Raw genomic sequence first — 49,699 nt, forward strand, 5'->3', positions numbered from 1 at the left:
TGAAGACCGAGATCCGCCAGATTCTCATAGGGGTAAGACCGACCCTGACTGGACTACGATTCCTGATCTCGGTAATGTGAATCTTACTAGTAGCAGTAAATCGGTGTATCTACCTGATTATGTTGCAGTTAGGATTCGTAATCTAAACGTTAGTACAGGGAAAGATGTATTGGCGACTGTGTATTTTGGTAAGCCCCATGCTGATCAGGGGTTATATATTGATAATATTTGGGTAAGTTATACTTCTTTTTTGGAGTTCGATACTAGCGGAGTTAGCTCTTATATAGGAGCCTATGTTTTTACTCGGGTAGATTATGGCTCTATTATTGGTCGGATTGGTTTTTATGATAAAGAGTTGGGAAGGCGTGCGGCTAAGTCTCAATATTGGGGATATGGCTGGTATCGGATTTCTGTCGATAAATATAGAGAGTGGAATCCGCCGATGGTTCCTGAGCCGAGCGCGTATGGCGCGGCCTTATTGGGACTTGGGCTTGGGGCCGTTGTTTTAAATCGACGAAGGGTTAAGAAAGCTCGGACGGGGAGCGCTCTAGGGGCTGTTCCCGTTTGAAACTCGAGCAGACTCTAATTAGGCTGCCAATCTGCCTCTTCCCACTGCGCGTGGTGCGGCAGCGTGTCGCTGCACCCATTTACAGAGCCGCTTGGTTGCCGTGCATGCGCACGGCAGCCAAGCGTTCGGTAGAAAGGAGCTCAAACTTGGAGGCGGGAGTTTACTGGTGATTTTCCCCACTTCGCCCAAACGGGTTATCACTCTACTTACCCCTTTCCTGTCGCAACGCGACAGGGCGGGTGCTTTCAAATTTGGGAATTGGTTTCGTCGCGAAGCGACGGGGCCAATTCCCAAATTGAACGGAAGCGGTCACTGACCGCCGCACCACGCGTAGTGGGAGTTAAAGTCGCTGTGGCTCAGGCCAGTTTCACCAATTCTGCGGTCGGGGGCAGGTCTTTGATGATTTGGGAAGGTTCGGGGCCGACGCCGAGGTAGCGTAGGCGGGGGAGGGCGGCGTCTGCGGGGCGGGCGACTCCTTCGTAGGCGACGTCGATCAGTGCGCGTAGCATGGCGGCGGTGTAGCGTTGGGCGTTGGCGGGCAGTTGGGCGAAGTGGCGGACTTGGGAGATGTCCTCGGCCCAGCCGGGGTAGCGGGTGTAAACGGGGCGCAGGGTTTTACGGATGGCTTCGTTGCGCGGGACGTGGGCGTAGCGGCGGCCGTTTGCGTCTTCGTAGGCGGTGCAGATTAGCAACTCGTCCGCGCCGGTGAGCGCGTCGATTTTATTAATCATGAGGTCGGCGAAGCCGCCGTAGCGCAGCGCGTCGCCTTTTTCCACGGCGTCGTACCAGCCGACCATCCGCTGGCGGCCGGTGCTGGTGCCGAACTCAAGTTTTTTGAGCCGCGCGGCGAGCGGGTGCGCGTCGTCCATTTGGGTGATGAAGGTGTGGGTGCCGACTTTGGTGTCGTAGGCTTTGGCGACGGCGATGGTGTGCAGGGCTTGCAGCGGGATGCCTGCGCTTTCGAAAAACTCGGGCACGTAGGTGTGCGAGGCGGTGACGTTGGGCGAGTAGCCGTGGCGTTTGTCGAGCCAGTAGGCTTGCCCAAACTCGCCGATGACGGAGCGGCCGGCAGATTGCTCGCGAAGGATGAGTTCGCGGACTTCGCCGATGTTGGCGGCGAGCGCAGTGCCCGCTTCCCAGTAAACGCGGGTGAGTTCGTCGAGCTTGAGGGTGAAGGCTTCGGTGCCGCGAAAGCGGGTGAAGTCGAACTCGTCGGGCGTGAAGAGGCCGAGTGCGAGTGCTTCTTCGTTGGCGCGGGTCTCGGCTGCGGTGAGCGTGTCGAAAAAGGCGGCAAAGCTCGCGGCATCGACGCGGTAGACGTGGCGGATGGTGTCGAGCGCGCGTTGGGCGCGTTGGGCGAGTTTGCGGGCGAAGTAGTTGGGCCCCGCCAAAAAGTCCGAGTAGGTGATTTGCCACTGGCCGACTTCTTCTTGGTAGGCAGGGGTGATGCCGCGTCCGGTGGAGCCGCGCGGTTCCTCGCCGAGTGTGTGCGTGCGGTAGTGCTCGGTCGCGAGGTCGAGGAGGCGGTGGCTGAGGTCGCTGACCATCGTCCGTTCGTCGATGCGCAGCCGGGAGAGGATGGCGTAGCCTTTGTGTTCGAGGGGGCGCGCTTCCCACCAGATTTTACGCGGGTCGGCGACGACGCCTGCGCCCATGCACAGGTGTGCGACGTCGGGGACGACGACGCCGGCGGGCAAGAGGTTGAGCTTGATGCCGCCTGCGGTGTGACCGGAGTTGGCCCCGCCGTTGACCTTGAGGACGACAGAGACTTGGGCGGGCGTGCCGCGCAGCTCGTCGGCGACTTCGGGGATGAGGCGGCCTTTACCTTCGTCGCCAAAGGAGATGCCGACATCGGCGATTAAGCGGCTGGAAAACAGGGAGGAGGACATGAGCGAGGGAGGAGGGAGCGTGTGTGCGTGTGTAGAAAGGAGAAGGGGCGTGGGGTGCCGTTTTTAGTGTGTCATGAAGGGGTAACTACGAAGTACGCAGGCGAGCTGTGCAGGAGATAGGGGCGGTGGGCGAAGCGCGAGGGACGGCCTCAGCCGCCGAGGCTGGCGCAGTCGTCGCCGCCAAGGCTGGCGCACCTGTCGCCCGCCGAGTTTTTGGCGTATAGCGCACTAATTACTGCGGGTGGAGACCTCGACGACATCGTGCGGGGCGGCTTCTTTTTGTCCGGCGGGGCTCACGCGGACGTAGCGCGCGCGCGCGCGCAGCTGCTCGAGGGTCGCTGCGCCGAGGTAGCCCATGCCGCTTTGCACGCCGCCGATGAGTGTGGCGAGCGTGTCGTCCACGGAGCCGGAAACCTCCTTGAGGGCCTCGATGCCTTCGGCGGTCAGTTTGCGTACGGTGTCGGCTTTGTCGTGTCCGTAGCGGGCGGCGGAGCCGGACTTCATCGCTGCGAGCGAGCCCATGCCGCGGTAGCTTTTGTAAAGTTTACCGCCGATTTCCATGATCTCGCCTGGGGCTTCGCGGCAACCGGCCAACAGGCCACCAAGGATGATGGCGTCGGCGAGCGTGAGGGCTTTGACGATGTCGCCGGACTTGGTAATGCCGCCATCGGCGATGAGGCGGACGCCGAGTTTGCGGGCGGACTGGGCGGCGAGGTGCAGTGCGGTGAGCTGCGGGATACCGACTCCGGCGACGATGCGGGTGGTGCAGATGGAGCCTGGGCCTTGGCCGATTTTTATGGAGCTGGCTCCCGCGCGGGCGAGAAACTCGACTCCGGCCCCACTGGTGACGTTACCCGCGATGATCGCGAGTTCGGGGAAGGCGTTGCGCACGAGCCGGACGAGTTCGCCGAGGCTTACGGTGTGGGCGTGCGCCGAGGAGAGCGCGACCGCGTCGATGCCTTCGGCGGCGAGGTTACCGATGTGTTCGAGGATGGCGTCGCGGTCGAGCGAGCCGTCGGGCTTGCGGTGAGGCGAGACGGCGGCCCCGACGACGAGTCGAAACTGCGCGTCGCGAGCGGGTTTGCGGCGGGCTTTGGCCTCGCTGGTGATTTTCTCGACGTCCGAGCTGGTCACGAGCCCGCGAAGCTGGTCGCGCGCGTTGACGACGAGCATTTTGTTAATGCCGATGTGGGCGTTGAAAAAGGCATCGGCGGCGGCGATCGGGTCTTGTGCGACGCGCTCCTCCGCTTCGGTGACGAGTGCGGCGCGCGGTGTCATGACTTCGGCGACGGTTTTTGCACGGTAGCGGTCTTTGACGACGCTACTGGAGAGTAGGCCCGCGAGTTGGCGGTCGGCGGTGACGACGGGGAAGGTGCTGAAGGTAAACTTGCGCTCCTCAATCATCGCGAGCACGTCGCTAATGGTGTCGGTCGGGGCGACGGTGATCGGGTCTTGGATGAGCCCGTGGATGTGCCGCTTCACGCGGGCGACTTCCTTCACCTGCTCTTTGGGCGGCATGTTGTAGTGGATGAGCCCGAGCCCGCCGTTGAGTGCCATGGCGATGGCCATGCGCGACTCGGTCACGGTGTCCATGTCCGAGGAAATAATCGGAATGGGCAGCCGCAGCGATTCAGAGAGGCTGGTCGCGGTGTCGGCCTCGCGAGGGAGGATTTCAGAGTAAAGCGTCGCGAGAGAAACGTCGTCGTAGGTGAGTGCCGCCGGCTGGTTGGCCTTAAAAAAGGCGTCTGCCGTGAGGTAAAAGGCGGCGTCCGCAGCGGTCAGCTCTGTAGGGCTCGGGGAGTCGCTCGTGTGCTTCGCTGTGGAGCTGAGCTCGGGGGCGGATGAGGGCGTGGCAACCTGTGTCATGAGTGCCGCAATCGGGATAGGGCGAGGCCGCATCCGTGCAACTGCAAAGAGGGGAAAGGCGCCGTCGCGGCTAGGGTCTGTTCCCGTTTCGCTTTGGGGAGTGCTTGGGGACGTTTCGGCGGCCTTGCCCAGTTTCGGTTTTTTGGATGGGCTGGGGCTTCTTCCACTTTTGATGAAAGCCCGAGTCGAATATCGCCCTTACTGCGTTCCGTTTCTGCGTCCGGTGCAGACCGCGCATGGAGTGTGGCGAGAGCGTCGAGGCGTGATTGCGCGGTGGGTGGGCGAGAGGGATGCGGGGCGGGCGGCGACTGGTGCGGTAGCGCGGGCGGCGACCAGTGCAGTGGCGCGGTCGGTGCATTACGCGGAGTCGGCTCCGTTACCGCATTTATCGGACGCGAAAACGGACGCGTGCAGTCCGTCATTTTCGGTGGCGCCCATGCCCCAAGACACTTCGCCGCGCGAGGTGGCCGCGCTTTTGCCGGCGGGGCGGTCGGCACTTGAGGCGCTGCGCGCGCGCCAGGCCGAGGGGTTCCGGGTGTTTAAGTGGAAGGTGGGGGTAGCCCGCGATCCTGCCGAGGAGCTCGATATACTGGAGGAGTTGTGCGCGGAGTTGGGCCAAGCCCGATTGGTGTCTGTGCCGACTAGGCCAAGGGATTTAGAGAGGGGCGAATCTCGCGAGTCCGCCACAACGCCCGCGGTGGCTCAGCGTCGCTTGAGGCTCGATGCGAATGGCAGTTGGACGCAGCGGATTGCGGAGCAGTGGTTAACGCGTTGCGCGGAGCCGCGACTTGCGGCGCGAATCGAGTTTATCGAGCAGCCGGTTTGGGACGGCGAGACGGCTGGCGAGCGACCAGGGGGAGTCGCTTATAATGCCCGCGGTGGCTCAGCGCAGAAACGGCGAGTCGATGACGTGTTGCGCGGGCTGAGTGCGGATTATCCGACGCGGCTTGCGCTCGATGAGTCGGTATCGAGCGATGGGGAGTTGCGCCGGTGGTTGGGCTGCGGTTGGCAGGGCGTTTATGTGGTTAAGCCGACCTTGCTCGCCGATCCAGCGGCGGTGTTGGGCGAGTTAGCGCGTGCTGAGGCGCGAGTGGTGTTTTCGAGTGCGCTGGAAACGGCAGTCGGCGCGAAGGCCGCGCTGCGCTGGGCCTTTGCGTGGCAGGGGCAGCAGGGAGACGGCGGAGCGGGAGAGCGTTACGCGCTGGGTTTTGGGGTGTATCCGCTTTTCCGCGACGCCGTATTTAACGGCCCGCGGGCGGTGCCGTTTTTGCGTTGGGAAGATGTCGAGGGAATTGATGAGGAGGGCCTATGGAACGCGCTTTGTTAGAGAGCGTTTTGCGCGAAACCGGCGTTGCGCAGAAACACGGTGAGACGCTGTTTCTGTGCGATCCGTATTGGTCGGCGAGCCAAGGGCAGGCTGCCGCGGCCATTGTGGCGACGGGGCGCGGTCGTAGGCCGAGCCGCGTCGCGATTGCGGACGAGGGCGCGGGATATTTGCCCGGTTGGCTGGCTATTCCTACCGGCGGGAGCAGTGGCGGGCTCAAGTTTGCGCGTCATGACGAGCGGACGCTGGGCGCGGCGGTTTTAGGGTTCTGTGCGCACTTTGACGTGGAGCGAGTTAACGCGGTGGATTGCCTGCCTGCTTGGCATGTGAGCGGGCTCATGGCGCGGCTGCGTTGTGCGGCGACGGGGGGCGTGCATTTGCCTTGGGATTGGAAACGACTGGAGGCGGGCGACTTCCCCAATCTGCCGCCGAGCGCGTGCGAAAACGGCGCCTCGTCGGGCTTGGCGGGAGGCTGGTTTCTCTCGCTCGTGCCCACGCAGTTGCAGCGGCTGTTAAAACAGGGAGAGCGGGCGCACAAATGGCTGCGCGCGTTTCACGCGGTCTTTATCGGCGGTGGGCCGCTTTGGCCGAGCTTGGCCGATGAGGCGGCAGCGTCGCAGCTGCCGATAGTTTTGAGTTATGGGATGACGGAGACGGGGGCGATGGTCGCCGCGCAGCGGCCGGGCGATTTCGCCGCAGGCGACCGCAGTAGTGGGGTGCCCATGCCGCATGCGCCGGTTTCAATTAACGCCGAGGGGCTTGTGTGCGTGCGCGGCGATTCGGTGATGCGTGGCTATTTCGGTGTGGAGCCCTGTAATGGGATTTTCACGACGGCGGACTTGGGGCGAGTTGATGATGCGGGGCGGCTCCACATCCTTGGGCGGCGCGACGAGGTGGCGATTAGCGGCGGGGAGAAAGTCGGCTTGAGCGAGGTCGATGCGGCCTTGCGTAGTGCGAAAAACAGCGCAGGGGACACGGTTTTTAAGGATGTCGCGGTGCTTGCGGTGCCCGATGCGGAGTGGGGCGAAGTGCTCGTGGCGTGTTATTTAAACGCAGATGCGGCCCCGCTTTCGGACGCAGTGATCGCCGCGGCTATGCGTGACCTCGCTCGACACCAGAGGCCGAAGCGGTGGCTGGCGTTTTCGCCCGAAGCGTGGCCGCGCAATGCCCAGGGAAAACTCAACCGCGCCGCACTCCGCGAAGCGGTCACAGACCTCCACTCCGCGTGGGGCGGCGGTCAGTGACCGCTTCCGTTTAATTTGGGATTTCGCATCGCGCTATCGCGCGAAGGCGAAATCCCAAATTTGAAAGCACTCTCCCCTGTCGCGTTGCGACAAGGGGAGTAGAGTGATAACCCGTTTGGGCGAGGAGGGTAAAATCACTAATAAACGCCCGCCGCCAATTTTGGGTTCCTTTTCAAAGAGCCGCTTGGCTGCTGTGTCTGACGGGCCGCCAACGAGCGGCCCGCAAAATAAAACAGCCTGCGGCTGCGCGGCTCGCGTTTGAAACGGGAACAGACCCTCGCTTACGCAGTAAGTCTGGACAGTTGAGGAGGCGGGCCCAAGTCCTCCTCGGTATGTCTTTCATTTACGAGCGCACAATTCGCTTGGCCGATACCGATGCTGCCGGAGTCGTGTTTTTTGCCAACACCCTCGCTCTTTGCCACGAAGCGTATGAAGCCGCGCTTGCTGCTGCAGGTTGCCCTGTGGCCGACTTTCTCGGGCGAGACAGCGACGTCCTAATCCCCATTGCCAAAGCCAGCACCGACTATCTGCGGCCTCTCTTTTGCGGTGACTTAGTCCGTATAACGCTACGGCCTACCCGGCTCTCCGAGGAGAGCTTCGCGATTGATTACGAAATCGTAGGGGGCAGCGGGAGTGTGCGCAGGCCGGCCTTAGCCGACAAGGCTGGCGCACTTGTCGCCGCCAACGCTTCCGCACTTGGCGCCGCCGAGCCACGCCCCAAAGTCGCCGCCCGAGCTCGCACTGAGCACGTCGCCACTTCACGCAGCAAACGGTGCCGGATCCCAGTCCCCGAAAAACTAGCCGCGTGGGTAGACGCGCTTTAAGCCATCTTATTTGGCGTAGTGGTGTTGCGGGGGCGGCCTCTAGCGAAGACCACTTTGCGGAGTGCGTCGCGGCTCGCGTTTCAAACGCGAGCAGACCCTAAGCGACTCTTTACAGGAGAGAGCCGCTTAGGTCGCTGCGTAAGCTCACTTGCTCAATTTCGCCAAGGCGGCGTCGAGTGCGGCGAGGAGTACGGCGATCGTTTCGTCGGTTTCGTCGCCCATGTTGGAGATGCGGAAGGTCTTGCCCTTGAGTTTGCCATAGCCGCCGTCGATGACGAGGGCGTGTTCCTCTTTGAGGAGCTTGTTGAGCGCGGGTAGGTCGATTTCGCGCGTGTTGGTGAAGCAGTTGAGCGAGAGCGAGCCGTAGCGGTCTTGAGGGAAGAGGGTGAAGCCGTTTGTGCGGCCCCAGTCGCGGACGCGGGCGTTTAGCCGGGCGTGTCGGGCGTAGCGGTTGGCGGGGCCCTCGGCGTGGATGTCCTCGAGCTTCGACTTGAGCGCGTAGATGAGCGGCACGACGGGCGTGCTGGGCGTCATCCCGTTTTCGTGGTTTTTCTGGAATTCTAAAAAGTCGAAGTAGTAGCCGCGGTCCTTGAGTGTGGCGGCACGTGCGAGGGCACGCGGCGACACGGAGGCGAGCGCGAGCCCGGGCGGCAGCGCGAGGGCCTTTTGACTGCCGGTCAGGAGCACGTCGATGCCGAGCGCGTCTTTCTCAATCGGCAGCACGCTAAAGGAGCTGACCGTGTCGACGATGGAGAGCACGTCCGGGAAGTCGCGCAGCACGGCCATGATGGCGGGCAAGTCGCTCATGGTGCCGGTGGAGGTCTCGTTGTGAATGAGCGTCACGGTGTCGTAGCCGCCTTGGGAGAGTTCGGCGCGGAGTGCCTCGGGATCGATGGCTTGGCCCCACTCTGTACGGAGTGCGCCGGCCTGCTTGCCGAGGCGGAGGGCGACGTCGAGCCACTTGTCGGAGAAGGCGCCGTTCATGCAGCAGAGGACTTTTTTGGCAACAAGGTTGCGTAGTGAGCCCTCCATGACACCCCATGCACTACTGGTCGATAAATAGACGGGGTCCTTGGTGTAAAACAGCGACTGGAGCTGCGGCTGGATGGACTGGTAGAGCGCGACAAAGTCGGTGCTGCGGTGACCGATCATCGGCTGCGCCATTGCGCGTAGCGTTTTTTCTGAGACGGCGATGGGGCCGGGAATGAAGAGTTTGTAGCTCATGGAAAGAGGCTGTACTTGGCGGCGTGTTGGGAGAGCTCTCGGGCCCGCCAAATCTGCGATTTTTAGACGAAAGCGACTTCCCAAAATGAGCGTCAACCCTCATTGCAGTCGAGCTCTACGGCATGTCGTCCTGGCTTAAGAGAAAAATCACCGCACTGGAGCTCTACACGATCGATGTGATCTTGGGGCGGCGCGCCGATGCGGGCGCAGTGATTTACGGGGCCTTTTTGGAGCTGCTGTCGTATTTGTTTAGCGGGATCGCCCAGCTGCGCTTGTGGCTTTATCGGCAGCGGATTTTGCACGACCAGCCGCTCGGTTGCTTGGTGGTCGTGGTGGGGAATTTGACGGTGGGAGGGACGGGCAAGACGCCGGTCGTGGAAAAGTTTGCGCGTGCCTTACAAGCGCGTGGGCGGCGGGTCGCGATTTTGAGTCGGGGGTATAAGAGCAAGGCACCGCCGCTGTGGCGGCGTTGGTGGTGGGCGATTAGCCACACGGCTGCGCCGCCGCCGCGTATCGTGAGCGATGGGGAGCAGCTGCTCCTCGATAGCGAAGAGGCGGGCGACGAGCCCTACATGCTCGCGCGCAACCTCCCGGGCGTGATCGTGCTTGTGGATAAAAACCGGGTGAAGGCCGGGGCCTACGCGATTAAACGCTTCGGCTGCGATACGCTCCTGCTGGACGACGGCTTCCAATACCTGCCGCTCAAAGGGCAACTCAACTTGCTCCTCGTCGATAAAACGAACCCCTTCGGCAATTCGCACCTGCTGCCGCGCGGCACCCTGCGCGAGCCGATTAAGCACCTGCGGCGTGCCTCTTACGTTTTTCTCACCAAGAGTAACGGTGAGCGTGATGCGGAGCTCGAAGCGATAATCGAGCGTTACAACCCTGGGGTAGACATCATTGAGTGCACGCATCAGCCGCAGTATTTGCAGCGCTTGGGGGCGAAGCGGCGCGCCAGTGCTGCCAGTGGGGGCTTCCCTAGTGTCGGTTCGCACGCGATCGCAGAGCGTGGCGCGCCGGCGTCCGTAGCGGATTCCGTAAAAAAGGCGACCGGCGCTGCGGAGGGCCTTGCGCCAAGCTCGCGCGTCGCGATTGCCGCCGAGGACTCGCCCTCTAGCCAAAGTCGCGCCGCTGCCGCCGAGACGCATGCCGCTGTCGCTGCCGATCAACAGCAGCCGCTCTCTTTTCTCAAAGGCCGACGCGTCGCGGCGTTTTGCGGAATCGCGACTCCGGAGAGTTTTTTTAAATTTTTGACCGACTACGGAGCGGAGCTTGTCGCGCGCGAACGCTTCCCCGATCACTATCGCTATGCGGAGGCGGACTTTGTGGAGCTCGCGGCACTCGCCCAGCGCACGGGCGCAGAGTGCCTCATCACGACCGAAAAAGACGCGGTGCGCATCCCCTACGAGCGTGCGTGGGGCTGCCCCGTTTATTACCTGCGGCTCGAGATCGATATCTTGCGCGGAGCAGCCGACTTCGACGAAGCGGTGAGCCGCATCTGCTTCCCCGAGGGGGCGACTCGCCCCCAGCCACTCAGCTCGCGGACAGCCTGAGCCGCAGGCGAGTGGCGCTACCGTGCCGTCGGCACGGGGAGGGGAGCGCGCAGAGCTAGGCGCTGTCCCGTTTCACTTTGGTTTGCGGCGGGGCGAATGTTGGCGGAGCTCGGGCACAAAGCCTTGCGGGGCTGTGGTGCGCGGCTTCGTATGACGCATGATTATTGATCCGCGTTATGAGGAGTTGGCCGCCGGGCTGACTTCGTTTTCGACCGAGCTGCGTAAGGGCGAGCGCGTCCTAATTGATGCGTTTGATGTGCCCGATGCCATCGTGATTGCACTGGTGCGTGCGGCGCGAGCGCAGGGGGCGCATCCTTATGTGCAACTGCACCGTGCGCGGATTACGCGCGAGCTGATGCTTGGGGCGGAGGCCGCCCAATACGAGCCACTCGCCCGCGTCGAGAAGCTGCGTATGGAGGATATGGATGCCTACATCGCGCTGCGCGGCTCGGATAATATTTTTGAGACGGCGGACGTGCCGAGCGACCGGCTCCAGCTCGTGAGTCGGCTCATGAAGCCCGTCTTAGAGCACCGCGTGAACAAGACGAAGTGGGTCGTCTTGCGCTGGCCTACTCCGGCGATGGCGCAGCAGGCGTCGATGAGCACGGAGGCCTTTGAGGACTTTTATTTCCGCGTCTGCACGCTCGACTACCGGCGGATGATTCCCGGGATGGCCGCGCTCGCTAAACTCATGGCGGCGACCGACCGTGTGCACATCAAGGGCCCAGGCACGGACTTGCGTTTTTCGATCAAAGGCATCGGCGCAAAAGAGTGCGGCGGGCAGCGCAACATTCCCGATGGCGAGGTTTTCTCTTGTCCGGTCAAAGACTCAGTCGAGGGCGTTATCCAGTACAACGCGCCGACGACCTACCTCGGCACCTCGTTTGACAACGTCCGGCTGGGCTTCAAGCGCGGGAAAATCGTTGAGGCGACTGCCAACAACACCAAGCGGCTCAACGAGATTCTCGATAGCGATGCGGGCGCGCGCTACATTGGCGAGTTCGCCATCGGGTTTAATCCGCACATTCTGGAGCCGATGCGCGACATCCTCTTCGACGAGAAGATTGCCGGCTCCTTCCACTTCACGCCTGGCCAAGCCTACGAGGATTGCGGCAACGGCAACCGCTCTCAAATCCACTGGGACATGGTCTGTATCCAGCGGCCCGAATACGGCGGCGGGGAGATTTGGTTCGACGGCAAACTCGTCCGTAAAGACGGGCTTTTCGTTCCGGCGGCGCTCCAGAAACTCAACCCAGACTACCTGCTCGATACGCCGAGCAAGGCGGCCAAGCCCGCCGCCAAAAAGAAGTCGGCCCCGGCGAAAAAGCCGTCCGCTGCGAAACGCTAAGCCCCCGCGCGCTCTCAGTGTTTCCCGCCCTGTCGCTCTTAGCTTCCGCTCCGCATGCCTGACGCTCCCACCGAATACACCGTCCCGCTCGGCAGCCGCCGCGCGCGTGCGGACAAGGTGCTCGCCGCCGCCTTTCCCGAGCACAGCCGCGTCGCGTGGCAACGCGCGTTGTGCGCCGGATTGGTCGCTGCCGATGGCATCGCGATTAGCCAAGCGGACAGCGTCAGCGCGGGGCAGCGGATCACCTTTAGCTTCCCGCAAACCGAGCCGCTCGCGCTTCGCCCCGTATCCATCCCGCTCGATGTGGTGTTTGAGGACGAGCACCTCCTGGCGATTAACAAAGCCTCGGGGATGGTCGTGCACCCGGGCGCGGCGACCGGTGAGGACACGCTTGTGCATGCGCTGCTCGCGCATTGCGCGGGACAGCTTAGCGGCATCGGCGGTGTGGAGAGGCCGGGCATTGTCCACCGGCTCGATCGAGAAACCTCGGGGCTGATGCTCGCGGCCAAGACCGATGCCGCGCATCGCGGGCTCTCCGAGCAATTTGCCGAGCGGCGTGTTTTTAAGGAATACCTCGCGCTCGTGAGCGGACGCCCGCAACTGCTGAGCGGCGTGGTCAAAAGCCCGATCGGTCGCAACCCAAACCACCGGCATAAAATGGCAGTCGTGCCACCCGAAAAGGGCGGCAAGCCCGCGCATACGGATTGGGACTTGGTCGAAGGGTTTCGCGACTGGGCGGCACTGATGCGATGCACGATTCACACGGGCCGCACCCACCAAATCCGCGTGCACCTGCACTCGCTCGGGCATCCGCTGTTGGGTGACGCCGTTTACGGGTGGTCGCTAAAAAAGATGCCGCTGCCCGTTGAAATTTCCGAAACGCCCGCACGGGTAATGCTCCACTCCGAGCACCTCGCGTTTACGCATCCGGTTACGGGCGCGTCGCTCGATTTGCGGGCCGAGCTTCCGCGAGATATGCGCGCGTTAATCGAGCAGTTACGAGGAGTGTGTCGTTAGGGGCTGTTCCCGTTTCAAACGTGGCCCGTCCCTTCGGGCGGCGCGCTAGCGCAGCGCTCGCTGTCCTGTGCACGTCGCTAATAACTCAGCGGCGATTCCGTAGCGCAGATTGTAGGTCGAGTGTTGCAGTCCAGAGAAGCCGCCGAGGTCGAGCACGGTGAGCATCGTCGTGAGCGCGGTGGGCAGGATGTCGGCTCGGCCCGGGGAAATCCCTGGGAGCCGCCGCCGCTCGGCGAGCGGAAGCCGTGCTGCCTTTTCCAATACCTGCTCAATCGTTTCGCGCGGGAGAAAAGGCGGGGCCAGCGAGGGCTCGGCGGCGACCAGTGCGGAAGCGTTGGCGGCGGCAGGTGCGCCAGCCTTGGCGGCTAAGGCCGGGCTGCGCAGCTCGCTCGCCAGCATTTGGCGGACATTAAACCAAAGTCCGCCGGTGCCGATGGCGGTCGGCTGCGCGTCGGCATACGGCGGGGCGCAACCGAACGCGAAACCCGCGTGGGCGAATGCTTCGGTGACATGGCTGCGAATCGCCTCGCGCTCATCTGCGGCGAGCGTGGCTTCGGGGTTTTTCACGAAGCGGCGCATCAGCCGCACGCTGCCGAGCGGCAGGCTTTGCGCGGTGACGAGTTTGCCCGCCCGGAGCGCGAGGCACTCTAGGCTGCCACCGCCGAGATCGAAGGCGTAGAGGCTTTGGGCCTGGGTTTTTGCTGATTGCAGAGTCGGGTCGCAGAGGAGTCCGCGCCCGATCGCTTCGGCTTCTTCCGCGCCCGAAAGAATGCGAATCGAGTGTCCGGTTTTTGCGCGGACGAGGTCGATGAATTCGGCGCCGTTTGCGGCGTCGCGCAGCGCACTGGTTCCTACGAGTGCGACTTGGGCTGGGGCGTAGGCGCTGCAGTCGGCGAGGAGGGCTTCGATCGCGGTGAGTGCCGCGGTCATTGCCTCGTGGGCGAGTTGCGAGCGGCCCTTTACCCAGTCTGCACCCGAGCTGATTCGCGCCTCGATGGAGCGTGAGAAGAGGGCTTCGACCGCTTCGGGTGTGGATGTCGTGGCATTGGCACTACGCCGTTGAGCGATGAGGTTCTTTATCGAGTTACTGCCGATATCGATGACGGCGACTGGTGAGCAGTCCGGGCTAATCATAGCACAAAGCCTTGCGGGGCGATTAGGAGGACGAACTCGCCTTTGAGGCTGGCTTGGGAAAGCGCGTCGCGGACTTGGGCTGCTGGGCCGACGAGGAAGCTCTCGTGGAGCTTGGTCAGCTCCTTGGCGACACAGATGACGCGTTCGGGGCCGAGGCTGTCGTGAAGCTCGGTGACGGCTTTTTCGATGCGGTGGCAGCTTTCGTAGAGGATGAGCGTGTAGGCGAAGTCGCGGTGTTTCTCGAAGAAGGCGATGCGGGCCGCACTCTTTGGCGGCAGGAAGCCGACAAAGAGAAATCCGTTACTCGGGAGCCCGCTCGCGCTGAGCGCAGCAGCGAAGGCGCAAGGGCCGGGGACAGGGACGACGGGGAGCGCACGACGGCGAGCGGCGCGCACGAGCCGAAACCCCGGGTCGCTAATCGCAGGCGTGCCCGCGTCGCTGACGAGCGCGACCGATTTTCCGCTGGCCAGTTCGTCGGCGAGTTTTGGCGCAAGCTCGCGTTCGTTGTGATCGTGGTAGGAGACGAGGGTTTTGTGCGGGAGTCCGAGCCGCGCAAGGAGTTGGCCGGTCGTGCGTGTGTCTTCGCAGGCGAGCAGGTCGGCCTGAGAGAGGATGCTGCGGGCGCGCGGGCTTAGGTCGTGGAGGTTGCCGATGGGCGTGGCGACGACGTAGAGGTGCCCGGGGAGCACGGTGAGCGATGTGTTGGGCTTGGGTTCTGACAGGGCCATCGGGAGTCGAAGACTCATTTATTTAGCGCGTCGCAGGCGCAGTCCGTTTCTTTCGTTTTGACGACGCATTACGGATGAGAGACGGCGCATTTGTCGCCGCTGCGTCAAGGTCAGGAGGCTCCACTACGCGTGGGGCGGCAGCGTGTCGCTGCACCCATTTACAGAGCCGCTTGGTTGCTGTGCATTCGCACAGCAACCAAGCGGCTCTGTAGAAAGGAACCCAAACCTTGGAGGCGGGAGTTTATTAGTGATTTTTCCCACCTCGTCCAAACGGGTTATTACTCTACTTTCCCTTTTACGACTCGCCCTGTCGCAACGCGACAGGGGGGAATCCTTTCAAATTTGGGATTTCGCTTTCGCGCGATAGCGCGATGAGAAATCCCAAATTAAATGGAAGCGGTCACTGACCGCCGCCCCACGCGTAGTGGAGCTCAGAGAGAGCGGTCACTGACTACGAAGGCTTACATTCCGGGTTGAGAGAGGCCGGGGATTTGGCCTTCCCAGTCGGCGGGGCGGCTCCAGGGGATCGAGGAGTCGCGGTTGGTGCGAGTGATGCAGCCGCTGCTAAAGAGTGCGCCGAGTGCGAGGAGGAGGAGTGCGGCGAGGTGACGGGTTTTTAGGTTCATCTAGGGAAGAAGGAGAGAGAGGAGAGCGGGAGACTTAATTTCTGCAAGGCGAGAAGCGCTGGGAGGGCTCTCTCCTGTCGTCTTGCGACAGGAACACGGGGACTGATTTTGTTGCCGGACGGTGCAGCAACGAATGCGCCGCTAATTAAAGCCCCTTGTAATGATGGGTTCTGGCTCGGGGAGGTATTCTTCCTCGTAGCCGTAGGCGGGGTAGCTGCTGGGAATCGCGGAGCCGATGGCTTCGAGCGTTTTGCAGCCGCTGCTAAAGAGTGCGCCGAGTGCGAGGAGGAAGAGTGCGGCGAGGTGACGGGGTTTGAGGTTCATGTCGGGAAGAAGGAAAGCGGGGGACTTAATTTCCGCAAGGCGAGCCGCGCTGGGAGGCGATTCCTGAGTTGCGCGGATCCGTGGGGGCTAGCGCGTTGCGGCGAAACTTAATGCGCCCCACTTATGCGCGATAACGCGAATCGTACCAGGGCGTGCGCGGCGCTTTGTTTATGCGGCCATTGGCGGCGAGGTGTTCGAGCACCTTGAAGGTGAGTTCGGGCGAGCCCTCGACTTTTGCGGCGAGGGTTTCGGCGCTTTGACCCTCGGCGGGCGCGGTGGCTTCGCGTAGCGCGGCGACGAGGCGGCGTTGGAGCGCGATGACGCCCGTGGCGGCTTTCTTGCCCGCTTCGACTCCGGGTTGGTGGTAGGCGTTGATGCCGACGAGTGAGGCGTAGAGTCCTACGGCGCGTTCGTAGAGGGCGATCAACATCCCGAGGGAGCGCGGCGTGAGCTCGTCGATGGTGAGGCTGATCGAGTGGCGATCTTTCTCGCTGAGCGCGTCGCGCGTGCCGAGGTAGAAGCCTTGCAGGTAATCGCCGGAGGTGACACCGGGCTCGACTTCGAGAGGCTCCTTGAGAAGCAGATTACGCCTATCTTTAAGCACCTCGATGAAGGTCACGAAGAAGTTGTTCACGCCTTCGCGGAGCTGTTGGACGTAGGCGTGTTGGTCGGTGGAGCCCTTGTTGCCGTAAACGGCGATCCCTTGGTTGACGACGCGGCCTTGCGTATCGAATTCCTTGCCGAGCGACTCCATGACGAGCTGCTGGAGGTAGCGGGAAAAGAGGAGTAAGCGGTCTTTGTAGGGGAGGAGGACCATGTCCTTTTCGCCGCGTCCGTTGGTCTCGTAATGCCACATGAGGGCGAGGAGCGCTGCGGGGTTTTCGCGCGTGACGGGGCGGCGGGTGACGGCGTCCATCGCCGCCGCTCCAGCGAGCATGTCATGTATATCTAGACCGCGAAGTGCGGCGGGGAGCAGTCCTACTGCGGACAGTTCTGAGGTGCGCCCACCGACCCAGTCCCACATCGGAAAACGGGCGAGCCAAGCTTCGTCCTGAGCTAATTTGTCGAGTTGGGAGCCTTCGCCGGTGACGGCGACAAAGTGCCTCGGGTAATCAAGCCCATGGTCGCGGAAGTAGGCCGCGGTTTCGAGCATGGCGTTGCGCGTCTCGACCGTGCCGCCGGATTTGGAGATGACGACAACGAGCGTGGTCGCCACCTTTCCTTGAGCATCGATTTCCTTGAGGGCTGCTTCGATGCCATCGGGGTCAGTGTTATCCATGAACGAGAGAGTCATGGGCGCTTGATCCGGCTGACTAAGTGCCTGGTCCACGAATTGCGGGCCGAGAGCTGAGCCGCCGATTCCGATGACCAAGAGGTGCCTAAATGGATTACCGTTGGGGGCGGTTTTCGCCCCGGTTCTTATGTCGTGGGCGAAGCGATCTATCTTGGCACGTGTTGTAGTGATGGCTTCCCGGATTTCGTCGGTGGGAGCGAGCTGCGGCGCGCGGAGCCAGTAATGGCCGACCATGCGTTGTTCATCGGGGTTGGCGATTGCGCCTTTTTCGAGGGCGTTCATCGCGGCGAAGGCGGCCTGAATGTCGGCTTCGCGTTTTGCGAAAAAATCCTCGGGAAAGGGGATTCGGCTAATATCGAGCGCGAGGCCGAGCTCGGTGTTTTGGTAAAGCGTGTCTTTGAAGCGCGACCAAGTAGCGGAGGTGGAGGACATGGCGGGATCGGGTGAGTGAGTGAAAGGGGAGCTGGGGGCGAGCGTTAGTTGAGCGCGAATACGCAAATGCACGCGACCAAAGCGCGTGCGTTTTTCTCAATGGCTCAAAGGGCTAGGGCTTTGTCGGTGACTGCGCCTTCGGAGGCGGTGGCGACGAGTGCGGCGTATTTGGCTAAAACGCCGCGTGTTTCCTTGGGCGGAGCGGGCCGGTAGGCGGCCATGCGCGCGGCATACTCATCGTCGGGGATGAGCAGCGAGATGGTATTTTTAACGGCATCGACCTCAATCAAGTCGCCATTGCGCACGATGCCGATGGGGCCGCCCTTGGCGGCTTCGGGCGTGATGTGGCCGACGTCGAAGCCGTGTGAGCCGCCCGAAAAACGTCCGTCGGTGATGAGGGCGACGTCTTTGATGAGTCCGCGTCCGGCGACTGCTGAAGTGGGCGAGAGCATTTCGCGCATGCCGGGGCCACCGCAGGGGCCCTCGTTGCGGATGACGACGACGTCGCCTTTGACCACGTCGCCGCGTAAGATGCCTTTGAGCGCGTCTTCCTCGCCTTCGTAGACTTTGGCAGTGCCTTTAAAGTAGAGCCCTTCTTTGCCGGTGATTTTGCCGACTGCGCCGCCGGGAGCGAGGTTGCCGTGGAGGACGCGCAGGTGAGTGGAGCTTTTGATGGGCTGTTCCCAAGGGTGAATAATGTCCTGCTCGTGCGGATACGCGGCGTAGGGCTGCACGTCGCGCAGCGTCTCGGCAATGGTCTCGCCGGTGACGGTGAGGCAGTCTCCGTGGAGCATCCCCCGGTCGAGCAGCAGCTTCATCATCGGGCGGATGCCGCCGATGCGCACGAGGTGGCTCATGTTGTATTTGCCGAAGGGTTTTAGGTCGGCCAAGAGCGGCACGCGCTCGCCGATTTCCCTAAAATCCTCCAGAGAGAGCGACACCTTGGCGGCGTGAGCGATGGCGAGTAGATGCAGGATGAGGTTAGTCGAGCCGCCGAGTGCGATGCAGACGGTGATCGCATTTTCAAAGGCTTTGCGGGTGAGGATGTCGCTGGGGCGGATGCCCTTGCGCAGCATGTTCATAACGGCCTCGCCCGCGCGTTCGCAGTCTTGGCGTTTGGCTTCGCTGACGGCGAGTTGGGCACTGCTGTTGGGCAAGCTCATCCCGAGCACCTCAATCGCGCTCGCCATTGTATTGGCCGTATACATACCGCCGCAAGAGCCGGGGCCGGGGATGGCGGCGGCTTCGACGGCCTTGAGTCCCGCGTCGTCGAGCTCGCCTTTGGCGTGTTTACCGACCGCCTCGAAAACGGAGACGACATCGAGCGGTTTTTTGTGGTCGCAATCGTCGGCGGTGAAGCCGGGCAAAATCGTGCCCCCGTAAATGAAGACGGCCGGGCGGTTGAGCCGCGCGATGGCGATCATCGCGCCGGGCATGTTTTTATCGCAGCCGCCGATTGCGACGAGCCCGTCGAAGCCCTCGGCGGCGACGGCGGTCTCGATGGAGTCGGCGATAACTTCGCGCGACACGAGCGAGTAGCGCATGCCTTGCGTGCCCATGCTGATGCCGTCGGTGACGGTGATGGTGTTGAAGTAAACGGGCTTGCCGCCTGCTGCGGCGATACCTTGGCGGGCGTGGTCGCTTAGGTCGCCGAGGTGCACGTTGCAGGGCGTCATGTCGCTGGGGCTGGAGGCGACGGCGATTTGGGGCTTCTTAAAATCCGCATCGGTAAAGCCGACTGCGCGGAGCATGGCGCGCGCTGCGGCGCGGTCATTGCCATCGACGACGGCGGAGGAGTGCGGGCGAATCGTTTCTGCGGCGGATGAAGACTTGCTCATGATGTTGCTTAGGTTCGCGAGGGGGGCTGAGTTGCGAACGAGCAAGCACGCTAGCGCTGCGCTTTTGCGCGCCGCAAATCATTTGCTCTGGAATGAAGGGAAAGCGCTCTGAGCGATCGTCACTCTCCCCGCGACTTCATTACGGGCGCCTTCCTAGCGCTGGAGTTCGGCGAGCAGGCGGGCGCGGGTCGGCGCGGAAACGTGGGGAATAAAAACTAGGCGCGGATGGCTTGGGAGTTGCCTCGGCTTCGGTCTCTGCGCATTCACTACTCGCTCCGTTACCTGCATGGCGTTTAACCTAAAAAAAGTGCTCCGCGCGTTGCTGTTTTCCTCCAGCCAGCCGCTTACGATTAAAGACATCCAGACGACTTTTGCGCGGTTTCACGACTCGGAGGAGGCGCGTGAGGCTGCGGCGCAAGACGCGGTGTCGGCCACCGGCACGCTTGATGGCGCGGCCCGAGCGGCCAGTGACGAAGCAGATGCGGACGGCGACGCGTTGAGCGAAGAGGAGCGCGAGCTTTACGCCGAAGTGCCTTCGCTGGTCACAGCGACGCAGATACGAGACGCCTTTGCGGAGATTGCTGCCGAGTTTGCGGCGGCGGACGAGGGGCTCCTGCTCGTCGAGGGCAGCAGTGGCTACCAGCTCGTCACGCATCCGCGTTTTGCGCGCTGGGTGCGGCTTTTGCGCGGTGAGCCCGCGCCTGCGCGGCTGAGCCGCACGGCACTCGAAACGCTCGCTATCGTCGCCTATCGGCAACCGGTTACACGCAGCGAAATCGAGACGATTCGCGGCGTCTCTGCCGATGCGGGGCTAAACAAGTTAATCGAGCGCGAGCTAGTCTACGTCGTGGGCCGAGCCGAAGTCCCTGGGCGCCCCATCCAATACGGGACGACCGAGCAGTTTTTGGATTTTGTGGGGCTGCGCTCGCTCGACGAGTTGCCCGCTTCCGATGTGCTCTCTAACCGCCAAATCAACGCGTGGTTGCAAAGCGCCGCCGAAGCTGTGGCCGCACCGCAGCCGCTCGCCGACGAAGCGATGGGCTTGCCGCTCGAAGAGGGCGAAGGCGAGACCCCGAACCTTGAGGAAGTTTCGCTCGAAACGGGACTTGCCCCGTCGTCCGAAGCAGCGACTTCGCGGGATGCAGAAAACTTTATCATCGAAACAAACGAACTGGCTCAAGAGAGCGCTGCCGCTGTCGAAACCGCAGAAAAGGAGGAATCTGCCTAATGGACTTGGAACCGATTCGCGCAAAAATCGACGAACTCGACCGTGAGCTCGTTGACATCATTAACCGCCGCTTAGCGCTCGCCCAAGAGATCGGGCAGATTAAGCGTGTGACCGATGGCGAGGTTTACGTGCCCGAGCGCGAGGATGCCGTCTTTCGCAAAGTCTTCGCCTCCAACAAAGGCCCGGTGAATAACGAGGCATTGCGGGCGATTTACCGCGAGCTCATGTCGGCGGGGATCGCGCTCGAGAAGCCGCTCTCAATCGCCTACCTCGGCCCCGAAGCGAGCAACACGCATGCTGCTGCGATGAAAAAATTTGGCGTGAGCTTGGACTATCACGCGATGGCGAGTGTCGCGGATAGCTTTGCCGCAGTCGAGAAAGGCGAGGCCGACTATGCGGTGATCCCGATTGAGAACTCGACCGAAGGCAGCGTGCGCGAAGCACTCGACTGCTTCGTGGAGAGCGACCTAAAGGTTGTCGCGCAGCTTTATACCGAGATTAGCCACGCGCTGATTTCCAACGAGCCGCTAGAAAAAATAACGACCGTGTACTCGAAAGATCAGGCACTCGCGCAGTGTCGGTACTGGCTGCAACGGCACTTGCCGCAAGCGCGCTTAGTTGAGGCGTCGAGCACTTCGCGCGCGGTGCAAATCGCCGCGCAGGAGTCGGGTGCGGCAGCGGTGGCGGGCGAGCTCGCTGCGCAGTTTTACGGCGTGCCCGTCGTGGCCCGAGCCATTCAAGACAAGGCGGACAATACGACACGCTTCTTCATCCTCGGGCGCAAACCGACTAAGCCGATTGGGGGCGGTAAGGACGTGAGCAGCTTCCTGATTTCGCTCGGCGACGGGGCTTCCGACCGGCCGGGGGGACTGCTCAAAATGCTGATGCCGCTGGCCGAGCGCGGGATTAACCTCTCAAAAATCGAGTCGCGCCCGAGCAAGATGCGCCCGTGGGATTACTACTTCTTTATCGACGTGAGCGGTCATCATGACGAGCCCGAGATGCAGGCTGCACTGGCCGAATTGCGGAAGTTTTGCCCACTCGTGAAATGGCTTGGCAGCTACCCTGCCGTGCGTAGGGAGAGCGACTAAGGCCACTCGTGGCTTTTATTTTGCGAGCCGCTCGTTGGCGGCTCGTCTCGGGGGCTAGCTTCTCGAAGCCAGCTCTTCCTTAACTTTCTTTTTTACCTCCACCGCTAACCTCTCTCAATTTTTTGGACTGCTGAGCTTATACATGGCGGGGCGAGTGAATGGGGAGCGGTTTAAAAGTAAGGCTTTTCCGCTTGGGCGTGGCGAAGCTGGGCAGGGCGGAAAATACGCACAAAAAACGCCGCCTCGGGAAAGGGCTCCCAAGGCGGCGGTGGAAAGTCTGTGAGTTGCCAGTTGTGTGTTCTGGGCGGGAAGAGCGATCAGACGATGGAGACGCTGCGCTTGGCCTTATCGAACTTTACGACGCCGTCGCGCAGGGCGAAGAGCGTCCAGTCGCGACCGACACCGATGCCCGTGCCCGGGTGGATCTTGGTGCCGCGCTGGCGGATGATGATGTTTCCGGCGAGGACGGACTCGCCGCCAAAGCGCTTCACGCCGAGCCGCTTGGAGTGGCTCTCGCGACCGTTACTTGATGTTCCCTGTCCTTTTTTGTGAGCCATGACTAAAGTTCCTTTCGGTTGCTGCGTTTAAAATTCGGTGAGTGGGGGGAGACTCTGTGCTCGTGCTGTGCGGGATTTGCGTGCGCGTGACGGGCTGGCTTAGACCTTAATCGCCTCGACCTTGATGACCGAGAGCTCTTGGCGGTGGCCGCGCTTACGCTCCATGCCTTTGCGCTTCTTTTTCTTAAAGACGATGACCTTCTTGCCGCGCTTGTTTTCTAAAATTTTGACCGAGACGATTGCGCCCTCGAGGCGCGGGGTGCCGACCTTAAAGGACTCGCCCGCACCGGCGGCGAGCACGTCGCTAATCTCCACTACGGCACCGGCTTCCGTGTTGGGGTAGCGGTTTACGGTTAAAATGTCGCCCTCGGAGACAGTGAGCTGCTGGCCTTGGGTTCGGATGGTCGCTTTCATAGATAAAAGGCGCGGAGCAAGCCGAAGCGCTCAGTCTAGCGCAAGCCCAAAATGGGGGCTGTGGGCCAATCCAGTGACCTTACGGACAGCCTGTGGTACGCAAGGCGTTTCTCCCTGCTGGCGCGGGGTGCGCCGGTCAGTGACCGCAGCCATTTACGCTGGCGCGACTCTGATCAGCCCGCGCGCGCTTCAAGGCTGCGCGGTTGGCTGACCAGAGGTAGGCGTGTGTCCCGCCCCGCACTACGCTTTTTGTGGCGCGGGAGCAGGTGGCGAAGCAGCGGCGGCGGAGGCGGCGGGGGTTGGAGCTGGCGCGTCGCTTGATGGGTTTATGCCTGTGATGATGCGGGCGCCGCGTTGCCAAGTGAGGTAGGCCCAGGCCCAGTGCAGGAAGATGATGAGCCGGTTGCGCATGCCGATGAGGAAGAAGAGGTGCACACTCATCCACATGGCCCAAGCGGGCCAGCCGTTGAAGCGCATCTTGGCGACGGCGGCGACGGCGGCACTGCGGCCAATCGTGGCGATGCTGCCTTTGTCGAGGTAGGTGAAGGGCTGGCGGGCCTTTCCCTTAATCTCGGCGAGGATTTGCTTGGCGGCGTGTTTACCGGTTTGCGCGGCGGCGGGGGCGACGCCCGGGACGCGTACGTTTTTCGTGTCGACGATTGCGGCGAGGTCGCCGACTGCGAAGACTTCTGGGTGCTCGGGGAGGCTCAGGTCGGGGGCGACTTGGACGCGGCCTGCGCGGTCGAGCGGCACCCCGGCGAGGGTTTGCGTCACGGGGCTGGCTTCGACGCCGGCGGCCCAGAGGATGACGGAGGCTTCGATGCGCAGGTCGCCTGCTTGGACGTGGTTTGGGCCGACTTCGGTAACGGGAGCCCCGAGGTGGACTTTTACGCCCATCGCTTCGAGCTTGCGGCGAGTGTATTCCGATTGCTCGGGAGAGAAGGGGAGTAGGAGGCGCGGGGCGGCTTCGACGAGGTGGACGTGTGCTTTGCTTGGGTCGATGCGCCTAAAATCGTGCGTGAGGACGCGGCGGGCGAGCTCGACGAGGGCCCCGGCGGTTTCAACGCCGGTGGGGCCGCCGCCGATGACGACGAAGCTGAGCAGGCGCGACCACTCGGCGGTGTTCCTCGTGGTTTCGGCTTGCTCAAAGGCGTGGAGCATCCGGCGGCGCAGTTGGGTGGCCTCGTCGAGGGTTTTTAGGCCCGGCGCGTAGCGTTCCCACTCGTCGCGGCGACCGAAGTAGCCGGTGCGGGCACCGAGAGCGACGATGAGGTAGTCGTAGGAGAGGGTGCCGTGGCCGAGGGTGACTTGGCGTTTGTCGAGGTCGATTGCTTGCACCTCATCCATGAGCGTCGTGACGTTGCGCTGGCGGGCGAGGATGTGGCGCAGCGGCTGGGCGATGTCGGGGGCGGCGAGTCCTGCGGTTGCCACTTGATAGAGCAGTGGCTGAAAGAGGTGGTGGTTTTGCCGGTCGACTAGGGTGACGCGGAGGTTGGGGGCGCGTAGCTTTCGCGCGGCGTTGAGCCCGGCAAAGCCACCACCGAGGATGACTACGTGTTTTTGAGGTTCATTCATATAGGGATAGCAAAAAAAGGCGCGGGGCGCGTGTGTCGGGCTAGGAATTTGGGTTTTGGAGTGATGGGGGAAAGTTAGGGCGGCGGGGGCGCGGTGCTCCGCTCACTCGTGCCGCCAGCTAATCGCGCCGGTGTGGCTGATCAGTTCGTAGGCTTTACCACGGGTGAAGCCGGGGAGGGCTTCGCGATGGTTTGCTGTGAGAACGACTAGGCCGGGGCTTTGGGGCGTGTAGGTGATGATGCCTTCGGCGTTGGCGGTGAGTTTGGGCGTTTTGTGGTCGGCATCTTCTTCACTGGCGATACTGACGATGGCCCCCGGCAGCGGCTTGCCGCGAAAGGTCACGCGGATTTCGCCGGGCGTGCCAGTGGGCAGCAGGTCGAGAGTGAGGGCGGGCTCGGCGGGGATTTCTGCCGTGGTGGGCTGCCAGCGAACGTAAAGGATCGGCCAGATGGCGGGGCTCTTGCCGTGCTGCATAACGTAAAAGGTGGTCTCGCCAAGAGTGGCTTGGTCGGGGGCTGCGCCATCGAGGAGGTAGTGGTCGCTTTTCTTTTCGATGGAGAGCGGGGCGAGTTTGCCGTCGGCATCGGCAGTCCATGCGGAGTTGAGGTGGAGGTCGTCGAGGTAGCCAGGGGAGCTTTCGTAGCTCTCGCCGACTTGGCCGAAGCGGACGACAAGTTGCTGCGCGTCGTTGTCTTCAATCCAAACGGAGTGCGCACGAGAAAGGGAAATCGGCGCGAGAGCGAATAGGGCGAGGGCGAGGAGGAGGGGGAGCTTATTCACTGGAGTACGGCGGGTTAAGGGGAATGACGAAGCTGAGACCGGTTTTCTCTTAAGGTCGCGGTACGAATCGCCAGTAGAAAAAACAAAAAACGCACAGGGCAGCAGACTGCGCTCTGTGCGTTTTTTGCGGTGTTGTGGACTTTGGGCCGTCTATCGCATCGGTGCGGGGGCCACAGCGGCGGGTTGGTGCTCGCAAGAGCCGCAGGCGTTTACGTCCTCTTTCTTCTTTACGCAGCGGGCGAAGGTTTGGAGGCGTTGGCCGATGAGTTCGTAGCCCGCGCGTTCGGTGACGGTTGCGGCATACCAAGAGAGGAAGGGGGCGGGGACTTTTAAAATGCGCCCGCAGTCGACGACGTAGATTTCGGCGGTGGGCGGGGCGTCGGGGTCGTGGCGGCAGTAGCGGTAGTGGCCGTCGCCAAACTCAGTAGAGCGGAGGATGCCGTTACTGCAAAGGTCGGGGAGGGTGCGGTAGACGGTGGCGCGGGAGACGGCAGGGTGGAGCTTTTTGGCCTGAACGAGGAGGACTTCGGCGTCGAAGTAGCCGTCGAGTTTGTCGATGGCTTTAAAAATGGCGCGGCGCGCCGCGGTGACTTTCCAGCCGAGTTGCGAGCAGAGCTTTTCGGGGTTGAGCGGTGGGCGGGGGGCTGCGGTGGCGGCAGTCGCCCCAGTGGCTCCTGCTCCTTGAGACGGTGGCGGGAAGCTGGGCTCGGAGATCGGCGGGAAGATCGGAGTCGTAGTGCTCATTGGTCGGTGGGGTAACTAGGGGTAGTATCTGCCTCGCCTAGGTCAAGGGGTCTACGCCCCTTTCTATTTGGCGGCGGGCTCGCTGGAAGCTCGTCCGAAGCTTCTTTTTTCCACTACGCGTGGGGCGGCAGGCTGTGCCTGCACCCATTTACCGAATGCTCGGCTGCCGCGTCTGACTGGTCGCCAACGAGCTTGCGGCTGCGTCCTACGTGGAGTGGAGAGTCCTTCCTCAGCGCCGTAGGCGCGGGCTGCTTACGCTTTTGGCAGCTTGGCGAGGAGGGCGCGCCAGGTGTCGCTTTCGGGTTTGCGGGGTTCGCGTTTGGAGTAGAATTGGACGATGACTTCGCCTTTGGCGTTATAGACTTCGACGGTGCTGAGGATGCCTATGCTGCTGGGCTTTTTAACGAGCCAGATCTGGTCGATGCCCGCTTCGTTAATGCTGAGGCTGGCCCCGTGTTCATCGCCTACACGTAGCCAGCCTCCGCGGGCTTTGGTGGGCGCTTCGATTTTTCCCGTAAAGATCTGGGTGTTGGCCGAGTTGGAGACGAAGGCCATGATCTCGAGTTTTTCGTGCGCGGCGGCGGAGAGGAGCGCGTTGAGCGCCTTGGGGCTGTCGAGGCGTTGGGCGCGCTCGGGGCCTGCGAGGCGGAGAGCTTGGAGGCGGGTGACGTCGTGCTTGGCGAGGACGGCAGTGCTGAATTGGTGGACGTCGGTGATCGCGTCCCATGCGGCGATCAGGCTGGGCACGTCGACTTGCGCGTCGGGGCGGATGGGGTCGGCGGGTTCTTCGGGCGTGAGGACGATTTCGGAGCTTTGGGTTTCGGCGCGGAAGTCTTGGATGATTTGCTCAAAGGCGGGGATGCCGTCGAGGGTGTCGATGATGAGGCGTTGGACGGCGCGGCCTTGGTTATCGAAAAAGGTGAGGCTGCGTTGCACCTGGCCGTCGCGGGTGAAGGTGATTTGGGCAAAGGTGAATTGCCAGTTGGAGAAGTCGGGGCGTAGGTCGATGGGCGGGCCAAAGTAGCCTGGGAAAGTGCGCGCTTCGCGTTCTTCGGTGGCGGGGATGAGACGTGGCGGGCGGGGGGTGCCGATGACGCTGAGGCTGACGTCGTCATTGCGAGCGGAGGCGCGCAGGCGGCCTAGCTCGTGGAGGCGGCGGTTGAGGATCTCGAGGGCGGTCTCACGACCGTCTTTTAGGCGTATCACGTTTTTACCGACATCGGCGGCGAAGAGGTGCGCTTCGGAGAGACCGAGTCGGGTGGCTTCGCGGACGCGCTCGTGGCGGCCGACGGTTTGGAGGTGGCCGATTTTTTCGGCGGTGGAGCGCGTACCGGCGGAGAGAGTCGAGGCGGCGGGTAAGTCGAGACTCGTCTGAGCGGGCGCGATAGCGTCGCTCGTGCCCGCAGTGCTCGCTACTTGGCTCGGGGCGCCCGTGGTGTCGGTCGTGTTGCAGGCTGTGAGGAGCAGGGCGGCGGCGGACAGGCTGGCGAGTGCAGCGAAGAGATGGCGGGAGCGGGTCATGACAGAAAGCTAGGATGGGGAACTAAGGCGTGATGTTCCATGTTTTAGGCGGTGGCGAGGAGGGCAAGTCGCTCTTCGAGTAGGGGGAAGATTCCGGCTTCCCACTCGGCGTAGGTATCGTCGAAGAAGACGTCGGCTTCGGCGCGTTCGTAGAGGGCTTGTGCACCGAAGGAGGCGAGCCGCTCGTCGAGGTTGCGGGCAAAGCCGTTGAAAATCGGGTAGTCCCGGTCGCCGAGGCCGAAGATGGCGTAGCTAAGGTTACTGAGATCGAGGTCGGAGGCTTCGAGGTCGTAGTAAAACGTTTCGACGTCCATCGGAGGTTCGCCGTCGCCCCAAGTGCTCACGACAAAGAGCGCGTGGCCTTCGGTGATGAGTTGGTCGGGGCTGATCTCGGCGAGATTGACGAGTGTGGCGGAGATTCCGGCGGCTTGGGCGCGCTCTTGGGCGCGGAAAGCGAGCGACTCGGCATTTCCGGTGACAGTGCCAAAGTAGATGGTTAGGTCGGAGCTCATGGTGTGCGGGGGAGGGATTGGGTTCTTTGTGAAGGTGAGTTGAGAGGGAGAGGTGGTGGGAGTGGCGGGCTGTGCGGCGCTGCGTTTGGGTTACGCGTTACGCAGCCTTGCGGCGGGAGCGGCGTTGGGTTCTGGGGGCAGCGGCCTTCGTTTTGTTTTTGGTGAAAAGGTCGCTCGCGCTGACGAAGACGCTGACGCGGGCAGAGGGGCAGAAGCAGGCGAGGCGGCAGGCGAGGCACCAGATTTCGTGCTGGGTGGCGGCCATCTCGACGGGGAGTTGTAGAGTGATGAGCGGGTCTTGAGTGCTCGGGCCGGCTTGGATGGTTTTGACGAGGAGGGGTTGCGCCAGCTCCCGCGCACAGGTTTTAGCGATTTCGGCGAGGATCCCTGATTCGGAGGCGTGGGTGCTGCGGATTTCGCAAACAACGGGCGCGTTTTTGAGGGAGGGAGGCGCGGGGGCTGGCGTGTGTGTCATGGTTGGTCGAGTGGGGTAAGTTCGAGTTGGGGTTGATGGGCGGGAGATTTTGGGGGACTGAGCGGGCTCCTAATTAGAAGCCGATGCTGAGGCTGACGTAGAAGTTGGCTCCGGGCTGGACGTAGCGCTCGACCTCAGCGATTTGCGCGGCGGTGACGGGGGCTGCTAAACCGCGTGCGTTGTAGTAGTCCCAGTGCTTCTCGTCGGTGAGGTTGTAGGCTCCGGCGTTGAGCGTCGTGTAGTCGTTGATTTGCCAGTAGATGGCGAGGTCGAGCGTGGTGACGGAGGGGACGTCAAAATAGGTGGTCGTGAAGGGAGGGCCGGCGAGGGTATCCGCTCCTTGCTGCTGGCCGTTTACGCGCGTGGCGGTGAGTGCACCGCCGAAGCGTTTGCTGGGCGCATCGTAGGCGAGCGTGAGGCTGCCCTTGAAGGGGCCGACCGAGCCGAGGCGGCCTTTGACTCCCGCGACTTTGTTATCGACGGAGCTTTGGGCGCGGCCCGCAGCGAGGATTGCGCTGAAGCCGGTGAGCGCAGGTTCCCATGCGCCGAGGTCGGCTTTTAGTGTGCCTTCTACGCCGTAAATGTCAGCGTCACCGACGTTTTCGGGGCGGACGAGTAGGAAGCTGATCGTCGGGTAGTTAATCGGGTCCAGCGGCTGAGTCACATACTCGATGAAGTCCTTGTAGGCGGTGTAGAAGCCGGAGACTTGGAAGCTGAGGCCGTTGAGGGCTTGGCCTTTGAGGCCGAGCTCGAAGGCGTCGCTGGTTTCTTTGTCGAGATTCGGGTTGCCGAGGATGGCGTAGCCGTTGCCCGAGCCGGTGTAGCTGAAGGAGTCGTAGGTGCCGGTTTTCTCGACGGGACGGGGGAGCCGGTTACCGCGTTTGTAGCTGCCGTAGGCGGAGAGCTTCTCGGTAAGCTCGAGTTCGGCGGCTATACTGGGCGTTACGAAGTCGTCGCTCTCAGCTTTGATTTCGTTCCTCGCGGCGGGGACGCCATTGATGTAGCGGGAGAGGTCGGTCGGCTTTACGTCAACGGAATCGAAGCGCAGGCCGGGCGTGAGTGTCGCGCGGTGGCTGCCGATGTGGAACGTGATTTCATCGCTGAGGTGGGCGACAAACTCCTCGGTCTTCATGGAGGGCATCCGATCTTTGGTGCCGGTAGCCGCAGGAACTACGGCTCCCGTGCTACGGTTGGTGCGGATTTCGCGCCAAGGGCGGTTGGTTTTCACCTCGGAATAGCTGAGGCCGTAGCTGAGGGTGTGGTGGGCGCCGATGCGCTTGATGGCGTCGATTTTTCCGCCGAGCGAGTCGTTGTTGAACTTGGTCTTAATATCGCGGTTGAAGTCGCCGCCAAAGGTGTAGCGAGCGCGGGTGTGGTCGCCGTTTACGGCGTCCTGCCAGTAAGCCATTGTGGTGAGTTGGTCGAAGACGGGCAGGCCGCCAACAGGCACAAAGGTGTGCTTGAGGTTTAGTGTGAAGCGCTCGGTCTCCGAGTGCTGGAGGGGGGCTTCGGGGTAGAAGCCGCCGATCTTGTTGATCGCGACGAGGTCGCGCTCGCGCTTGAAGTGCTCTACGGTGAATTCGAGTTTTTGGGCGGTGGCGTTGTCCCAAACGAGCTTGGTGAGGATGGAGTCGGAGCTCCAGTCGAGCGGGTTGACGATGCCCGTGCCTTTCGAGCGTCGCTCCTCGCCGTCGCGGCGGGTGTAGATGACAAGTGCGGACACTTCGCCCTGACCGACGGCACCGGTGACGGTGTGCGAGAGGCTTTCGTCAACCGAGGCATAGGCGGCTTTGTAGCCGAGGTAGAAGGGGCGATCGCTGCGCCCGAGGAGGTCGGCGGGCGACTTAGTGGCGAAGCTTACGCCGCCACCGATGGACGCGTTTCCACGTCCGGCAAAGGTCGTGCCCGAGGCGATGCCTACGCTGCGGTAGTTTTCGATTTCGTAGTAGTCGCGGCCAATGCCGAAGCCGTTCATCGAGGTGCCATCGGGGCGTTGCGCGGCGTCGGGAATCGGGATGCCATCGATGTCCATGCTGACGCGGTTGCCTTCGAGGCCGCGGATGTTGTAGCCCGAGTAGCCGCTGCCGTCCCAGAGCCCGCCTTGGCCGCTGGCCATCGAAGGGGCGTTAACGAGCGGCTCGTAACGGACGACGCCGCCCATGTCAGTGGCGCCGCGTTGGGCGAATTCTTGGGCCGAAATACTGGTAAAGGTGCCCGCCGGTGGCTCGGTTTGGACGACGGCGAGAGTCTCGCGTTCGGCCTCGACTTGGATTTCAGTGACGTCGACTCCGGGCGGATTGGTGGGCGCGGTTTGGGCCACTGCGGCTTGGGCGCAGGCGGCAGCTAGCAAGGCGGCTAGCGCAGATAGTTTTGCTTTGTTCATGGTGTGTAGGTGCGGAAAGGGGCGGGGAAATCTTGAAGCGGCGAAAGAGGGGCTTGGATTTCGAATAAATGAGGTTGCGCGGTAGAGGAGGAGACTCATTCTCACCAATTCGCGAAGCTTACCAACGATCTGGCTTCGTCAACTTGATTTTGAGATAGATTCCCAAATAGAAAATTAAGTCACTAATAATAAGTGAGATAAAAAAATAGATTTTGAGAAATGAGCCCCGTGACTCGCCAAAACTTGGAAAGTTGTGGATTGCCTAGCGTCACTGCGCGGGAGCTCGAGGGCTGTGCGAATGAAGGCGAGTTGACGGGCAGCCATTTGGGCTGCGGAGGGCGTAGACCCTCATTTTGGGCGCGCTACGGCGTAGCGGGCGTAATTGCGCTAGGACTACATGCTGCGCTGGTCGTGCTGTGGCCGGAGCCGAGTGCTCAGCCTTTGTCGCACGGCAACGGCGGGCTCCGAGAGGCCTTTGCTGGGGTGGGCGAAACGATGGAGCTTTCGCTTATCGATGACGACGACTCGCTCTTTGGCGAAGTCGCGGAGCAGAGCCCGTCGCTGCAAGAGCAACGTCCGATGCAGGAGGATTGGGTGGTGGCGTGGGACTTCGACCCAAGTACGTTTACGCAGGAAGTCGCACCCGATGTGTCCGGCTTGTTGGCGGCTTCGCTTGCCGGGCAGATGGACGATGCGGTGAGTGCAGCCCTGCGTGCGATGCAGGAGAGTTTGGGCCAAAGCGGCGGTCGGCGTGGGCAGGGGCTTAGTTTTGGGAAATCGGGAATCCTCTATGCGCCGAATCCGCCTTACCCGCCTGCGGCGCGTCGCGAGGGGCGCGAGGGGATGGTCGAGTTACTCGTTTTGGTCGATGGACGGGGGCGCGCGAAACGGGCGGAGGTGTCTCGCTCTTCGGGCTACGACGATTTCGACGAGACCGCGCGCAATACCGTGATGACGCGTTGGCAATTCCCCGCGCGGGAAAACGAGCTCCAAATCGTGCGCGTCGTTTTTACGCTTACGGACAAGACTCGGCCCTCGACACCGGCCTCACGCCGCGCTGGGCCGACTGTCGCCTCGGCGCGGTGAATCGCTCGCGTAGTGGAGAGGGCTTACTTGCCGCAGCCGCCTTGGCTCAAAATAGATAAGTAAAGAGTAGGTAGGCGACTGGTGCGGGCAGGAGCAGCGAATCGCTTAAGTCAAACATCCCACCGATGCCCGGAATGAGGCCGCCCGAGTCTTTGAGTGCGGCGCGGCGTTTAATAATCGATTCGACCAAGTCGGAGAGAATGCCGGTCGCGGCGATTGGGGCGGCGAGTGCGGCTGCGGCGAGTGGCGTGAAGTTCGGCGGAAGCACCTCGCGCCCGAGCCAGGCAATGAGTGCACCGAGCGCCATTGAGGTAAAGATGCCGCCCGCTGCGCCTTCCCAAGTTTTCTTTGGGCTAATGTTTGGCGTCATCTTGTGCCGTCCAATAGCTAGCCCAGTGAGGAGTGCGCCCACATCGCAAAACTTGGCGACGGCGACAAACCACAGTCCGAGCACAAGCCCGCGTGCCGGTAGGTCGGGCGCGATGACGAGGATGCGCACGAGGTAGTGGAGCATGAACGCGACGTAGAGTAGCCCGAAGAGCGTGGAGGCGAGCGCTTCGACGCGCAGATCGGCGCCGCGCTCGCGCAAAATCCGTATTGAGAAAAGGACGACGGCGAGGGCCAATAAGTGCTCGGCGTGGAGTCCGAAGCGTTGCGCGAGCCAGGGGGCGAGCGTAATCAAGCCGCCGAGGATTGCACCGAGCCGGGCAAAGGGGGCGAGCCCGGCCCCTGCGAGCAGTCGGTAAAACTCGAGCAAGGTGAGCGCAGAAATGGCGCTCACGAGCAGGACGGCTCCCGTCGTCCGAAACTGCCACAAAACCGCGCCGACAATCAGCCAAAGAAGGACGGTGCTTAAGATGCGCTTAGTCATAGGTCGGGAGCAGTTGAGTGAGTGGGCAAGCGATAGTTGGGGGAATTACTGCTCATCGGATCCGCCGCATTGGGCACTGGTTTTCCCGTAGCGGCGTTCGCGACGGCTGTATTCAGCGATGGCTTGCGCGAGGTCATCTCTCCCAAAGTCGGGCCACAGGACAGGCGTAAATACAAACTCGGCGTAGGCGGCTTGGAGGAGCAGGAAGTTGCTCAGGCGCGTCTCGCCGGAGGTGCGGATGACGAGGTCGGGGTCAGGCAGGTCGCCGGTGTAGAGGTGGCGGCTAAAGCTCTCCCAAGAGCGGTCGCTGGGCGAGATTTCCCCGGCGGCAAGTGCGGCGGCGTAGCTGTGGGCGGCATCGACGACTTCGCTGCGTGAGCCGTAGTTTAGCGCGAGCGTGAGGGTGTAATCGCTGAAGTCGCGTGTGGCTTTGATGGTGCGTGCCAATTGGCGTTGGGCGCCGGGCGGTAACTCGTGTGTGCGGCCGATAGTGCGGAGTTGGATACGGTTTTTAACAAAGGTCTTGAGCTCGCGTTTTAGGTAGAGCTCGAGGAGCCGCATGAGTGCACCGACCTCGTCTTGTGGGCGTCGCCAGTTTTCGGCGGAGAAGGCGTAGAGCGTGAGCATGCGCACGCCGAACTCGCGAGTGGCATCGATGATGCGGCGCACGGTCTCGACCCCGCGCCGGTGGCCCTCAATGCGAGGGAGCCCACGTTGCTGTGCCCAGCGTCCGTTACCATCCATAATGATAGCGATGTGGGCAGGGACTTGGTGGGTGGCGTGAGGGACAGCGGGCTCGGCCATAGAAGAATCGGCCGAGTTAGCCATGTGGCATCGGAGGCTTCGAGTTTTTTCCAAGCCGAGTCATTTAAAGCAGTGGCGCGAGGAGGCGGCTCAGGTCTTCGAGGAGGTGCTGGACGAAGCGTTGGTGGCGTTTGGGGGCGGTGGGCGAGTGGGCGGCGTTGGCGAGAAGCGAGTCGGCCCAAGCGGCGATTTGGGCGACTTCGGCTTGAGAGTGGACAAGGACGCCGATCTCGAAATTCACAAAAAGGCTGCGCAGGTCGAAGTTGGCCGAGCCGAAGAGTGCGATCGCCCCGTCCACAATCGTGGCCTTGCTGTGAAGCATGCGTGGGCCGTGGAGTTTTACGGTGACGCCTGCTTCGCGCAGTTCGCGCAGGTAGTGGCGGCGCGCGAAGTCGGTGATCGGGTGGTTCGACTTGGCGGGGACGAGTAGGGTGACCGCGACGCCGGAGCGCGCTTTTACGATGAGGGAGCGTTGCAGCACCTCGTCGGGGATGAAGTAGGGCGTGATGATGCAGATGCTTTGGTTCGCCGACTGGATCATGGCGACTAGCCCTTCGTAGAGCGGGTCGCCGTGGACGTCCGGCCCGCTGGCGACGACTTGCAGCTCGGCAGGGCCGCAGACCTGGGAGGCGGTTTCCGGTGGGATCTCGGCGCGGATTTTCTCAATTGCCTGGTGGCTGGCGAAGCACCAATCGGCGATGAAGACGTCGTTCAATAAAATCGCCGCCGGGCCACGTACGACCGTGCCGAAGTCTGTCCAACGCCCGTCGTGTGCGTCGGGCCCCATGTAGTCGGTGGCGAGGTTGTGCCCGCCGATGAGGGCGGTGCTGTGATCGATGACTGCGATTTTTCTGTGACTGCGCAGGTTGGCCGAGCTGCGGCGCGAAGAGAAAGGAAGTACGGGCATGAACCACTGGACCTCGCCGCCCGCCTCGACGAGCGGGCGCACGAAGTGGCGTGTGATAAACATAGAGCCCACCGAGTCTAGCAGGAGCCGCACCTTGATGCCGTCGCGGGCGCGCTCGGCGAGTAGGTCGATCAGCCGACGGCCTGTGTCGTCGCGCCCTAGGATGAAGGTGGTGATATGGATGTGGTGTTGAGCATGGCGGATTTGCTCAACGAGTTGCCGGTAGGCGTCTTCGCCGGTGGTGACGAGTTGCAGGGAGTTGCAGGGCAGCGGTGGGGAGCCGCCGGCATGCGAGACGGCGCGGGCGATGGGGCGGTTTGCGTGGTGGCCGGGCGTAAAGTCGGTGACGGGCAGTGTGGGCTCGACGGGCGTCTTACGCGCCATGAGTCGGCGCAGCTTTCGCCCGCCAAAAAGGAAGTAGAGCGGCACGCCGATGTAGGGGACGAGGACGATGCCGAGTAGCCACGCAAAGGTGTTTCCGGGTTGGCGTTTTTCGCTGAGCAGCCGCGCGATGAGAAATAGGGCCAAGAGGAAGCCCGCCACCGTGAGTAGGTGAGAGAGGGCTCCTTGCAGAAAGGGGTGTTCTTGGAGCTCATCCATGAGAGATGTAGAGGAAGCGCGAGAGAGTCTAGATGGGCTGTGGCGCCTTAGGCCAGAGCGTTGCGCGGCATAGTGCTAAAAAAAACTTGAAGCCGTCGCGCCCAGTCACGAGCATCCGCGTTTCCGTTTTTGGTAGGATACTCAAGTGGCCAACGAGGGCAGACTGTAAATCTGCTGGCTTACGCCTTCCCTGGTTCGAATCCAGGTCCTACCACCACGGCAGCGGCCTCTTAGAGGTCAGTGATCGCAGCCAATTGGCTGGCTAGAGCCTGTTCCCGTTTTAAGCGCGAGGCATCTGGCTCGCGGCTCGTCACTCACGTGTGCTGCGCACGCTCGCGGCGGCGACGACGTGTCGCTAAACGAGTTGGAGCTTTGAGCCCTTCATGCTTGCAGAGACGAGGGTGAGGGTGAGGAGCGAGTTTATCGGCATGAGGATTGCGGCGATGAGTGGGTTGATGAAGCCAAGGGCCGCGAAGCCGACGGCGAGTAGGTTGTAGCTCACCGAAAAGATGAGGATGACGCGTTCGGCGCGGCGGCGGATTGCGTTGACCTCGAAAAGGGCGTGGATGCCGCCAATGCCGCGTCCGAGATAGTAAAAATCGGCTTTTTGCGCGAGGGTGCCGCGATGGATGACGGGCGTGCCGCGTAGGAGCGCGGCGTCGAAGGCGAGGCTGTCGTTGAGTCCGTCACCGAGCATGAGGGCGTCGCTGGGTGCGTGGGTGCGGAGCCAGTCGGCTTTGTCTTGTGGGCTCATTTGGCCGTGGCCGTGTGCGGGCGCTAGGCCGAGTTGGGCGGCGGTGGCTTGGACTTTGTTCGTCGCGTCGCCGCTGAGGATGTGGGCTTCGAGTCCGAGGGCGCGGAGTTTGGCGATTGCTTCGGGTGCGTCGCTGCGAATCGAGTCGGCAAGGTGAAAGGTCGCGAGGGGAGTATCGTTATAGGCGAACAGGGTCGCAGACCCTTTTGCTTGGGGGCTCATCGCGGTCGCAGATCGAGCGTTGCCGTCGGCTTCTTGTGCTTTCCAGCCTGCTTTACCGAGTGACCACGGGCCGAGGGAGACGCCGCAGCCGATTTCCTCTAACACGTCGCCTTCGAGTGCTGCGGGTGTCGGGCCGCTGGCAAGAAGGGCTTCGAGCAGGCACTGGCTGACGGGATGCGGGTTGTCGCGAATAAGCGAATACAGGGCGCTGCGGGCTTCCTCTGAGAGCGTGGCGATCTGCTCTGGGTTTTGGAGGATTGGGGTTTCGAGGGTGAGGGTGCCGGTTTTATCGAAGACGAGTGTGCGGACTTTGTGGAGGAGCGACCAGAGCCGTGGGCTGCGGACAAAGACGCCTCGGCGGCGCAGTGCGACGGAGGCGATTTCTTCGGCGAGGGGGAAGGCCAGTCCGATGGCGCAGGGGCAGGAGACGACGAGGATGGCGGTGACGATTGCTCCGGTTTTAAGGAGGTCGCCGCCTGTGTGGAAACCCCAGAAGAGCGCGGCGAGTGCGGCGATCCCGAGGATGCCAATCAAGTAGCCTTGGACGATGCGTTCGAGGAGCGGATTGCGGTGCTCGGTTTCGCTTTGCGTGGCGGTGAGTTCGGCGAGAAGCGAGTGCGCCCAAGCTTGGGTGCTGCGTAGGCGAATGGGCGTGCGGCTGAGGTTGAGTGCCCCGGCAGGGATGCGTTGTCCGGCGGTGAAGCGGCGCGGGGCGGACTCGCCGTTGATCGAGGCGAGAGAAAACTCGACTTCGCGGGCAGTGCTCGCTGCCAAGCTGGCGGGGGATAGTGCCCGATCCGATTCGGGCGCGGCGCTTGCGTGCGTTTCAAGGATGGCCTCGACGGGGAGGATTTGGCCGGAGCGTAGTTCGAGGATTTGGCCGGGTTGGAGGCGCTCGGGTGGGGTGGGCTGGAGCGTGCCGTCGGGCTGGAGGATGGGGATGTGTTGCGGGCGGGGTTGGAGGGAGAGGAGGCGGCGGCGGTTGCGCTCGACGGCGCAGACTTGAGCCCAGCGGCCGATGAGCATCAGCACGATGAAGGTGCTCACGAAGTCGAAGTAGACGTAAGTCTCTTCGCCGATGGCCCAGCCGTAGAGTGAGCCGAGGTAGGCGCCGAGGATACCGAGCGAGATCGGCAGGTCGATGTGTAGGAGCCCGTGTCGAAGGCCGGCCCACGCGCGTCGCACGAAATAGCCGCCGCCCGCGAGCATGCTGAGCGTGCCAAAGGCGAGTGAGAGCGTGCCGAAGAGTCGTGCGTAGGGGAAGTCGGCCTCCATGCCGAAGTAGGTCGGCAGGGTGAAGAGCATGGTGTTCATCACAAAGGCCGTGCAGAGGCCGATGCGGCGGATGAGGGCGCGGCTTTCGAGCTCGGCGGTGCTGGAGTCGTGTGGGCCGACGAGGTAGTTAAAGGAGGCGAGTTTTTGGGCGAAGCCGGGCAGCGAGAGCTCGCCCGCTGTCCAACTGATTTCCATGTGGCCGAGTTGGGCGTTTACGGTGATGCGGCGTGCCCCGGGGATTTGGCTGAAGAGTTTTTCAATTAGCCATACGCAGCCCGCACAGGAGATGCCTTGAATCCCTAGTTTGGCGGTCGCGCTCGCCGAGCGTTTTACTTGGCGAGGCGTCGTTGCCGCCTGGTTATGGGGAGTATGGGGCGAGCCCTTTTCGTCCGTTTCGGCCTCGGCGTTTTTTTGGAGTTCCGCGAGCCAGTCGGCGTTTTGGGGCTGGAAAACGGTGGCGTCTACGGGGGCGGTGATGGGGTCTTTGATTCGGTAGTAGGCGTCGAGTCCGCTTTCGTGGATGAGTCGGTAAACGTAGGCGCAGCCCGAGCAGCAGAACCCTGTTTCGCGCATCGCGTGGTCGGTGAGTGCTGTCCCGCAGTGGTGGCAGCTGGGGGCTTTTTTTCGTCTGCGGCTTACGGCCTTGGTCGGCGTATCGGCTTCGGCGCGAAGCGGCGTGTCAGCGAGCAGATCAATTTTTAGTTCGGCAGCGTTCATCACCAGAAGCAGATGAGTGAGTTTACTTCAGGGCCTTCGAGTCCGAGGGTGCTGCGCAGTCGCCAGCTAATGATCAGTGCGCTGGAGAGCGCGAGTGTGATACGCACGCGGGCAAACCAGAGTGGCGAGAGTCGGTGGCGCAGCCATTGGAATTGCGCTTGGGCGAGCCAGAGCAGAGGCACCGTGCCGAGCCCGAAGGCGAGCATGAACTCGATGCCGCGCAGTGCGGAGCCGGAGAAGAGCGCGAGTGCCAAGAGGAAGTAGAGCGGGCCGCAGGGGAGCAGCGGTGTGGCGAGTCCGAGTGCTGCTGCACTCTTGAGTTTCGAGGGCGAGCGCAGGTGCGGGTTTAGCCGGATGAGGAGTCGCGAGAGGAAGAGCGGGCGGGGGAGGTAGCGGTCGAGCCGGAGCCCGAGCGCGATGAAGAACAGGACGCTTACCCAAGGCAGCCAGCGGAAGAGCGCGTCGTTTTGCAGCCACTGGAGGGGGAGTTTCCCAAGACCGCCCGCGACTGCGCCGAGGACGCAGTAGCTGAAGAGGCGCGTGCCGTGGTAAATGCTGCTGACGAGTTGGGCGTCCGCGCGGTCGCCTTTGACGGGCATTAGCGTGCAGGCGAGCGGGCCACACATGCCTGCACAGTGCAGGCTGGTGATGAGTCCGGCGATGAAGGCCGAGGTGGCAGAGTTGATGGACGCGGGCTCAATCAAGGTCGTGGACCTGGGTTTATTAGGCAGGCCGCGGGTTGGCGGCCTGTCCGGGTTTAAGGTTTTTTTGGAATCGGTTGCGCGGTGACGAGTGGGACTTCTTGGACGGGGTGTTTGGAGGCGAGTTTTACCCAAAAGACCCACGCGGCGACTTGCAGTGCGAAGGCCAGCCAGATGAGCAGCCAGGGTCTAAAGCCCTTTTTGCGACCAACATTGGCGGGCTTTCGTTGCTCGCCTGTTGGGTTTTCCGTGGTCGGTAGCGGTGTGAGCGCGTGCTTCATCATTCGTCCTCTTCGTTTAGCAGGCGTGGGTCGGGACCGAGGAATTCGATTTCGCGGGTTTGGGCAAAGCGGCCTTGGGCGTCGCGTGTGGTGATGCTGACTTTAAAGGGGCCGGTGTAGTGGCTGCGCGGGACGACGAGGACGAGGGGGCGGATTTCTTCAGAGATTGCGGGGACGCTGAGTGGTCCGTCGAGTCCGCTGCGTGTGAGCGGGGTGGGCGAGTCGACTTCTACGATGAAGTCAGTGGGCTCGGCACGTTTGTTGAGGATGCGCACGAAGAATTGGTTTCGGATCGTCTCGTCGGTCACGACGTAGGGCGTGCCGGTGATGCGGGTGACGCTGATGTTGGCGGGTTTGACGGTGGAGATGGCCTTGCTGGCAACGCCGATGCCGATCGCGAGCATGACCGAGTAAAGGTAAACGCGGGGGCGCAGCCAGCGGGTGCGGGCTCCGGCGAGCGCCGCTTGCGAGTCGTAGCGGATGAGGCCGGTGGGGCGTTTGAGTCGGCGCATGACTTCGTCGCAGGCGTCGATGCAGGCAGTGCAGCCGATGCATTCGAGTTGGAGCCCTTGGCGGATGTCGATGCCGGTGGGGCAGACTTGGACACAGCGCGCGCAATCCACACAGTCGCCGCGTTTGGCCTCTGGCTCGCTCGACGAGCCGGTTTTGACGAATTCGACGCTGCCTGCCGCTGCATTTGGGCTCTTCGCCAAACCGGGTTTCGCGCCCTTGCCGCGCGGTTCGCCGCGTCGGGTGTCGTAGCCGACGACCATCGAGTGGTCGTCAATCATGGCGGACTGGAGCCGTCCGTAGGGGCAGATGACGATGCAGAGTTGTTCGCGAAACCAAGCGAAGTTGAAGTAGAGGATCGCGGTGGCGACTGCGACAAAGAGGAAGGCACTCCAGTGTTCGCCGGGCGCGGTGCTCACCATTTCCCAGACGGATTTGAGCGAGACGTAGTAGGCTAGGAACAGGTGCGTGATGACCAGCGAGACGAGGAGGTAGAGCGCATGTTTGAGTGTGCGCTTGGCGATTTTAGCGCCTGTCCACGGGGCGGCGGCGAGCTTGCGGCGGGCGACGGCGTTACCGTCTATCCAGCGTTCGATGCGGCGGTAGACGTGGTCGAGGAAGACGGTTTGTGGGCAGGCCCAGCCGCACCAGATCCGGCCAAAGAGTGCGGTGATAAAGAAGAGGGCGAAACCTAGGCCGGTGATGAGAAAGAAGGACAGCCACATGTCCTGCGCGGCAAAGGTGAGCCCGAAGAGGTGGAAGCGGCGGGCGGCGATATCGAGAAAGACGGCGGGGAAGCCGCCTACCTGTATCCACGGGAGCGAGAGGTAGAAGACGATGAGGGCGAGCGCGGAGAGCTTACGCGCAGTGGTGAAGCGGCCCTTAACGTCGGCGGGGTAGATGAAGGGGCGCGAGCCGTCGGCACTGATGGTAGTGACCGAGTCGATGGTGGGCCGCACGGGTTTGAGCATTGGGAGGGCTCCCTTTGTGTGGGTCGTCGTTGTTTTTGGTGCCCGTGTTGTGGGGTTAGGCGAGTTTTCGTGAGAGAGTGAGTGTGGCCAAGTGGCGGCTAGGCAACGGCCCGTGCGCGCGAGTGTGCCGCTTAGCTTTCCTCGTGAGCGGGCTCGGTGTGGTGGCTAAGAATGTAGGCGATGACTTCGGAGGTCTTTTTGGCGCCAATGACGGGGCCCCAAGCGGGCATGCCTTTGGCGAGGACGCCGTTGTTGATTACGGCGAGGATGTCGGTGGGGTTGCCGCCGTGGGCCCATTCGTCGTCGACGAGGTTGTGGCCGATGCCGCCCTCGTCCACGCCTTTGAGGCTTTGGAGGTGGCAGCTCGCGCACACGGAGTTAAAGGTTTCGCGGCCGGCGTTTACGAAGACGGCGTTGCGGCTCATTTGCCAGAGTGTGGCGTCGTCGAGGTTGGCGGAGTTGGCGGCCAGTTTGGCGGCTTCGATACGACTGAGTTCGAGCTCAATTGCGGCCTCGGGGGAGAGAGCGATCTGCGCCTGCTCGACGTAGAACCAGTAGCCAATCCAGAACGCAATCGCGCCGTAAAAGGTGGCTAGCCACCAGTTGGGGAGGCGTTTGTCGTATTCCTCGATGCCGTCGAAGGTGTGCTCGCGAATGATGTCGTCGGTGGCTGCGCCCGCGTGTGCGGTGGCTGGTGCGGCAGCGTACGAGTGGGGCGAGGCGTTAGTTGCGTCGTGGGTGCTCATTCTTCGTGGGCTTGGTGCAAAGCGGTGTTTGGGGAGGTGTGAGGGGAGGGCTCGAAGGGGAGCGCGGCCATGTGTTCGGATTGGCCGCGTGTCATGCGTAGGGCGCGCCAGATCGCGCCGAGGAAGACGAGTGCGACGACGGCGAAGGCGATTAGCGTGCAGAGTGCCGCGTAGTCTTCGAATACGAGTCGTTTAAACATTGGGTCGCGGAGTCGCGGACTACTCTTTTACTGGGCAAAGTGCTGCTGGCACTTCGTCCAGTGTAGGCCGCTTGGGAGTGTGAGTTTCGATGTGGGTAAGTGGCTTGGTTTGCCGGTTTTAGCGCACCGACGCGGTGCGGGTCGCCGCCACGTTTTCGGATTGGCCGAGTTTTTGGAGGTAGGCGATGAGGGCGATGATCTCCTTCTCGGGGGCGACGTAGGCACCGGCTTCGCGCAGGCCCTTGGAGATGGCTTTGGCTTGGGCGTTTACGTCGTCGAAGATTTGCTGCGGGCTGAGCGGGCCGTAGGGCACGCCGAGCATGCGCTGGACGTTGATTTTGGAGGGCAGCGCGGCGACGTCGGTGTTGTTGGTCGAGAGCCACGGGTAGGAGGGCATGTTGGAGCCTGCGGAGATGCTGCGCGGGTCTTCCATGTGGCGCAGGTGCCAGACATCGGGATACTTACCGCCGACGCGGGCGAGGTCGGGGCCGGTGCGCTTAGACCCCCACTGGAAGGGGTAGTCGTAGATGGACTCGCCGAGTCGCGAGTAATCGCCGTAGCGCAGGACGTCGGGCACCATCGTGCGAATCATCTGCGAGTGGCAGTTGTAGCAGCCCTCGCGCACGTAGATGTCGCGGCCCGCGAGTTCGAGCGGAGTGTAGGGGATTTGGAGCCGGTCTTCGACGTTGTCGGGTTTGCTGACGAGGACGGTGGGGATGATTTGCACGAGTCCGCCGGCGGCGACGGAGATGAAGACCAGCACGCTAAAGGGGAGCGCGTTTAGGAGGAGTTTCTCATACCAGTCCTGCCAGTCTTTGCCGCGCGAGTAGAGCAGCGCGTAACCGGCTATGAGCGTCACGAGCGAGCCGGCAATGCCGAGCGCACTGACGATGCCGCTGCCCATCATCCACAGCGACGCAAAGCCCACGAGGAAAACGGAAAGGATCACGGGGCCGTTACCAAAGGTCGGGAGCCAGCCTATGCGCTCCTTGTCTGCGGCGGCGGAAGCGCTATCACGCGAAGCGGCAGGCGTCTTGGCCTCGACGTAGATGTCGATGGAGCCGTTGACGGGCTGGGCACCGCGCACGGTTTGCCAGAGGTTGTAGGCGAGGAGCAGCCAGCCAACAAGGTAGAGCCCGCCGCCGATGACGCGCATGAGCATGAGCGGTTGGATGGCGTGGAGCGCGTCGAGGAAGTTGGGGTTACTGAGGAGAGTGCCTTCCTCGGCGGTGGCGTTGAGCATGAGGCCCTGGGTGATGCCGCTGCTCCACATGGCGGCGACGTAGAGGAGGATGCCGAGCAGGCCGGTCCAGAAATGGATGTTGGCGAGCGAGGTCGAGTAGAGCGGCTTGCTCCAGAGGCGCGGGATCAGCCAGTAAATCATGCCAGCGGCCATAAAGCCGTTCCAGCCGAGGGCTCCGGCGTGGACGTGGCCAATGATCCAGTCGGTGTAGTGACCGAGTGCGCTAACGGCTTTGATCGAGAGCAGCGGCCCTTCGAAGGTCGCCATGCCATAGAAGGTGATGCCTGCGACGAAGAACTTGATGACGGGCTCGGTGCGCAGCTTATCCCATGCCCCGCGCAGAGTGAGCAGTCCGTTGAGCATGCCGCCCCAAGAGGGCGCCCAGAGCATGAGCGAGAAGGTCATCCCCATCGTTTGCAGCCAGCCGGGGAGGGCGGTGTTGAGCAGGTGGTGCGGGCCCGCCCAGATGTAGATAAAGACGAGCGACCAGAAGTGCACGATGGAGAGCTGGTAGGAATACACGGGGCGCTCGGCGGCCTTCGGCATGAAGTAATACATGATGCCGAGGATCGGCGTGGTGAGAAAGAACGCTACGGCGTTGTGCCCATACCACCATTGCACGAGGGCGTCCTGCACGCCGCCGAAGATGGGGTAACTGTGCAGTAGCGAGGTGGGGATTGAGAGGTGGTTGACGATGTAGAGCATCGCCACGGTGAGAATCGTCGCGATGTAGAACCAGATGGCGACGTAGAGGGCGCGTTCGTTTCGGCGTGCGAGCGTCCAGAAAAAGTTGACGGCAAAGACGACCCAGATGAGCGCGACGGCGATGTTGATGGGCCAAATCAGCTCGGCGTATTCCTTGCCGCGCGTGAAGCCGAGAGGCAGCGTGATGGCGGCGGCGACGATGATGAGTTGCCAGCCCCAGAAGTGCAGTTGGGAGAGGAAGTCGCTGGCGAGGCGGGCTTTTACCAGCCGCTGGGTCGAGTAGTAGACGCCCGCAAACATCATGTTGCCCACGAAGGCGAAGATGACGGCGTTGGTGTGCAGCGGGCGCAGCCGGCCAAAGGTCAGCCAAGGGAGGTTAAAGTTGAGCCGCCAGAAATTGAGCTGCGAGGCCACAAAAACGCCTACTAGCATGCCCACCGCGCCCCAAATCACGCAGGCGAGGATGAACTGCCGGACGACTTTGTCGTTATACTCAATGGTTAGTTTTTGTTGGCTCATCGGAGGGGAAAGGGGAATCGGAGTGGCGGGGCGGAGGAGGGCTAACGACGGGGTTGTGAATCGCTGGGGAGTGGCGGGAGGTTTGCCTGGTGTTAGGGCCGGGGTTTGGTGCTAGGGGAAGGCGTGTGGGCGCGTGTGTGTGGGCGGTGCTGGGGGCCTTGCTTGAGCGCGCGCTAGATTAGTGCACAGCCTTGGCGTGGGTGTGCATTTCTTGGCCTCGCGCGGACTGCGCCGTGGGGACGGTCGAGGGTTTTGCGATGGCGGTGAGTGGGGTTTCGTCAGCTAGCGGCATGAGTGCGTCGCGCTGCGCGTCCGAGTAGTGCTTGCGCGAGGTCTCGCGCAGAAAGAACACCACAAAGGTGAATACTAAGCACAGGCTGATGGTGAGCGTGAGGGGGATGACGGCCATGAGGGAGTTGGAAGCGGCGAAGTGAGTGGCGCGGCCTGCCGAGCGACAAGGTGCACTGGGCAAAAACTGAGCGGTATAAGGAAAGATACACGGTATAAGATAAATTCATTATACGTGGCGAGGCCGATAAGTGCTCCGCGTGTGTTGGCAGCCACTGCGCACATCTTGCGGAAGGAGGCCGTTCTTATTGGGCGTGCTCCTGTTAGTCGCAGGTCTGTGGAGGCGTTTTGTTGGGTGAAGTGCTGATAGCACGTTGCACAAAACGTGAGAGCGGCTTGGCTCTGTGCATTCCCCGAACCCGAGCATCGATGGCTAAAGATAAGGAGCCCAAGCCCGACCTGGTCCGCTCTTCAGCGGCGCAATACCTGACCACGCACCAAAGCGCGTACCTCGCCGTTTACGGCGAGGTCAAGCGAGGTCATCGTCATATGGAGCCGAAGGCTCCCCTAGCTTGTGGAGGAGAAACTCCGACCGCAGGGGCGGAGTTCTTCAGCTTCGTCGCAGCGAGTGCTTTGGGAGAAGTCAGTGCGCAGATGTGTTATGAGGATGAGGACATCTGGCGTCGGCTAGCGCGTAGAGGCGCAGGCCGCCAAACCCACCGCTAAAAAGATGAGCCACGAGTCGCTGCCTTTGCCGGAGTTGCCCAATCGCTTACTGGAGACGGTGCAGGCGGAGCGGCCTCAAGAGCGGCTGGAGCGCGAGGGCGCCGGGGCACTAAGCGACACAGAGCTGTTGGCGATGTTGCTGCGTAGCGGGACGCAGGGGATGGATGTGCTTTCGCTCGCGGCGCGGCTGATTGAGGAGGCCGGCTCATTGGCGGGATTAACCGAGTGGCTGGAGGATGACTTTAGGCGCTTTAAGGGCGTGGGGCGAGTGAAGGCACTGCAACTCCTCACAGTGATGGAGGTCGCTAAGCGGATCCTGCGCCAGTCGCAAGGGGAGTCGCCACGCATCGAGAGCGGCGAGCGGGCGGCCGCGTATCTCGCACCGCTGGCAGTGGGCTTGCGCGTGGAAAAGTTCTGGGTGCTCTCGCTCAACGCACGGCAGCACCTCATCCGCTGTCGCGAGCTCAGCTCGGGGACTGTGGAGGGGACGCTCGCACATCCGCGCGAGGTTTTTCGTATTGGGATTCGCGATGGGGCGAGCGCGCTGGTGGTCGCGCACAATCACCCGAGCGGCGACCCTACAGCGAGCCCCACGGACTTGCAGCTGACGGCGAAGTTGCGCGATGCATCGCATGTAGTGGATATACCACTACTCGATCATATCATCCTAGGAACGAAAACTGCTGATCCCCTTCAGCGTGGCTACTATAGTTTCAGAGAGTTAGGTTTGATTTGATGCTTGGAGGGTCTTCGCTTTAGTGGTTCTTCTGAAAGGACTTGCCATGCCCTCGACCACCCCAGCAGCTCCCCGTCGCAAACAAGCAATCGTCGAGCAGTTGCGCAATAGCCGCATCTATCGAGACTACGAGCGAGCGTTTCGAGATATGACGGGGCTACCGATTGCGCTGAGTGGGCAGGGGCTCGGCGAGTACGCGCCGCCGCATCGGGGAGACCCTAACGAAAATCCGTTTTGCGCACTCATGGCGCGCAGTAATCGCACTTGTGCGACATGCCTGCAGATGCAGCGGCGGATGGAGGACGAGGCGCAACTAGAGCCGACGACGCTGCGTTGCTTCGCGGGGCTGTGCGACTCGGCGGTGCCAGTGCGCGTGGGGGAGAACCTAGTCGCGTTTTTGCAGACGGGTCAGATTCTGCTGCACGAGCCCACGAAGCAGGAGTTTAGCAGGAGCTCCCAACGGCTGCTTAAGCTGGGCAGCGATATTGATGTGCGGCGGCTGGAGGAGACCTATTTTCAAACCCGTGTGCTCGATAAGCAGCAGTATGAAGCAGTTTTGCGGCTCCTAGAGGTCTTCGCTCAGCACCTCGCGATGTTGAGCACCGAGTTGATGGTAAAGGCGGAGGAGCCCGAGGTATCGCCCGCCGTCAGCAAGGCCTGCGACTTTATCAGTACGCGCCACAACGAGGAGCTTAGCCTGCCTCAAGTCGCTAAGGCAGTGAACATGAGTTCGTTCTATTTCTGTAAAATGTTTAAACGCTCCACCGGGCTGACGTTTACGGATTACCTCGCTCGCGTGCGTGTGCAGAAGGTCAAAAATCTGCTCCTCAACCCGCACAAACGGGTCAGTGAGGCGGCCTTCGAGTGCGGCTTCCAGTCGCTCTCTCAGTTTAACCGCGTGTTTAAAAAAATCACTGGCGAGTCGCCAAAACGCTACCGCGCCCGACTCACTGAGGAGTCGGGGCGCGCTGCCCCAGCTACTGCTCCGTGAGTTGAGGGCTGCGTTTTTTTCCACTACGCGTGGGGCGGTGGCATGCTGCCACTCCCATTTAAATCACGATTTGGCTCGGTCGCTTCGCAACCGAACACAAATCGTGATTTTAAATAAGCCCTCCCTCCCTGTCGCAACGCGACAGGGGGAATTCTTTCAAATTTGGGATTTCGCTTTCGCGCGATAGCGCGATGAGAAATCCCAAATTGAACGGGTGCAGCGACACGCTGCCGCTCCACGCGTAGTGGCACTCAGTGAGATTTGTCTGAGGCGAAACGCGTTAGAACGCGTGAGTAGATCGCTTCTGGCGAGAGGCCGTGTGCGGCGCGGAGTTGGGCGACGCTGCTTCCGTGGCCGACGAATTGGTCGGGCCAGCCGATGCGCTCGACTGTGGTTTTTGTGCCTGCGTCTTGCAGGGTTTCGAGGACAGCGGTGCCGAAGCCGCCGTTTACGACGTGGTCTTCGAGCGTCACGATGAGGGGAATGGTGGCTGCTTGTGCGAGGAGCAGGTCGCGGTCGAGCGGTTTGGCGAAGCGCGCATTGACGACGGCGACGCTGAGGCCGTTTTCGCTCTCCAGTTTTGCGGCGAGTGCGAGTGCATCTTCGAGCATGGGGCCGAGGGCCCAGAGTGCGAGGTCGCTGCCTTCGCGGAGGAGCTCGGCCTGACCGATGGGCAGTGCGGCGGGGTTTTGCTTAAGTGTAGTTTCGGGGCCAGTACCGCGTGGGTAGCGGATGAAGCTGGGGCCGTCGTGCTGGAGTGCGGTGTGCAGCATGTCGACGAGTTCGTCTTCATCTTTGGGCTGCATGATCGTGGCTCCCGGGACGCAGCGTAGGTAAGCGATGTCGAAGAGGCCGTGATGGGTGGGGCCGTCGTTGGCGGAGAGGCCGGCGCGATCCATGCAGAAGACGACGGGCAGTTTTTGCAGGCAGATGTCGTGAATGATCTGGTCGTAGGCGCGCTGGAGGAAGGTGGAGTAGATGGCGACGACTGGTCGTAGGCCCTTGGTCGCGAGTCCGGCGGCGAAGAGGACGGCGTGTTCTTCGGCGATACCGACGTCGAAAAATTGAGCGGGGAGGGCGCTTTGTAGGTGGGTGAGGCCGGTGCCGCTGGGCATGGCGCCGGTGATGCCGACGATGCGTGGGTTACCGCGCGCGAAGCGGACGAGTGCGTGGCCGAAAACGTCTTGTAGGTTTTGGCGGGCGGGGTTCTGGGAGCCGGAGCTTTGTGCTGGGTTCTCTCCCGTCTTGGGGTCGTAGGGACTGGAGCCGTGGAATTTTTCAGGGTGGTCGAGAGCGACTTGGAGGCCCTTTCCTTTTTTGGTGAGGACGTGGAGAAGGACGGGCGTGTCGGAGTTTTTGGCGAACTCTAGATTCTTAATGAGCTCGTCGAGGTCGTGCCCATCAATGGGGCCGAGGTAGCGCAGCCCGAGTTTTTCAAAGAGGCTGGATTCGACGAAGAAGTCTTTGGTCTCGCGTTTCCACTTGGTGAAGAGCCGGTGCATGTCCGGCCCGCCGGGCAGGCTGGTGAAGAACTTTTCGAGGTCGTGGTAAGCGCGGTTGTAGGTGCGGCTAGTAGAGAGGCGGTTGAGGTATTTGGCGATTGCTCCGACGTTTCGCGCGATCGACCACTCGTTGTCGTTAAGGATGACGATGAGGCGCTTGGTGGAGGTGACGACGTTGTTGAGTGCCTCCATCGTGATGCCGCAGGTGAAGGCGGCGTCGCCGCAGAGCGCCACGACGTGTTCGTCGGTGCCGAGCAGGTCGCGCGCAGTGGCCATGCCGAGTGCGGCGGAGAGGGCAGTGCCCGCATGGCCCGCGCCAAAGGCGTCGTGAGGGCTTTCGTCACGTGAGAGGAAGCCACTCGCGCCGTCGGTTTGCCGCAGCTTTTGGAAAAATGAGCCGCCGCGTCCGGTGAGGAGTTTGTGGATGTAGCCTTGGTGCGAGACGTCGAAGACGAACTGGTCGCGTGGGGTCTCAAAAACGCGGTGTAGGGCGATCGTGAGTTCGACGACGCCGAGGTTGGGGCCGACATGGCCGCCGCTCGCTGAGGTGACGGCAATGATCTCGTCGCGGATTTCTTGGGCGAGGGCCGGGAGCTGCACGGGGGCGAGTGCTTTGAGGTCGGCGGGCTCGCGGATGCGCGCGAGGAGCGATGAGCTTGGGGAGGGGGTGGTTTCGCACGGCTGTGCATCCGTATCGGCAGCGGCATCGGTACCGAGGGCGGCGTGCATGGGGGCGAAGTGAGAGACGGAGTGACTCATCGAGGGTGTGGAGCAGTCAGCGGCGGCGAGCCGGCGTGGGGTGTTCGGGAGGTGGTGCTGGCGAGGCGAGTGTGAGTGTTGCGTGCAAAGGGGGATTAGCTCTCGCGGCCGATTTCGAAGGGCTCGAACTTTGCCGACTCGGCCTCTGAGGCTTGCCTGAGTTGCTCGACCTTGAGTTCGGCGTCCTTGAGCCGGTTTTGGCAGAGTTTTAGCAAGCGACTGCCTTCCTCAAATTGGGCAACGAGTTCGCCCAACGGCACTTTCCCGCCTTCCATTACGGCGATGACCTGCTCGAGGTTTTGGAGCGCGGTTTCAAATGAGGGGTCTGGCTGCTTGGTATCATCCACGACGGCGCACGATGCGGCGGGGCGAGTCCATTTCAACTCATCTTTGGTTGAGTGAGCTGTGCAGGACACGCGAGTGCTGGGCCCGCCGCCCCTTCCGTGTGTGCGTCCGCCGCTCAGCAAAAAAAGCGCTTCTGATTTCCGCTTTGGACTGGCGAGCGGTGCAGTCGCGGCCTGCACTGCGCGCCCATGTCTTCGGTGCTTTATATCGCGGTCGGGCTGCTCGGGTTGCGGCTTATTGCAGAGTCGGTTTTAGCTGCGTTGAATTGCGCGGAGGTGCGGCGGTATGCGCAAAAGGCCCCCGAGGCGGTCGCCGCAATTATGGATGAGGTAGCCTATAGGCAGTCGGTCGCATACACCTTGGCGCGTGCGCGTTTTGGGCGAGTCGCGGAGTGTTATGATTTTGCCGTGCTCGTCCTCGTCTTGTGCGGGGGCGTGCTGCCGGTGCTTTACGATTGGGTCGTGAGTTGGGGAGCCGCCGAGGCGGCGTGGACGCGGGCGGTGTTTTTATTATTGGTGGGCGTGTTGTTGGCGATTCCCGGGCTGCCGTTTGATTGGTGGGGTCAGTTTCGGCTGGAGGCGAAATACGGGTTTAACAAGGCGACTCCTGCGCTCTGGTGCGGCGATAAGCTCAAGGGCTTGCTGCTCATATTACTTATCGGGTTTCCGCTCCTGTGGGTGCTGCTCTCACTGGTGGAGTGGGTAGGGGCGGGGTGGTGGATTTGGGG

Annotated in this window: 45 protein-coding genes and 1 tRNA gene; 15 read left to right on the plus strand and 31 right to left on the minus strand. The window is 62.2% G+C overall.

Annotated features, from left to right (window positions below; translation table 11 throughout):
- On the plus strand, positions 1 to 568 hold a 568-nt coding region (locus AXK12_RS08690), incomplete at its 5' end, for a PEP-CTERM sorting domain-containing protein (RefSeq protein WP_231863465.1).
- Positions 569 to 924: 356 nt separating this feature from the next.
- Here AXK12_RS08690 and AXK12_RS00785 read toward each other — a convergent pair.
- A complete protein-coding gene (locus AXK12_RS00785; RefSeq protein WP_068710878.1) occupies positions 925 to 2,457 on the minus strand; it encodes an adenylosuccinate synthetase in 1,533 nt (510 codons plus the stop codon).
- Positions 2,458 to 2,685: 228 nt separating this feature from the next.
- The gene (guaB, locus tag AXK12_RS00790; protein ID WP_231863466.1) at positions 2,686 to 4,356 is read right to left on the minus strand and encodes an IMP dehydrogenase; all 1,671 of its coding nucleotides are present in this window, start codon (positions 4,354 to 4,356) and stop codon (positions 2,686 to 2,688) included.
- A gap of 403 nt (positions 4,357 to 4,759) precedes the next feature.
- Here guaB and AXK12_RS00795 point away from each other — a divergent pair, with 403 nt between their 5' ends.
- From AXK12_RS00795 to AXK12_RS00805, 3 genes are all read left to right on the plus strand, one after another.
- Positions 4,760 to 5,650, plus strand: a complete 891-nt coding sequence (locus AXK12_RS00795; RefSeq protein WP_197456939.1) for an enolase C-terminal domain-like protein — start codon at positions 4,760 to 4,762, stop codon at positions 5,648 to 5,650.
- Complete coding sequence (locus AXK12_RS00800) at positions 5,632 to 6,891, plus strand: AMP-binding protein (protein WP_068710880.1); 1,260 nt, start codon at positions 5,632 to 5,634, stop codon at positions 6,889 to 6,891. Before AXK12_RS00795 ends, AXK12_RS00800 begins: the two co-directional genes overlap by 19 nt.
- Positions 6,892 to 7,223: 332 nt before the next feature.
- Positions 7,224 to 7,715 (plus strand): acyl-CoA thioesterase, encoded by a 492-nt coding sequence (locus AXK12_RS00805; protein ID WP_068710881.1) that lies wholly within the window; start codon positions 7,224 to 7,226, stop codon positions 7,713 to 7,715.
- 144 nt (positions 7,716 to 7,859) lie between these two features.
- On the opposite strand, the gene AXK12_RS00810 is transcribed toward AXK12_RS00805, so the two are convergent.
- Positions 7,860 to 8,939, minus strand: a complete 1,080-nt coding sequence (locus tag AXK12_RS00810) for a pyridoxal-phosphate-dependent aminotransferase family protein (RefSeq protein WP_068710882.1) — start codon at positions 8,937 to 8,939, stop codon at positions 7,860 to 7,862.
- Positions 8,940 to 9,061: 122 nt separating this feature from the next.
- Here AXK12_RS00810 and lpxK point away from each other — a divergent pair, with 122 nt between their 5' ends.
- The 3 genes from lpxK to AXK12_RS00825 all read left to right on the plus strand — a co-directional run bounded on the left by lpxK (position 9,062) and on the right by AXK12_RS00825 (position 12,857).
- Positions 9,062 to 10,492 carry a tetraacyldisaccharide 4'-kinase gene (lpxK, locus tag AXK12_RS00815; RefSeq protein ID WP_068710883.1) on the plus strand — a complete coding sequence of 477 codons (1,431 nt, stop codon included), beginning with the start codon at positions 9,062 to 9,064 and terminating at the stop codon, positions 10,490 to 10,492.
- A gap of 157 nt (positions 10,493 to 10,649) precedes the next feature.
- Positions 10,650 to 11,840 carry an aminopeptidase gene (locus tag AXK12_RS00820; RefSeq protein ID WP_082782532.1) on the plus strand — a complete coding sequence of 397 codons (1,191 nt, stop codon included), beginning with the start codon at positions 10,650 to 10,652 and terminating at the stop codon, positions 11,838 to 11,840.
- 54 nt (positions 11,841 to 11,894) lie between these two features.
- A complete protein-coding gene (locus AXK12_RS00825; protein WP_068710884.1) occupies positions 11,895 to 12,857 on the plus strand; it encodes an RluA family pseudouridine synthase in 963 nt (320 codons plus the stop codon).
- A gap of 45 nt (positions 12,858 to 12,902) precedes the next feature.
- Here the strand turns inward: AXK12_RS00825 and AXK12_RS00830 are convergent, their stop codons facing one another.
- From AXK12_RS00830 to ilvD, 6 genes are all read right to left on the minus strand, one after another.
- Entirely contained in the window at positions 12,903 to 13,991 is a 1,089-nt protein-coding gene (locus AXK12_RS00830) for a Ppx/GppA phosphatase family protein (RefSeq protein ID WP_068710885.1), read from the minus strand.
- Positions 13,988 to 14,737: a 16S rRNA (cytidine(1402)-2'-O)-methyltransferase gene (gene rsmI / locus AXK12_RS00835; protein ID WP_068710886.1), complete on the minus strand. Its 750-nt coding sequence runs from the start codon at positions 14,735 to 14,737 to the stop codon at positions 13,988 to 13,990. Before rsmI ends, AXK12_RS00830 begins: the two co-directional genes overlap by 4 nt.
- Before the next feature lie 443 nt (positions 14,738 to 15,180).
- Positions 15,181 to 15,345: a hypothetical protein gene (locus tag AXK12_RS09210; RefSeq protein WP_197456940.1), complete on the minus strand. Its 165-nt coding sequence runs from the start codon at positions 15,343 to 15,345 to the stop codon at positions 15,181 to 15,183.
- 141 nt (positions 15,346 to 15,486) lie between these two features.
- The gene (locus tag AXK12_RS00840; RefSeq protein ID WP_068710887.1) at positions 15,487 to 15,669 is read right to left on the minus strand and encodes a hypothetical protein; all 183 of its coding nucleotides are present in this window, start codon (positions 15,667 to 15,669) and stop codon (positions 15,487 to 15,489) included.
- Positions 15,670 to 15,790: 121 nt separating this feature from the next.
- Positions 15,791 to 17,395: a glucose-6-phosphate isomerase gene (locus AXK12_RS00845; protein WP_068710888.1), complete on the minus strand. Its 1,605-nt coding sequence runs from the start codon at positions 17,393 to 17,395 to the stop codon at positions 15,791 to 15,793.
- A 104-nt stretch (positions 17,396 to 17,499) separates the two neighbouring features.
- Positions 17,500 to 19,233: a dihydroxy-acid dehydratase gene (ilvD, locus tag AXK12_RS00850; protein ID WP_068710913.1), complete on the minus strand. Its 1,734-nt coding sequence runs from the start codon at positions 19,231 to 19,233 to the stop codon at positions 17,500 to 17,502.
- A 286-nt stretch (positions 19,234 to 19,519) separates the two neighbouring features.
- On the opposite strand from ilvD, the gene scpB reads away from it, so the two are divergent.
- Positions 19,520 to 20,461, plus strand: a complete 942-nt coding sequence (gene scpB, locus AXK12_RS00855; RefSeq protein ID WP_068710889.1) for an SMC-Scp complex subunit ScpB — start codon at positions 19,520 to 19,522, stop codon at positions 20,459 to 20,461.
- A complete protein-coding gene (pheA, locus tag AXK12_RS00860; protein ID WP_068710890.1) occupies positions 20,461 to 21,552 on the plus strand; it encodes a prephenate dehydratase in 1,092 nt (363 codons plus the stop codon). Before scpB ends, pheA begins: the two co-directional genes overlap by 1 nt.
- Before the next feature lie 317 nt (positions 21,553 to 21,869).
- Here the strand turns inward: pheA and rpmA are convergent, their stop codons facing one another.
- The 9 genes from rpmA to AXK12_RS00905 form a co-directional block, all read right to left on the minus strand.
- Positions 21,870 to 22,109, minus strand: coding sequence for a 50S ribosomal protein L27 (gene rpmA, locus AXK12_RS00865; protein ID WP_068710891.1), 240 nt, complete (start codon positions 22,107 to 22,109; stop codon positions 21,870 to 21,872).
- 99 nt (positions 22,110 to 22,208) lie between these two features.
- Positions 22,209 to 22,523, minus strand: coding sequence for a 50S ribosomal protein L21 (gene rplU, locus AXK12_RS00870; protein WP_068710892.1), 315 nt, complete (start codon positions 22,521 to 22,523; stop codon positions 22,209 to 22,211).
- Between the two features lie 240 nt (positions 22,524 to 22,763).
- On the minus strand, positions 22,764 to 24,098 hold the full coding sequence (locus tag AXK12_RS00875; RefSeq protein WP_068710893.1) for an NAD(P)/FAD-dependent oxidoreductase: 1,335 nt from the start codon (positions 24,096 to 24,098) through the stop codon (positions 22,764 to 22,766).
- 102 nt (positions 24,099 to 24,200) lie between these two features.
- A complete protein-coding gene (locus tag AXK12_RS00880; RefSeq protein ID WP_068710894.1) occupies positions 24,201 to 24,878 on the minus strand; it encodes a DUF4198 domain-containing protein in 678 nt (225 codons plus the stop codon).
- A gap of 150 nt (positions 24,879 to 25,028) precedes the next feature.
- On the minus strand, positions 25,029 to 25,622 hold the full coding sequence (locus AXK12_RS00885; RefSeq protein WP_068710895.1) for a Fur family transcriptional regulator: 594 nt from the start codon (positions 25,620 to 25,622) through the stop codon (positions 25,029 to 25,031).
- A 252-nt stretch (positions 25,623 to 25,874) separates the two neighbouring features.
- Positions 25,875 to 27,143, minus strand: a complete 1,269-nt coding sequence (locus AXK12_RS00890; RefSeq protein ID WP_068710896.1) for a ChuX/HutX family heme-like substrate-binding protein — start codon at positions 27,141 to 27,143, stop codon at positions 25,875 to 25,877.
- Between the two features lie 44 nt (positions 27,144 to 27,187).
- Positions 27,188 to 27,655, minus strand: coding sequence for a flavodoxin domain-containing protein (locus tag AXK12_RS00895; protein ID WP_068710897.1), 468 nt, complete (start codon positions 27,653 to 27,655; stop codon positions 27,188 to 27,190).
- A 97-nt stretch (positions 27,656 to 27,752) separates the two neighbouring features.
- A complete protein-coding gene (locus AXK12_RS00900; RefSeq protein ID WP_068710898.1) occupies positions 27,753 to 28,130 on the minus strand; it encodes a hypothetical protein in 378 nt (125 codons plus the stop codon).
- A gap of 73 nt (positions 28,131 to 28,203) precedes the next feature.
- The gene (locus AXK12_RS00905; protein ID WP_068710899.1) at positions 28,204 to 30,513 is read right to left on the minus strand and encodes a TonB-dependent receptor domain-containing protein; all 2,310 of its coding nucleotides are present in this window, start codon (positions 30,511 to 30,513) and stop codon (positions 28,204 to 28,206) included.
- Between the two features lie 219 nt (positions 30,514 to 30,732).
- On the opposite strand from AXK12_RS00905, the gene AXK12_RS00910 reads away from it, so the two are divergent.
- Positions 30,733 to 31,599 carry an energy transducer TonB gene (locus tag AXK12_RS00910; RefSeq protein ID WP_068710900.1) on the plus strand — a complete coding sequence of 289 codons (867 nt, stop codon included), beginning with the start codon at positions 30,733 to 30,735 and terminating at the stop codon, positions 31,597 to 31,599.
- A 46-nt stretch (positions 31,600 to 31,645) separates the two neighbouring features.
- Here AXK12_RS00910 and AXK12_RS00915 read toward each other — a convergent pair whose 3' ends face one another.
- From AXK12_RS00915 to AXK12_RS00925, 3 genes are all read right to left on the minus strand, one after another.
- A complete protein-coding gene (locus AXK12_RS00915; RefSeq protein ID WP_068710901.1) occupies positions 31,646 to 32,470 on the minus strand; it encodes a phosphatidate cytidylyltransferase in 825 nt (274 codons plus the stop codon).
- Between the two features lie 45 nt (positions 32,471 to 32,515).
- Entirely contained in the window at positions 32,516 to 33,274 is a 759-nt protein-coding gene (gene uppS / locus AXK12_RS00920) for an undecaprenyl pyrophosphate synthase (RefSeq protein WP_068710914.1), read from the minus strand.
- Between the two features lie 64 nt (positions 33,275 to 33,338).
- On the minus strand, positions 33,339 to 34,781 hold the full coding sequence (locus AXK12_RS00925) for a phospholipase D-like domain-containing protein (protein WP_068710902.1): 1,443 nt from the start codon (positions 34,779 to 34,781) through the stop codon (positions 33,339 to 33,341).
- Between the two features lie 131 nt (positions 34,782 to 34,912).
- Between AXK12_RS00925 and AXK12_RS00930 the strand changes: the two genes are divergently transcribed.
- Positions 34,913 to 34,998: transfer RNA gene (locus AXK12_RS00930), tRNA-Tyr, on the plus strand.
- A 138-nt stretch (positions 34,999 to 35,136) separates the two neighbouring features.
- Here the strand turns inward: AXK12_RS00930 and AXK12_RS00935 are convergent.
- From AXK12_RS00935 to AXK12_RS00970, 8 genes are all read right to left on the minus strand, one after another.
- Entirely contained in the window at positions 35,137 to 37,749 is a 2,613-nt protein-coding gene (locus AXK12_RS00935) for a heavy metal translocating P-type ATPase (protein WP_082782534.1), read from the minus strand.
- A complete protein-coding gene (locus AXK12_RS00940; protein ID WP_231863467.1) occupies positions 37,749 to 38,453 on the minus strand; it encodes a sulfite exporter TauE/SafE family protein in 705 nt (234 codons plus the stop codon). Before AXK12_RS00940 ends, AXK12_RS00935 begins: the two co-directional genes overlap by 1 nt.
- Before the next feature lie 53 nt (positions 38,454 to 38,506).
- The gene (locus tag AXK12_RS00945) at positions 38,507 to 38,734 is read right to left on the minus strand and encodes a hypothetical protein (RefSeq protein WP_197456941.1); all 228 of its coding nucleotides are present in this window, start codon (positions 38,732 to 38,734) and stop codon (positions 38,507 to 38,509) included.
- On the minus strand, positions 38,731 to 40,212 hold the full coding sequence (gene ccoG / locus AXK12_RS00950) for a cytochrome c oxidase accessory protein CcoG (RefSeq protein WP_068710904.1): 1,482 nt from the start codon (positions 40,210 to 40,212) through the stop codon (positions 38,731 to 38,733). Before ccoG ends, AXK12_RS00945 begins: the two co-directional genes overlap by 4 nt.
- 131 nt (positions 40,213 to 40,343) lie before the next feature.
- Complete coding sequence (locus AXK12_RS00955; protein WP_082782535.1) at positions 40,344 to 40,958, minus strand: c-type cytochrome; 615 nt, start codon at positions 40,956 to 40,958, stop codon at positions 40,344 to 40,346.
- A complete protein-coding gene (locus AXK12_RS00960; RefSeq protein WP_068710905.1) occupies positions 40,955 to 41,158 on the minus strand; it encodes a hypothetical protein in 204 nt (67 codons plus the stop codon). The genes AXK12_RS00955 and AXK12_RS00960 overlap by 4 nt, the downstream gene beginning before the upstream one ends.
- Before the next feature lie 118 nt (positions 41,159 to 41,276).
- Positions 41,277 to 43,625 carry a cytochrome-c oxidase, cbb3-type subunit I gene (gene ccoN, locus AXK12_RS00965; protein WP_068710906.1) on the minus strand — a complete coding sequence of 783 codons (2,349 nt, stop codon included), beginning with the start codon at positions 43,623 to 43,625 and terminating at the stop codon, positions 41,277 to 41,279.
- A gap of 178 nt (positions 43,626 to 43,803) precedes the next feature.
- Positions 43,804 to 44,097: a hypothetical protein gene (locus AXK12_RS00970; protein WP_156468754.1), complete on the minus strand. Its 294-nt coding sequence runs from the start codon at positions 44,095 to 44,097 to the stop codon at positions 43,804 to 43,806.
- Between the two features lie 245 nt (positions 44,098 to 44,342).
- Here AXK12_RS00970 and AXK12_RS00975 point away from each other — a divergent pair, with 245 nt between their 5' ends.
- Genes AXK12_RS00975 through AXK12_RS00985 form a run of 3 tightly spaced genes read left to right on the plus strand, consistent with a single transcriptional unit; the run spans position 44,343 to position 46,366 of the window.
- Complete coding sequence (locus AXK12_RS00975) at positions 44,343 to 44,639, plus strand: hypothetical protein (protein WP_068710908.1); 297 nt, start codon at positions 44,343 to 44,345, stop codon at positions 44,637 to 44,639.
- Between the two features lie 4 nt (positions 44,640 to 44,643).
- Complete coding sequence (gene radC, locus AXK12_RS00980) at positions 44,644 to 45,375, plus strand: RadC family protein (RefSeq protein WP_068710909.1); 732 nt, start codon at positions 44,644 to 44,646, stop codon at positions 45,373 to 45,375.
- A 46-nt stretch (positions 45,376 to 45,421) separates the two neighbouring features.
- Positions 45,422 to 46,366, plus strand: coding sequence for a helix-turn-helix domain-containing protein (locus AXK12_RS00985; RefSeq protein ID WP_068710910.1), 945 nt, complete (start codon positions 45,422 to 45,424; stop codon positions 46,364 to 46,366).
- A 251-nt stretch (positions 46,367 to 46,617) separates the two neighbouring features.
- On the opposite strand, the gene dxs is transcribed toward AXK12_RS00985, so the two are convergent.
- Entirely contained in the window at positions 46,618 to 48,627 is a 2,010-nt protein-coding gene (gene dxs, locus AXK12_RS00990; protein WP_231863468.1) for a 1-deoxy-D-xylulose-5-phosphate synthase, read from the minus strand.
- A gap of 95 nt (positions 48,628 to 48,722) precedes the next feature.
- The gene (gene xseB / locus AXK12_RS00995) at positions 48,723 to 48,974 is read right to left on the minus strand and encodes an exodeoxyribonuclease VII small subunit (protein WP_068710911.1); all 252 of its coding nucleotides are present in this window, start codon (positions 48,972 to 48,974) and stop codon (positions 48,723 to 48,725) included.
- 186 nt (positions 48,975 to 49,160) lie between these two features.
- On the opposite strand from xseB, the gene AXK12_RS01000 reads away from it, so the two are divergent.
- On the plus strand, positions 49,161 to 49,699 hold a 539-nt coding region (locus AXK12_RS01000; protein ID WP_231863469.1), incomplete at its 3' end, for a M48 family metallopeptidase.

Origin of the sequence: Cephaloticoccus capnophilus (genome assembly GCF_001580045.1) — a bacterium.
Taxonomy (GTDB): Bacteria; Verrucomicrobiota; Verrucomicrobiia; order Opitutales; family Opitutaceae; genus Cephaloticoccus; species Cephaloticoccus capnophilus.

Excerpts from the sequence above, each read along its gene's own strand:
- AXK12_RS00785 (WP_068710878.1), bottom strand. The coding sequence starts at position 2,457 with ATGTCCTCCTCCCTGTTTTCCAGCCGCTTAATCGCCGATGTCGGCATC.
- guaB (WP_231863466.1), bottom strand. The coding sequence starts at position 4,356 with ATGCGGCCTCGCCCTATCCCGATTGCGGCACTCATGACACAGGTTGCC.
- AXK12_RS00795 (WP_197456939.1), top strand. The coding sequence starts at position 4,760 with ATGCCCCAAGACACTTCGCCGCGCGAGGTGGCCGCGCTTTTGCCGGCG.
- AXK12_RS00800 (WP_068710880.1), top strand. The coding sequence starts at position 5,632 with ATGGAACGCGCTTTGTTAGAGAGCGTTTTGCGCGAAACCGGCGTTGCG.
- AXK12_RS00805 (WP_068710881.1), top strand. The coding sequence starts at position 7,224 with ATGTCTTTCATTTACGAGCGCACAATTCGCTTGGCCGATACCGATGCT.
- AXK12_RS00810 (WP_068710882.1), bottom strand. The coding sequence starts at position 8,939 with ATGAGCTACAAACTCTTCATTCCCGGCCCCATCGCCGTCTCAGAAAAA.
- lpxK (WP_068710883.1), top strand. The coding sequence starts at position 9,062 with ATGTCGTCCTGGCTTAAGAGAAAAATCACCGCACTGGAGCTCTACACG.
- AXK12_RS00820 (WP_082782532.1), top strand. The coding sequence starts at position 10,650 with ATGATTATTGATCCGCGTTATGAGGAGTTGGCCGCCGGGCTGACTTCG.
- AXK12_RS00825 (WP_068710884.1), top strand. The coding sequence starts at position 11,895 with ATGCCTGACGCTCCCACCGAATACACCGTCCCGCTCGGCAGCCGCCGC.
- AXK12_RS00830 (WP_068710885.1), bottom strand. The coding sequence starts at position 13,991 with ATGATTAGCCCGGACTGCTCACCAGTCGCCGTCATCGATATCGGCAGT.
- rsmI (WP_068710886.1), bottom strand. The coding sequence starts at position 14,737 with ATGAGTCTTCGACTCCCGATGGCCCTGTCAGAACCCAAGCCCAACACA.
- AXK12_RS09210 (WP_197456940.1), bottom strand. The coding sequence starts at position 15,345 with ATGAACCTAAAAACCCGTCACCTCGCCGCACTCCTCCTCCTCGCACTC.
- AXK12_RS00840 (WP_068710887.1), bottom strand. The coding sequence starts at position 15,669 with ATGAACCTCAAACCCCGTCACCTCGCCGCACTCTTCCTCCTCGCACTC.
- AXK12_RS00845 (WP_068710888.1), bottom strand. The coding sequence starts at position 17,395 with ATGTCCTCCACCTCCGCTACTTGGTCGCGCTTCAAAGACACGCTTTAC.
- ilvD (WP_068710913.1), bottom strand. The coding sequence starts at position 19,233 with ATGAGCAAGTCTTCATCCGCCGCAGAAACGATTCGCCCGCACTCCTCC.
- scpB (WP_068710889.1), top strand. The coding sequence starts at position 19,520 with ATGGCGTTTAACCTAAAAAAAGTGCTCCGCGCGTTGCTGTTTTCCTCC.
- pheA (WP_068710890.1), top strand. The coding sequence starts at position 20,461 with ATGGACTTGGAACCGATTCGCGCAAAAATCGACGAACTCGACCGTGAG.
- rpmA (WP_068710891.1), bottom strand. The coding sequence starts at position 22,109 with ATGGCTCACAAAAAAGGACAGGGAACATCAAGTAACGGTCGCGAGAGC.
- rplU (WP_068710892.1), bottom strand. The coding sequence starts at position 22,523 with ATGAAAGCGACCATCCGAACCCAAGGCCAGCAGCTCACTGTCTCCGAG.
- AXK12_RS00875 (WP_068710893.1), bottom strand. The coding sequence starts at position 24,098 with ATGAATGAACCTCAAAAACACGTAGTCATCCTCGGTGGTGGCTTTGCC.
- AXK12_RS00885 (WP_068710895.1), bottom strand. The coding sequence starts at position 25,622 with ATGAGCACTACGACTCCGATCTTCCCGCCGATCTCCGAGCCCAGCTTC.
- AXK12_RS00890 (WP_068710896.1), bottom strand. The coding sequence starts at position 27,143 with ATGACCCGCTCCCGCCATCTCTTCGCTGCACTCGCCAGCCTGTCCGCC.
- AXK12_RS00895 (WP_068710897.1), bottom strand. The coding sequence starts at position 27,655 with ATGAGCTCCGACCTAACCATCTACTTTGGCACTGTCACCGGAAATGCC.
- AXK12_RS00900 (WP_068710898.1), bottom strand. The coding sequence starts at position 28,130 with ATGACACACACGCCAGCCCCCGCGCCTCCCTCCCTCAAAAACGCGCCC.
- AXK12_RS00905 (WP_068710899.1), bottom strand. The coding sequence starts at position 30,513 with ATGAACAAAGCAAAACTATCTGCGCTAGCCGCCTTGCTAGCTGCCGCC.
- AXK12_RS00910 (WP_068710900.1), top strand. The coding sequence starts at position 30,733 with ATGAGCCCCGTGACTCGCCAAAACTTGGAAAGTTGTGGATTGCCTAGC.
- AXK12_RS00915 (WP_068710901.1), bottom strand. The coding sequence starts at position 32,470 with ATGACTAAGCGCATCTTAAGCACCGTCCTTCTTTGGCTGATTGTCGGC.
- uppS (WP_068710914.1), bottom strand. The coding sequence starts at position 33,274 with ATGGCCGAGCCCGCTGTCCCTCACGCCACCCACCAAGTCCCTGCCCAC.
- AXK12_RS00925 (WP_068710902.1), bottom strand. The coding sequence starts at position 34,781 with ATGGATGAGCTCCAAGAACACCCCTTTCTGCAAGGAGCCCTCTCTCAC.
- AXK12_RS00935 (WP_082782534.1), bottom strand. The coding sequence starts at position 37,749 with ATGAACGCTGCCGAACTAAAAATTGATCTGCTCGCTGACACGCCGCTT.
- AXK12_RS00945 (WP_197456941.1), bottom strand. The coding sequence starts at position 38,734 with ATGATGAAGCACGCGCTCACACCGCTACCGACCACGGAAAACCCAACA.
- ccoG (WP_068710904.1), bottom strand. The coding sequence starts at position 40,212 with ATGCTCAAACCCGTGCGGCCCACCATCGACTCGGTCACTACCATCAGT.
- AXK12_RS00955 (WP_082782535.1), bottom strand. The coding sequence starts at position 40,958 with ATGAGCACCCACGACGCAACTAACGCCTCGCCCCACTCGTACGCTGCC.
- AXK12_RS00960 (WP_068710905.1), bottom strand. The coding sequence starts at position 41,158 with ATGTTTAAACGACTCGTATTCGAAGACTACGCGGCACTCTGCACGCTA.
- ccoN (WP_068710906.1), bottom strand. The coding sequence starts at position 43,625 with ATGAGCCAACAAAAACTAACCATTGAGTATAACGACAAAGTCGTCCGG.
- AXK12_RS00975 (WP_068710908.1), top strand. The coding sequence starts at position 44,343 with ATGGCTAAAGATAAGGAGCCCAAGCCCGACCTGGTCCGCTCTTCAGCG.
- radC (WP_068710909.1), top strand. The coding sequence starts at position 44,644 with ATGAGCCACGAGTCGCTGCCTTTGCCGGAGTTGCCCAATCGCTTACTG.
- AXK12_RS00985 (WP_068710910.1), top strand. The coding sequence starts at position 45,422 with ATGCCCTCGACCACCCCAGCAGCTCCCCGTCGCAAACAAGCAATCGTC.
- dxs (WP_231863468.1), bottom strand. The coding sequence starts at position 48,627 with ATGAGTCACTCCGTCTCTCACTTCGCCCCCATGCACGCCGCCCTCGGT.